Consider the following 57,671-nt stretch of genomic DNA (forward strand, 5'->3'; position numbering starts at 1 on the left):
GAGCGCGATGCGCACCGGGTCGCCCGGCACCAGCTGCACCAACACGAACACCAGCACCAGGACGCCCACCAGAACCACCAGCGAGTACGCCAACCGGCGGGCGAGGAAACGGATGACGGGGTGAGTCGCGAACGCGGGCAGGGTCATTGGCTGCCGTCTCCCGTCAGGCTCGCGGTGCGGAACCGGATTGCCTTGTCGCGGCGCGCCTCGTACCCCGACAGATTGGTGCTCCACGCCTGGATCACCGACGGGTTGTAGAGGTAGATGTAGCTCACCTGGTCGGCGATGATCGCGGCCGCCTTGGCGTAATCCTCCTTGCGCACTTGCGGATTGGTCTCCATGCGGCCCGCGTCGAGCAATCGGTCGACGTCGGGGTTGGAGAACTTCTGGGCGTTGCTCGAACCGTCGGTGTGGTGTTGCGCGTAGTAGAAGTCGTCGGGATCGATGTTGCCGAGCCAACCCATCATCAGCATGTCGAAGTGGCCGCTGTTCTGTTCGTCGAGCCAGGTGGCCATGTCGACGGTCCGGATGTTCACCGTAATGCCAAGGGGTTTGAGATTGTCGGCGATGACCTGCGCGGCGGTCACCGTCTGCGGGTACTCGGTGGTGACCAGCATGTCGAGGTTCTGCGGTGATGCACCGGCATCCCGCAGCAGGGTCTTGGCCTTCTCGATGTCGTAGTCGTACTCGTCGTACGGTGCGTACCACGGGTTGCCCTCGGGGATCGCCAACTGGTTGGCGACCGCGGTGCCGTAACTGGTCGCCTGCACGATGGCGTCACGGTCGATGGCGTAGGCGATGGCCTGCCGTACCCGCACGTCCTTCCACGGGTCGCGGGCCTCGTTCAGCGCGAGGTACCAGTAGTCGTTGCTCGGCGTCACGGCCAGCCGGATGGAGTCGTCGTTCTTGAGTTGGGCAACGCGTTGGGTGGGTACCGAGTCGGTCCAGTCGATCTCGCCCGCTTGGAGGGCCGATAGCGCGGTGGATGGTTCGGAGATGAAGCGGAACGTCACACCGGGCGCCTTCGGGGCTCCGCCCCAGTAGTTCGGGTTGGCCTTCAGCGTGATGGAGTCCCCGCTCTTCTGCGACGCGAAGGCGAAGGGCCCCGTACCGACCGGGTGGGTGGCGATCTGGCCGCTTTCGACGTTCTTGCGCTGCACGATCGCCATGCCCTTGAACCCGCCGAGGTTGGTCAGCAGGTTGGGAGTGGGCTGCTTGACGCGGATGAGGACGGTGTCGTCGTTCGATGCGCTCACGTCCGTGACGGCGCTGAACTTGTCGGCGTTGGTCAACTTCTCGTCGATGATGCGGCGGTAGGAGTACACGACGTCGTCGGCGGTGAAGGGGCTGCCGTCCTGAAACGTCACGCCGTCGCGCAGCTGAAAGGTCCAGGTGAGCTGGTCGGGCGACACCGACCACGCCTTCGCGAGCGCCGGTCGCATCTGCAGGTCTTGATCGGGCTCGACGAGCGTGTCGAACACGTTCTCGAGCACCTCGAACGAGAAGTACGCGCTGGTCTTCTGCGGATCGAGTTGGTCGGGCTCCCCGGCGATGGCGGCGATCAGGTTGCCCGAACCCTCCCCCAGGTCGACGCGTTGGGCGGGCGAGCAGGACACCGCGAGCAGCGCGACGACTGCGGCGATCACGGCCGCTGTTCGTCGCATTCTCATCTCTCCCGGGCGCGCTCCTAGGCGGGCAGCACCGGAGGAGGCGCTGATGCTGCGCTAGACGTCTTTACCCACTGCGCGGGTTTTGCACACCTGCGGCGAGCCAGGCGAAGAACTCCGCGGCCGAGAACACCGGCTTGCCCCACTCGAGTGCCTTGCGCGCCTTGCCGGACTGGCTGCCGACCTCGGCGGTGATCAGCACCTCACAGCGCGTCTTGGTCACCGACGGCACTGGTCGCAGCCCCGCAGCGGCGGCCAAGCGCTGCATCTCGTCGCGGTCCACGATGTGGCCCCGCTCGTCTTCGGCAGTGCCGGTGAAGCACACCCGCGCACCGGGCACCAGGGCGGCGCCGATGTCGTCGCCGACGAGCGCCGACTCCACCGAGTCGTCGATGATCGCGACTCCCAACAACTCTTCGACGTCGCGCAGGCGTGCCACGGACTCGGGGGTCATGGGCGCCCGCGCGGCAGCGGCCCGCAGTTGGTCGGCCACCGAGTAGCGCGCCGCGGAGTGCCACGGCGTATCCGCGCCGAGCGCGGCGCCCGTCGCGGCCCTTCCCAGGAGCGTCGCGCCCACGCCACGGCTGACCTCCAGCAGAGCCGAAAGGCCTGGCAGGTGGGCCGACGCCGGGGTCGGCACCTCGGGCGTACGGCTGACGAGGTGCCCCGAGATCGAGTCGCTGGGTTCGGGTTCGTCGAAGGCCGACGAAGCCGAATCCCGATGTCCCGAACGGGAAAACGCGTCGAGTGCAACGCGGGCCCGCTCCAGCGCGGTACCCGCCGTCAAACCTCGGTGATCCTCGGGGCGCAGCGCCGAACGCGGTACGTCGGCACCGAGCGGTACGGCCACAACGAGCCCGAGGCGTTTGAGTTCGAAGTCGATGAGGCCCAGCGTCTCGTCGATGCCCACGCCGACCGGTGTGCAGCCCGCCAGCATCGGAGCGATGACTTCCCACGCCTCGGCCAGCGTCGGGGCGAGCAGGACGTCGGAGACCGTGATGCCGTAGGCCTGTCGGGCATCGGCGAGGTCCCGCTGTGGGTTGATCAGCGTGCTGACCGCGGTGCCGTCGTCGAATGCCACTGCGAGTTCGACCGGGCGGGGCCGCGACATGCGGCCCTCGTCGCCGACGGTCAGGATGCCGATCGCGCAATGTCTGCGGGTGCCCTCGTCGGCGACCGCTTGACGCAGGAACCGGACGACGCGCTTGTCGGTCCGCAGATCCTTCGGCAGCACTGGACGTTTCAGCACCAGCCCGCTCATCGACGTGCACCGGCTGAGCGCAACGTAGAGCTGGCCGAACGAGAACATGCCGCCGCTGAGGTCGACCACCATGCGTTCGAGCGTCTGACCCTGGCTCTTGTGGATGGTGATCGCCCACGCCAACTTGAACGGCAACTGGGTGTAGGTGCCGATGACCTCGCGGCGCAGCGATCCACCGTCGACGACCGGCCTGGTCGCCTCCCAGGTGAACGGTCTGACGTCGGCGCTGTCACCGTTGGTGAACTCGACGGTGACGACCAGTCCGTCGTCCATCCGAGCGGCGGTCACGCGTCCAAGTGTGCCGTTGACCCACCGATCGAACTGATCGTTGTTCAGCATCATGATCTGCGCACCGATCTTGAAGCGCAGCTCGTCCTCCACTGGCGGATCGAACAGGCTCAGATCGCCGGATCGCCTGGCGAGGTAGGTGATCTCGTCACCGGGCAACCGCTCCAGGCGCTGCCGGTTCCTGGCGGTCACGAGTCGGTTGGTCGGCGCCAAGGTAAGCCAGAACTCGTCGTCGGGCGGGACGAAGTCCGGGTCCGTGCGCGCGTTCAGTTGGTCGCGCGCATGACCAACCAGGACGCCTTCGCGAATCTCGTTGAGAATGGCGGCCATTCGGTCATCGCCCCGTTGGCGGAACACGGTGGTGAGGGCAACCGTCGGGAAGTCCGATGACCGGAAGCTGTCGGCGGAGAAGAAGTACGGGGTGTCATACCGGGCGTTCAGGTATCCCGCCTCCGCCTCGTGGACCACGGGCGGCAGTTGGTAGAGGTCTCCCACCAGCACGATCTGGACACCGCCGAACGGCGTGCCCGGCGCGGGACCAAAACGCTCCAGCGCCGCGGCCACCTGGTCGAACAGATCGGCACGGACCATCGATGCCTCGTCGACGATCAGGGTGTCGAGCGAACCGAGGATCTTCGCGAACCGGCCCGGGTAGTACCGGCCGGTCCGGACGTCGTCGAGGCTGGTCGTCGTCGAGAAGCTGAACAGCCGGTGGATGGTGTAGCCGTCGACGTTCAGGGCCGCGATGCCGGTCGGGGCGACGACCACCACGTTGCGGTCGGTTTCGGCGATGAAGCGGCGAATCAGCGTCGACTTGCCCGTGCCCGCCTTGCCGGTGAGGAACACATGCCGTCCGCCGCCGAGCAGCCCGAGGGCATTCTCGAACTCGTCGGTCAGGATGAGCTGCGGATTCCGTGCCTCCGTCACCGCCACCTCACCCCCTCGCGCCGGCCCACGATACCGCGGCTTAGGGCATTTGGTCCCCAGAGGAACTGGCCTTCGGCCCGCGATTTCGACGGTGTTGGATCCATACATTGTCGCCATGACCTATGTGATCAGCAGTGCCTGCGTGGACGTGATGCACAAGTCCTGTGTCCAGGAGTGCCCAGTGGATTGCATCTACGAAGGCGCCCGCTCCATGTACATCAATCCCGATGAATGCGTGGATTGCGGCGCATGCAAATTGGCGTGTGAAGCCGGGGCGATCTACTACGAAACCGATCTGCCGGAGGCGGAGCACCGGCATCTCGCCGACAACGCCGAGTTCTTCGCCGCAGTGCTGCCGGGCCGCGACGCGCCACTCGGATCACCCGACGGCGCTGCCCGCCTCGGTCCGGTTGGCGTCGACACGCCGTTGGTCGCCGCGATGGCTCCACGAACCAACGACCGGCCCTCGGAATCGGGGACCTTTGCCCCTGCCGCAGAGGTCGTGGACGGCGGAATGTAGCCATATGGAGCAATTGACGACGCTTGATGCGGGGTTCCTCCAAGCCGAAGACTCCGACCGCCACGTCAGCCTCGCGATCGGCGCCGTTGCCGTGCTCGCCGGCCCGATGCCCGACTTCGATGCGTTGGCCACGACCCTCGCCGAACGCGTCTTGACGGTGCCGCGGTTCAACCAGGTCTTGCGCACCAAGCCGCTCGATCTTGGCGCTCCCACTTGGGTGGACGCCAAGGTCGAGATGTCCCATCACGTTCGGCGCGCGGCGCTCCCGCGGCCCGGCGACGACGCGGCGTTGTTCCGGTGGGTCGCGGAGGTCATGGAGCATCGCCTGGATCGGGACCGGCCACTGTGGGAGTGCTGGATCGTCGACGGGCTGGCGCACAACCGGTGGGCGATCCTGATGAAGGTCCATCACTGCATCGCCGACGGGGTCGCGGCCACGCACATGCTGTCTCAGCTCTGCGACAAGGCCGTCGGCAATGGATCTGCCCCCGAAATCCGGGCCGTCCACGAACCTGCGGGGCTGCGACTGCCGTCACTCAGCGTCAATCCCATCGATTGGATCTCCGGCGCCTGGCGCGCGTCGCTCGGGGTCACGAAGGCGGCAGGACAGGTGGTGGGAGGCGCACTCGAAATCGCCGGTGGGCTGCTGCGGCCGGCGGCAGCGTCGTCACTGACCGGGCCGGTGACCAAGATGCGCCGCTATGCCACCGTCGAGGTATCCCTCGAAGAGGTCACGAAGATCTGCGATCGATTCGAGGTGACGGTCAACGACGTTGCGCTGGCTGCGATTACCGATAGCTTCCGCACGATGCTGATCCGCCGCGGTGAGCGCCCCCAACGCAATTCCCTACGCACCCTGGTGCCCGTTTCGGTGCGATCCGCCAATGCGGCAGACAAGACCGACAATCGGGTCTCCGTCATGCTTCCCTACCTTCCCGTCGAGAAGGCCGATCCCATTTCGCAACTGCGGACCGTGCACGCGCGGCTCGAGAGGGCGAAGGCAAGTGGACAACGCCAAGCCGGCAACGTCGCCGTCTCGGCTGCCAATGTCATCCCATTTCCGTTCACGGCGTGGGCGGTTCGGGCATTGACGCGCCTTCCCCAACGTGGCGTCGTCACCTTGGCAACGAACGTGCCGGGTCCACGCAAGCGTTTGCGTGTCCTCGGGCGAGAAGTCGTCCGGTTGTTGCCGATAGCGCCGCTGGCCCTGCAACTGCGCACTGGCATCGCGATCTTGAGCTATGCCGACCACCTCGCGTTCGGCATCATCGGCGACTACGACGCCGCGCCCGACGTCGACGAGCTGGCCCACGGCATCGAGCGGGCAGTCACACGGCTGACGGCCGTCAGCGCGGGCCACTGGCGCCCCACTCCCGTGGGGACGCTCGCACTGGTGCAAGGAGGTTGATCACAATGTCGAATGGTCACGAGCTCGAGGTCCTCAACCGCAGACGGTGTCTGGACCTGTTGGGAACCGTGCGGGTGGGCCGCCTGGTCTTCACCGAAGACGCGCTGCCCGCAGTGCAACCGGTGAACTTCCGATTGTGGCGCGAGGACGTGGTAATCCGCGTCGCCAGCGGCCCGAAACTGGCCGCAGCCACCAACAACCTCGTCGTGGCGTTCCAGGCCGACGAGTTGGATCCCGACCTGCGCACCGGCTGGAGCGTGACCGTCGTCGGGCACGCGCAGCCGATCGACGACGTGAGCGAGTTGATGGAACTCGCAGGCACGTTCCTCCAGCCGTGGGTCGAGGGTCGAAGGGATCACTTCGTGCGGATCCGCACCGAGAAGATGACGGGACGCCGCTTCCTCGAGCGCGGCCTACCGCACTACCAGGGCGTGGCCGGGACTACGGCCGCCTCCTGATGCCGGCCCGGAGTGTTTGGACATGCACATGAGATCGAATACGCCGACCCACACGGTAAGCAGCGAGCTGATCGCCGAGGCCATCCACGTTGCCTCTCGCGCACCGTCGTTGCACAACAGCCAACCGTGGCAATGGGTCCTGGACCCGCGCGGGCTGCAACTGTTCGTCGAGCCAGATCGACTGGTACACACCGACTCATCGGGTCGTGAAGCGCTCATCAGCTGTGGGGCCGCGCTCCACCATCTGTGCGTTGTCATGGCGGCAGCGGGGTGGACGGCCAACGTCGAACGCTTCCCCAACCCGAACGACCACGAGCATGTCGCGTCCATCGACTTCACGGAGATGGACTTCGTGACGGAGGGTCACCGCCGCCGTGCCGATGCCATTCTGAGCCGTCGCACCGATCGACTCCCCTTCAGACCAGCACCCGACGCGGCGTCGCTTGACCTGCTGCTGCACGCCACCGTCGACGAGGACGTCGCGCTGCTCGACATGCTTGGCGCCGAGGCGCGGCCCAAGTTGGCCGAGGCCTCCTACCTTACGGAGTCGCTACGCTTGTACGACTCGACATACCACGCCGAATTGAGCTGGTGGACAGCCCCTTACGAGACCACCGACGGCATACCGGAAAGTTCCCTGGTTTCGGCCGCCGAAAGTGACCGTGTCGACGTCGGCCGGACCTTCCCGGTCACTTCCCACCAGAATCGACGACTCGACGTCGGCGAGGATCGGTCGACCATCGTGGTCCTGTCTGCACACGAAGACACTCGCCGCGACATCCTGGGCTGCGGCGAATTGCTGTCCGCGGTACTGCTCGAGGCCACCATGGTCGGGTTGGCCACCTGCACGCTGACCCACATGACCGAAGTCGCCGCCAGCCGCGACATCGTCAGCGCGCTCACGGGCCGGCCATACCCCCAGGTGCTCATTCGCGTCGGCCTGGCCCCCGTGCTCGAACAGATCCCTCCCCCGACGCCGCGGCGTCCGCTCACCGACGTACTGCGGTTCCGCGTGTAGTCCGTGATCGAGGAGACATGATGCGACACAGCCCACCACCGTCGTCGTCAGTAGTCGTCGGCATAGACGGGTCCAGATCCGCCATCACCGCGGCGCTGTGGGCCGTCGACGAAGCCGTTGAACGCGACATTCCGGTACGGCTGGTCTACGCACTGGAACCCGACGGCGCGTCCGACCCCGATCCGCATGACACCGCACGACGATTGGCGCGCGCCGACATCACGATCCGGGAGGCCATCGTGGCCGTCGAGTCGACCGACGCACCGGTGAAGATCGAGGTGGAAATCCTGCGTGGTCGGCCCGCGCAAGTCTTGCTCGAAGCCTCGAGCTCGGCGGCAATGATCTGCGTGGGCGCGGTCGGGCTGCATCATGCACCGGGGACGGGTCTCGGGTCGACCGCGGCAGCACTGGCGGTGGTCGCACCGTGTCCCGTCGCCATCATCCGCGGCTACCGTCAATCGTCGGCCGATCCAGGGTGGATCGTTGCCGAAGTCGATGAATCTCCTTCTGGCAGACACCTTCTCGAGCGGGCAGCCGATGAGGCCCGGCTGCACGACACCAACTGCTCGGTGCTGATCTGCGAACCTGGGGCCACGTAATGACGTTCGGTAGCACCGAATCCCCTATTGTCGATGACGAGCCGAACGCCGTCGATCGGCGCGGTACGGAAGGGTGCGCCATGGTCACCGTCTTCCTCGTAGACGACCACGAAGTGGTCCGCCGGGGCCTGATCGATCTGCTCAGCGCCGACCCCGAGCTGGACGTCATCGGAGAGGCCGGCACCGTCGCGCATGCGATGGCGCAGATTCCCGCGCTGCGCCCGGACGTCGCCGTCCTCGACGTTCGGCTTCCGGACGGCAACGGCATCGAGTTGTGCCGCGATCTGCTCTCCCGACTTCCCGATCTGCGCTGCCTGATGCTGACCTCGTTCACGTCGGACGAGGCGATGCTCGACGCGATATTGGCCGGTGCCAGCGGCTACGTGGTCAAGGACATCAAGGGGATGGAACTCGCGCGAGCCATCAAGGACGTCGGGGCAGGAAAATCCCTGCTGGACAACCGCGCCGCGGCCGCACTGATGGCCAAGCTGCGCGGGGCCGCAGAACGGTCTGATCCGCTGTCCGGGCTCAGCGCGCAGGAGCGGGTGCTGCTCGACCTGCTCGGCGAGGGGCTGACCAACAAGCAGATCGCAGCGAGGATGTTCCTCGCCGAGAAGACGGTCAAGAACTATGTCTCCCGGCTACTGGCGAAGCTGGGCATGGAGCGCCGGACCCAGGCGGCGGTGTTCATCTCCAAACTCGACCGCCCCGCGCACCCGGAGGCATGACGCACTGCGTGGATTACCGCCGGCAAGGGGGTGGACGGTGCCAAGATGGGGCGTGACCGGTGTTCAGGGGACCGACGGCGAACCTGGCATCCAGCCGCTGCGCAACACACTGTCCCAGCTCAGACTGCGTGAATTGCTCGGCGAGGTGCAGGACCGCATAGAAGAGATCGTGGAGAACCGGGACCGGCTCGACGGCCTGGTCGAGGCCATGCTGTCGGTGACGGCGGGCCTCGAGCTGGACGCCACGCTGCGCACCATCGTGCACACCGCCATCGAACTGATCGACGCCCAGTACGGCGCCCTTGGCGTCCGTGGTCACGGTCACGAACTGGTCGAATTCGTCTACGAGGGCATCGACGACGCGACCCGCGCAAAGATCGGCCCCCTACCGCAGGGCCTGGGCGTCCTCGGCGTGCTGATCGACGAGCCCATGCCGATCCGGCTCGACAACATCGACGACCACCCGGCGTCCGTGGGCTTTCCACCCAATCATCCGCCGATGCGGACCTTCCTCGGTGTTCCGATCCGGATCCGTGACGAGGTGTACGGCAACCTCTATCTGACGGAGAAGAGAACCGGGCAGCCGTTCAGCGAGGACGACGAGGTTCTCGCCCTTGCCCTCGCGGCGGCAGCGGGAATCGCCATCGACAACGCCCGCCTCTACGAGCAGTCCAGGGCGCGCCAGTCGTGGATCGAGGCCACCCGCGACATCGGCACAGAACTGTTGTCCGGCACCGACCCGGCGGGGGTCTTCCGTCTGATCGCCGACGAGGTGCTCAAACTCACCTCGGCCGACGCGACGCTCGTGGCGGTGCCCGGCGATGAAGAGATACCCGGGCTCGACGTCACGGAGCTCGTGGTCGCCGAAATCGCAGGAGACAGCCCGATTTCGCCGGCGGCAGCTCCACCGATACCACTCGGCGACACTGCCGTCGGGCGAGCCTTCCAGCTGCAGGAGCCTCACCGTTGCGATGTACTCGACGTGCAGACAGGTGTTTTGACCGACGCGGGGCCGGCGTTGGTTCTGCCGTTGCGCGCCACGGGCACCGTCGCCGGGGTGCTCATCGCGATGCGGCGCGCCGGTGGGCGACCCTTCACCGAGGAGGAACTCACCTCGACGGCCGCGTTCGCCGATCAAGCCGCCCTGGCCTGGCAACTGGCCACCACCCAGCGCCAGATGCGGAAACTCGACATCCTCACCGACCGCGACCGGATCGCACGGGACCTGCACGATCACGTGATCCAACGCCTGTTCGCGATCGGACTCTCGTTGCAGGGCACCATCGCCCGCACCCGATCCACTGAAGCGCAGCAACGACTCTCGGAGTCCGTCGACGACCTCCAGGGTGTGATTCAGGAGATCCGCACCGCGATCTTCGACCTCCATGGCGGGTCGACCGGCACGACGCGGCTACGGCAGCGTCTCGACGAGGCAGTCGACCAGTTCTCCACATCCGGGGTACGCACGACCGTCCAATTCGTGGGGCCGCTGTCGGTCATCGAAGCAGAACTCGCCGATCACGCGGAAGCCGTCGTCCGCGAGGCCGTGAGCAATGCCGTCCGGCACGCACGAGCAAGCGAACTCACCATCAACGTCAGAGTCGACGACGACCTGAGCATCGAAGTCATCGACAACGGTCGTGGGCTCGGCGACAACGTCACCGAAAGTGGCTTGGCCAACCTGCGCCGTCGTGCCGAAGAGGCCGGCGGTCACCTCGTCATTGCGGGACGCCCCGGGGGCGGGACCCTGCTGCGATGGTCCGCGCCGCTGCCCTGAATCAGGAGTAGCGATTCCTTCGCCGGCGGTCGTCGTCGGCCGAGTCGCCGTCCGTCGGCGATCCAAGCAGACGGTCCCATGCAGCGAATCGGGCCCGATCGAGCCGACTCCGCACCGCGTAGGCCAACGTGACCATGGCTGCCGCGACGACGAGCCACAGCGACACCGCGGCCCCTACGGCGTCCAAGCCGGCCCGTCCGGGAGCTGCCGGGTCCGGAGCTTGCCGGCCGTGGGAGTCGACCCAGATGGCTTCTCGGTCACCAGCTTTGGCTCTCTTCGGCCAGCTGATGGTGTCAATGTGGTTGGTACCGGCCGCATCCCATCGGGCGCGCACGTTGAAGGAGACGGCGTCCGGCCGCACGACCGTCGTGGTGTCCTCGATCGCCGTAGCGGTCACAGTGTGGCGAGAGGCCGCCTGCTCGGCGTAGAACTTGGCGCGCACGTCATGCACCGAAGTGCCGACCGCACCGGCTACTGGGATGGCGAGCATCGCCACGAAGATGGCCAACAGCATGAGCCGGGCCTCGGCGCGGTCGCTGGCGCGCACCAGCGGGTGACGTCCGATGAGCTTCACCACCCAGCTGCGAAAAACGCCGAAGGTGTGCATGTCCGTCCCTTCCGTAGCCGATGTTCGCCAGTCTCAGCAGCTGCGCCCGGTGCGGCGGCGAATGCCCCGCGTCATCCCTAGGTCCACCACGATGTGCGGGATGTCGAACAGCGCCACGCTGCTACGCACCATCGGACCGCTCCCTTGACATCGTAGTCGTGTCCAAGGAACAAAACGTCGTGTTCAGGGACCAGAACGACGTGAGATTGGGCACCCTTCGCAGCGCTTTCACACGAAGGAAACACCGTCGAACCGGGTCGCTACCTCAGCCAATGGCCGACGAGGCGTAGCAGGCAGCGCTCCCGCATCGACCGGTGCCCAACCGATCCGAATCAGCATCTGCGGATACGCGTCCTTACCGAAGACTTCCTCGCGGAGGTGATCGCGGGTCTCGCTGATCTCCAGCGGTTCCGTGATGGGGCAGCTCGCGAGGCCCAGTGCGGTGGCGGTCAGCAGCACGAGGCTCGTCGCTTCGCCTGCTCGCAGCCGTGCCGTCGTGTCGTCCTCCTCGGTGCCCAGCGCAAGCACCACACCGTGGTCGCTCTCGGGCGACGTATCCGGCGACTGGACCAGAGTGGCGCCCGCGAAGATCCGTCCCGGCAGCGCCGCGGCGGGGTCCCGTGCCGGGACGTTGCTTGCGGGAACACCGGCGACGGATGCGTGACGACCGCTCCAGATCGCGAGTTCGTGTGAGTACTCCGCATCCTGGCTGTGTTGCCAGACTGACTGCGCCAGAGTCGCTCTGAACTCCGTTGATGGCTCCATCCGACGCATCCCGACCCCCATCCGAGCCGCTCTGGCACCCATCTGTGCGATGTCACCCAGCGGGACCGGCCGGGAACTGTAGTGGCGCCGATCGGTTTGACGCTTCGGTATGGCGGCGGCCAATGCAATGTCGGACTCGCTCGGCACGCTGGGCTGGACTTCGATCGAGGCGAGATGGAATGGATCCGCCGGATTGGGCAGCCGGTGTACCTTCGTCTGCCAACCCAGGGCGGTCAGCGCGATGCTGCAGTGATTCAGTGCCGCACCGCAACTGAGGATGAGGTCGCGGCCGTCGGGATCGGTGTGTGCCAGGTGCATCGAGGGCTCGCCATACAGGTGCAGGCTGTGTGATCCCACCCGCCAGCGCCACGGTTGCGAGTTGTACAGCGACGGCGCCCTGATCGCCAGCACTAGGGCGGCGCGCACGGTGTCCACGTCTGGAAAGTGTGCGGTCATGATCGACGGATGCCAGTTTCGGCGCCGAATCGAAATCGTCGGCCCGTGATCTCAGTTGGACGAATTCGGATGTACCGATGCTTCTCCGTTGCGGTCCACGGCAGGACTTGAGCACATTCCGCCCTTGCCACGTCGTCCGATTGCGACACCACGTGCGCGTATCCCTTCACCACGACGCTCCAGCCCCTTTCGGCATCGTGGTCGTCGGCCTCGAATGCGACGCGCGGATTGATCTGCACGCCTGCGAGCTTCGCCCCCTCGGCGGTGCGCACGACGATCGTGTGCCGTTGCACGACGAAATTGACTGGAAACACGTCGGGTTCACCCGAGACGACGGTGACGAGGCGGCCCAGGTAGACGCTGGACAGTGCCTCCCAACTCGCTTCCTCGTCGAGACGGGCGACGGGTTGGTCAAGTTCTGGTGTAGTCATGTGTGGCCTCGAACCTTCCGTGCAGCGATCCTTGAGCCCGACGGTAGGCCCCCAGAAACGCCCGTTCGCGAGGCATTCGTCATCGCCGACAGGGCCCAATGGCCCTGATTTCTGCAACCGTGATGCAACCCCCTGCAACCTACCTTCAGTGACTACCGACACATTTCGCCGATGCCTTCGGACCCGCGATCCGGGTCCAAAGACTCTTCACGTCCACACCGTTCACGATTGGAATTGAGCCATGACACAAACCATCGATAGCCCCGCCACGGCAGGCGCGCCCACGGAGACCATGCGCGCCGCCGTCGTCACCGAATTCGGTGGCCAGCTGCAGGTCGAAGAACTCGACCTCCCCGTCCCTGGTTTCGGTGAGGCGCTGGTGAAACTGGAAACCTCCGGCGTCTGTCACACCGATCTGCATGCCGCGCATGGTGATTGGCCAGTCAAGCCGCAACCACCCTTCATTCCGGGCCACGAGGGCTACGGCACCGTGGTCGCGGTCGGTGACGGCGTCACCGATCTCGAAGTCGGTGACAAGGTCGGCAACGCCTGGCTGTGGTCGGCGTGCGGGACGTGCGAATACTGCCGCACGGGCTGGGAAACGTTGTGCGAGAGTCAGCAAAACGGCGGCTACAGCGTCAATGGCAGCTTCGGCAGCTACATGCTGGTGAACGCCGCGTACGCCGCCCGCATCCCCGACGGCGTCGACCCGCTCGAAGTGGCACCCATCCTGTGCGCCGGCGTCACCGTCTACAAGGGCCTCAAGGTCACCGATACGAGACCTGGCCAGTGGGTGGCGATCTCGGGCATCGGTGGCCTGGGCCACATCGCGGTGCAGTACGCCCGCGCCATGGGCTTGCGGGTGGTCGCCATCGACATCGACGACTCCAAGCTGGCGTTGGCCACCAGTCTTGGCGCCGAGGTCGCCGTCAATGCGCGCACCAGCGACGTCGTCGCCGAGGTGCAGAAGGCCACCGGCGGCGTGCACGGGGTGCTCGTTACGGCCGTGCATCCGCAGGCATTCGGGCAGGCGATCGGGCTGGCGCGGCGCGGCGGCACCATCGTGTTCAATGGTCTTCCCCCCGGCGACTTTCCGGCGCCGATCTTCGACATCGTCCTCAAGGGACTGACGATCCGCGGCTCGATCGTCGGCACCCGGCAGGACATGACCGAAGCGTTGGACTTCTACGCCCGCGGGCTGATCCACCCCACCGTGGCGAGCGCGCGCCTCGACGACATCAATGAGGTCTTCGGTCGGATGGAGCGCGGCGAGATCGACGGCCGCGTCGTCATCGACTACCGGCAGGGGTGACACGGTCCCGGGGGCGGGTCGGGCGCCGCGGCTCACTGAGTCGCGGCGCCCAGGCCCGATGCGTAACTCTCCTTGACCACTTGAAGATGAGCCCAACTCTCGACGAGATTGACGCCGGGCAACGACCGCACGTTGTCCAGCATTTCGACGAGTTGTGCTGCCGAGAACGCCCTGACCGTGCCGAGGACGTCGAAGCGGCCGAGGGTGCGCGCCACGAAGATCACCGCAGGCATGGCCGCGATCTGGTCGACGACGTCGCGGTGGTCGCCGGCGAGGCGGACGCCGAAACCCATGGCGCTCTGCCGATCCTGTCCGGAATGCCTGACGACCGCGCCGACGCGGACGACTTGCGACTCGACCAGACGCACCACGCGTCGGCGCGCCCCAGCTGGCGAGAGACCGACGACCGAGGCGAGGTCCACGTAGGAGGCGCGGCCGTCGTCCTGTAGCGCGCGCAGCAGTGCCAGGTCGATGTCGTCGACGTCCGTGCTCACCTCGCCGACGGGTCCGATCACGTCACGGATGACCTCGACGTAGCTCAACGTGTCGACGCCGGCGACGCCGTCCAGTGACCGCAGCTCGGAGATCGTGCGATCGATCTCGCGCGGCGACGCCGTCCGCACTTCGGCCACCAGTCCGTGCTGGCCACTGGTCAGCGACAGGAACGGCACGTCATCACGGTGCGCGATCTGGGCGGCCAGCGGCGCGGCCGCGCCCCGGACGACGAGACTGACGTGGGCCAGCGCGCCGCGACCGATCACCGCGGGGTGAACGACCCCGCGCACCACCACCTGACCGCTGCCGATCAGCCGCTGCACCCGCGCGGCGGCCGACGACCGGGACAGCCCCGCAGCACGCGCGATGTCGCGGTGCGTCATCCGCCCGTCCACCTCGAGCAGCTCCACGATTGCCTCGTCGACCTGGTCCATCGCCAGCCCTCCCGCCAAATTCGTCGAAAGATCTTTCGACCCGCGTCATGCACCACATCGAGCACTCAGCCGGATCCGGATTGCCGTTTATGTCACATAGTCCCGCTGATCCTGGCATATCGTGATCAGAAACCTGGCTGTAACGAATGAACTGCTTGCGGGTGCCGGCGAGCGCTCCTAGAGTGACGCCCACCACACCTCCAGATCCTTCACACCCCCAGGGACCCTCATGGCGACGCTGACCAGCGAGCAGGTATTGACCGCGACCGACCATCTGATCGGCGCGTTCGCGGCCAACGACACGGCGGCTTACTTCGCCTGCTTCTCCCCCGACGCGACGTTCGTGTTCCACCCCGAGGCCAGCCGCCTCGACGACCGCGCCGCGTACGAGGCCACATGGGCGTCCTGGCTCGACTCCGGATGGCGGGTGGTGTCCTGCATCAGCAGCGACCGCAAGGTGCAACTGCTCGGCGACACCGCGGTGCTCACCCACACCACCGACACCGTCACCGCCGTCGACGGACTCGAGAGCCCGTCCTTGCGCGAGCGCGAATCCATCATCTTCGTGCGCGACGGTGACCGCCTCGTCGCGGTCCACGAACACCTGTCCCCCATGCCTGCCGACGCCTGAGCAGATCGGAACCACGATGTCCGAAACCACGGCGCCCGAAACCACGGCGACCGAAACCGCGGCGCCGCCGAAGGTCACCGAGGTCGAGACGCACGGCGTCGAACAGATTCCCGACGCCGAGCGCACTGCCCGGCCACTGGACCTCTTCCGACTGGTCTTCGGCGGTGCGAACACGATCGCCACCGTCGTGCTCGGTAGCTTCCCGATCATCTTCGGGTTGTCGTTCCGCGACGCTCTGCTCGCGACCCTGCTGGGTCTGGTGCTCGGCGCCGTAATCCTTGCTCCGATGGCGTTGTTCGGGCCACGCAACGGCACCAACAACGCCGTGTCGTCGTCGGCGCATCTCGGCGTCCACGGTCGCGTCATCGGTTCGTTCCTGTCACTGCTGACCGCCGTCGCGTTCTTCTCCATCTCCGTCTGGAGTTCGGGCGACGTCCTCGTCGGCGGCGCCAGCCGGGCAATGGGGTTGCCGGACAACGATGTCGCCGTCGGCGTCGCCTACGGCATCTTCGCTCTGCTGGTGCTGGTGGTGTGCATCTACGGGTTCCGGTTCATGCTGCTGGTCAACAAGGTGGCCGTCATCGCGGCGACCGCGCTGTTCCTGCTCGGCGTCGTCGCCTTCGCCGGCACGTTCGACCCAAGTTACGCAGGCATATTCGGCCCCGACGCCGATGCGGCCACCAGGGCCCTGTACTGGCCATCGTTCGTCGGCGCCGCTCTGATCGTGATGTCGAATCCGGTGTCGTTCGGCGCCTTCCTCGGCGATTGGGCGCGCTACATCCCCCGCGACACCCCGGCGTGGAAGTCGATGTCCGCGGCCTTCCTCGCGCAGCTCGCCACCCTGGTGCCGTTTCTCTTCGGTCTCGTCACCGCCACCGTCGTCGCCACCAACGCACCGTCGTTCATCGACGAGGGCAACTACATCGGCGGGCTGCTGGCCGTCTCGCCGGCGTGGTACTTCGTGCCGGTGTGCCTGATCGCGCTCATCGGCGGCATGTCGACGGGCACCACCGCGCTGTACGGCACGGGTTTGGACTTCTCCAGTGTCTTCCCCCGGTTCAGCCGCGTCCAGGCGACGGTGTTCATCGGGACGATCGCGATCGCGTTCATCTTCGTCGGGCGGTTCGCCTTCAACGTGGTGCAGAGCATTTCGACGTTCGCCGTCCTCATCGTCACGTGCACCGCACCATGGATGGTGGTGATGATGATCGGCTGGTTCGTCCGCCGGGGGTGGTATGACTCGGACGCGCTGCAGGTGTTCAACCGCCGTCAGCGTGGGGGCCGGTACTGGTTCACCCACGGCTGGAACTGGCGCGGCCTCGGTGCCTGGCTGGTCTCGGCCGTGCTGAGCATCGGGTTCGTCAACCTGCCGGGTCAGTTCGTCGGCCCACTGGGCAACCTGGCCAACGGGATCGACCTGAGCATCCCCGTCGGCATCGGGCTCGCGGCCGTGCTGTACCCGGCGCTGCTCTGGGCGTTCCCCGAGCCTGCCGACGCGTTCGGCCCCGACGGGCCCCGCGCCGTGCCCGCAGGCCCACCTGCCAATACGCCCATCGTGTCAGTGAATTCGGATGAATCGACGGCGCCGTCGGTTCCCACCACCGCCTGATCGCTTCCGTCGCAAGGAGTTTCGCCCATGCCAACAGTTGGACCCACCGACGCATCCAAGACCCCTCGATTCGCGGGGCCTGCGAACTTCGCGCGGCTTCCCCGCCTCGACCAGGTGCCGCGGGCCGACATCGTGGTCGCAGGCGTCCCGTTCGACTCAGGGGTGTCCTACCGGCCCGGTGCCAGGTTCGGACCCAGCCACGTACGCGAGTCGTCGCGCCTGCTGCGGCCCTACAACCCGGCGATGGACGTGTCGCCGTTCGAGATTGCGCAGGTCGCCGACGCCGGTGACATCGCGGCGAACCCGTTCAACATCCACGAGGCCATCGAGACCATCGAAGCGGGGGCGGTCGAGCTGACGGCCGACGGCGCCCGCCTCGTCACGATCGGCGGCGACCACACGATCTCGCTGCCGCTGCTGCGGGCCGCCGCCCTGCGGCACGGTCCCGTCGCGCTGGTGCACTTCGACGCGCACCTCGACACCTGGGACACCTACTTCGGGGCCGAATACACGCACGGGACGCCGTTCCGGCGCGCCGTCGAGGAAGGCATCGTCGACACCGAGGCACTCAGTCACGTCGGCACCCGCGGACCGCTGTACGGCAAGAAGGATCTCGAGGACGACCGGCGGTTCGGATTCGGCATCGTCACCTCGGCGGACGTGTACTACCAAGGCGTGGCCGAGATCGTCGACAAGTTGCGTCAACGGCTCGGCAACCGGCCCGTGTACGTCTCCATCGACATCGACGTGCTCGACCCCGCGCACGCGCCCGGCACCGGCACGCCCGAAGCCGGTGGCATCACCAGCCGCGAGCTGCTCGAGATCCTGCGCGGCTTCCGCGGGCTGAACGTCATCGGCGCCGACGTCGTCGAGGTCGCCCCGGCCTATGACCACGCCCAGCTCACCGGTGTCGCCGCCGCGCACGTCGCATACGACCTGGTGTCACTGCTCGCGTTGAAACACGAGGAGGCGGCGGGGTGACGTCCGTCCGCAATGGTGGCGACGTCGTCGTCGAAACACTGACCGCGCTGGGCGTTTCGCACGTCTTCGGCATCCCCGGCCAGAACGCCCTCGGCCTGTTCGACGCGATCCGGCGCAGCGACCTGACGCACCTGAGTTCGCGCATCGAGAACAACTCCGCGTTCGGGGCAGACGGCTACACCAGGGCCACAGGCCAAGTCGGCGTGTTGTTCCTGTCCACCGGACCCGGTGCACTCACCGCGCTGGGTGCACTGCAGGAGGCCTACGCCACGGGCGTTCCGCTGCTCGTCATCGCCAGCCAGGTGCGCCGCAGCGGTCTCGGCCTGCGCCGCGGCATGCTGCACCAACTCGACGATCAGCAACGCAGCGCCATCAACGTCACCAAGAGCACCGCGGTCGTCCGCCGGGGTGCGGAGATCCCCAGCGTGCTGGCCGATGCGTGGGCGCTGGCCCAGTCGGCTCCCGCCGGTCCGACCTGGGTGGAGATTCCCGAGGACGTGCTGCTCGAGCCCACTGACGTACCGCCGGTCACCTCGCTGGTGGCGCGGGTCGCGGAACGTCCGCCGCGTGCGGAACTCATCGACGAGGCCGCGGGGATCCTCGATTCCGCAGAGCGTCCGGTGATCCTGGCCGGCGGCGGCGTGCGGCGCTCGACGGGCGGCCCCGCAGCCCTGGTCGGGCTTGCCGAACTGCTTGGCGCCCCGGTGGTTTCAACCGTCGGCGGCAAGGGAGCCATCCCGTTCGGCCACCCGCTGTCGGCGGCGTCGTGGATCGAGGATCGCTATACCACCGAGCTACTGGAGGACGCCGACGTCCTGCTGGCCGTCGGCACCGCGATCGGCGAGGTGACGAGCAACTACTTCACGTTCGCACCGAAGGGCCGGCTCATCCACGTCGATGCCGAACTGCGGGTCCTCGAAGCCAACCATCCCGGCCTCGGCATCCACGCCGACGCGGCCCTCGCTCTCGAGGCGATGGCCAAGCAGGTCACCAAGCGCGACAACGCAGCTGGTGAGCGCACCGCGGCCGAACTGCGAGCGGCCGTGCAGCGCAGGCTCGCCGACCAAGACGTCGCCGCGGAGCTGGCACTGATGCGTGACCTACGCGCCGCCGTACCCCCTGCCGCACAAACCTTCTGGGACATGACGATTGCCGCGTACTGGGCATGGTCGGCGTGGGACCCGCTCGACGGCGAGTTCCATTCCGCCCAGGGCGCAGGCGGGCTCGGGTTCGCCTACCCGGCCGCGGTGGCGGCCGCGATCGGATCCGGGCAACGGACATTCGCCGTCTCCGGTGACGGCGGGGCCATGTACTCGATCGCCGAACTGGCCACGGCCCGTCAGCACGACGCCGACGTCACCTGGCTGATCGTCGACGACGGCGGCTACGGCATCCTGCGCGAATATATGACCGATGCATTCGGTCAAGCCACCGCCACCGAGCTGACCCGCCCCGACTTCGTCGGCCTCGCAGCGAGTTTCGGCATTCCTGCACACAGCGCCACGCCCGAGACCGTCGGTGCCGTCGTCGCCGACACCTTCACCAGCCCGGGACCTGCCGTGGTCGTGCTATCCGCACTGCTTCGGATGTTCGCACCCACCCATACCTGAGGAGCGTTTCACCATGGGTAAGCCCGTCGACATCGCCATCATCGTCGTCTATCTCGCAGCCATGCTCGCATTCGGCTTCTGGGGCAAGACCAGAACGAAGGATTCGGCCGACTTCCTGGTCGCCGGACGGCGACTCGGCCCGGTCCTGTACACCGGCACCATGGCCGCCGTCGTGCTCGGCGGCGCGTCCACGGTCGGCGGCGTCGGACTCGGCTACAAGTTCGGCATCTCGGGCATGTGGTTGGTGGTGGCCATCGCCATCGGCCTGTTGCTGCTGAGCCTCGTCTTCGCCGGCCGCATTCAACGGCTGAAGGTCTACACCGTCGCGCAGATGCTGAAGTTGCGTTACGGCGTGGATGCCACCGCCGCGTCCGGGATCGTCATGGTGGCATACACATTGATGCTGTCGGTCACCTCGACCATCGCCTACGCGACGATCTTCAACGTGCTGTTCGACACCAACCGCACGCTGTCGGTGATCATCGGCGGCGCCATCGTGATGCTCTACTCGTCGATCGGCGGCATGTGGTCGATCACCTTGACCGACATGGTGCAGTTCCTCCTGAAGACCATCGGCATCTTCTTCCTGCTGCTGCCGTTCACCTGGAACAGGGCGGGCGGCCTGGACGGCATCCGCGAGCGCGCCGGCGACAGCTTCTTCGACCTGGGCGCCATCGGAACTCAGACGATCATCACGTACTTCGTGGTGTACAGCTTCGGCATGCTGATCGGCCAGGACATCTGGCAGCGCGTCTTCACCGCCCGCTCGCCCGGGGTCGCCAAGTGGGGCGGAACCACCGCGGCGGTGTACTGCCTGCTGTACGGCGTCGCCGGCGCGCTCATCGGCATGGCCGCCTCCACGTTTCTGCCCAAGGTGAAGGCGAAGGACGACGTGTACGCCCTGATCGCCGAGACGATCCTGCCGGTGGGCATCAGCGGCATCGTGCTCGCCGCCGCCGTTGCGGCGATGATGTCGACGGCCTCGGGCGCCCTGATCGCCACCGCCACCGTGGCGCGGACGGACGTAAAGCCGCTGCTGGCACGGATTTTCGGCCGCGACACCGACGGCGTCGACGATGACGCCGAGCGGGACGTGCACTCCGACCGGCTCTACGTCGTGGCGTTGGGCATCGCGGTCATCGTGATCGCCGCCCTACTCAATGACGTCGTGAACGCGCTGACCGTCGCCTACGACATCCTGGTCGGCGGCCTGTTGGTCGCGATCCTCGGCGGGTTCCTGTGGAAGCGCGCGACGGGGGTCGGGGCCCTGTGCTCGATGGCCGCGGGCACCGTGGTCACGCTGGGCACGATGGCGATCTTCGGGATCGCCGCCAACGAGCCGATCTACTATGGGTTGGCCGCGAGCCTGATCGGCTACGTCGTCGGCAGCCTGCTGACCCCGCGCACTCCGACCGAGGTGCTGCGGGTGTGGGACGACAGGCTGGCGGGCAAGGACGTCGACGCGACCGTTGGTCACGCAAACGCGTAAGGCCCGCCGAAGTTTCCGATCTGACTGGTGTGGCTGACCAACCCGTCGTGTTCGTCCCAGGCGTGCAGCATGCAGGCCCGCGGGCCAACGCGGCTGGCAGGCTCGGCGGAGGCCAGTAGCCTCAGGTCGATCTCGGTTGCCGTACTCGGGCAGGCGCTGACCACGGTATTCGCCCAGCGCTTGAACATCGAGCGGTGCACGTGCCCGCAGAGCACCCTCTCGACGTTGTCGAATCGCTCGACGACCGCCCGCAGTTGACTCTCCTCGAAGTAGCGGTACTGGTCCATGTACGCAATGCCGCAGACGAACGGAGGATGATGCAGCATCAGCAGTGTCGGCTTCTCGCGGTCCCGTGCCAGCGTGTCCGCAAGCCAGTCCAGGCCTTCGGGATCGATGTGCCCGTGGTGCATCCCGGGGACCGTGGAATCCAGCCCGATGATGCGCACGGGGTACTCGTCGACGCAGTAGTGCAGCGGACCGCGGCGCGGCAGATACTCGTGATCGGAGAACGCCTCTCGCAGGTTCTGCCTGTCATCGTGGTTGCCGGGAATGACGAGGTAGGGAATCGGGAGTCCGGCAAGAATCTCCCGAAGAGCGGCGTACTCCTCCGGTCGGCCCCCGTTGACGAGGTCGCCGGTGAACAGCACCAGATCTGGGCGTCGGTCCATGGCCACGACGTGGTCGATGGCCTCGACCAGCTGAGCGTTGGAATCGACCAGCCCGTGGAAGAGCTTCCCTTTCGGGCGCACGTGTGGGTCCGACAGCTGAGCGATCAACATCCAAATTCCCCTAATCCCTGAGATTCGAATGCTATGTCGTTTCAGGCGGACCCGTGCCTAGACTCATCGGTTAGCCAGTCTGGCGCGGGTCGAGGAGGCCGCGATGCGGGTCGGAAGTCGCCGAGTTCTGTTGGCTTGGCTGATGACTGCGCTCGTGATGCTGCCGGGTTGTGGTCCCGTCGCCACCGACACCTCGATTCCTACGACGTCGACGCCGGTGTCATCGGTATCGACGACACCGGCGCCGACCATCGCGGCACCACCCATGCCTCTGGGACCCGAGACGCACAAGTGGGTCGACCTGCAGGTCGGCGATTGCATCGCCGAGGTTCCCGCCGTCGATCTCGGCGCCGTGGCCGTTTCGCTCGTCGACTGTGCGGACGCACACGCGGCTGAGGTCTACCTCCGTGCGCCGGTGGAGGTGAACGCAGCCATCACCGACGTGGCCAACCGCGCATGCGTCGACGACTTCTCCGACTACACGGGCCGTCCCGTCGAGGGTGGCCCGTACGCGGTGACCTATCTGATCGACTCCAATCAGGACCGGACGGCGAACAATCCGCTGCCGAGCACGGTCATCTGCCTGCTGCAGTCCGCCAGCGGTCGACCGCTGACGGGGACCGCGCGGGGCTGAGGTCGATGGGGCAACCGTCGGCCGCGTGAGGCTGTAGTTGCCGAGGCCTCCACTCGAGAAACCTCTCGGTACTTGCAGGCTCAAACTTCGTCGGTGCTCGGCGACGGGAGCGAGTGACGTTTCGCGGGCGTGACGGATGAGTTCCGCGCACGAGACCGTTTCCTCACCGCACCCGATCGCCTCGCGGACCTTCGCGTGACATGGTCCAATGAGATTGAGCCCCAATGGATTCCCGAAAGTAGGACTACTTGCCCACGTATGGATACGAGTGCGCGCCGTGTGGCGGCTTCGACCTCGTCCGTCCGATGGCGCAGGCCGGTGACCCCGCGGCCTGTCCATCCTGCGGGCACGGCGCGCGACGCGTGTTCGGCCTGCCGGCCCTGCGTTCACTGGACCCGAGCCTTCGCCGAGCCATGGACTCGAGCGCGCGAAGCGCCGACGCCCCGTCGGTGGTGTCGACGGTGCCGGGACGCTCACGACGGGCCACCCGCACCACGACCGATCCTCGCCACGCCCGGCTGCCCCGTCCTTGAGGAGTTGAGAGATGCCCGACGTCGTGTTCACCGTCGACCAGGCCCGTTCGATGCGCGATCAGGTGGTGCCCGGTCACAACCGGTGGCACCCGGACATTCCACCCGCGGTGACCGTGCGGCCGGGCCAGTCCATCCGCGTGGAGTGCCGCGAATGGACCGACAATCAGATCGGCAACAACGACTCCGCCAACGACGTGCGCGACGTCGACCTGACCCATGCGCACATGCTCTCGGGGCCGATCTACGTCGAGGGCGCCGAGCCCGGTGATCTGCTCGTCGTCGACATCCTCGACCTCGGACCCGTACCCCAAGAAGTCGGGGACGCGCCCGGCCAGGGCTGGGGCTACACCGGCATCTTCGCCAAGGCCAACGGTGGCGGCTTCCTCACCGACTACTTCCCCGACGCCTACAAGGCGATCTGGGACTTCTCCGGCCAGAAGTGCACGTCACGACACCTCCCGGGTGTCGAGTTCACCGGCATCACCCATCCCGGCCTGTTCGGCACGGCTCCGTCGCCGGAACTGCTGGCGCGGTGGAACACGCGCGAGCAGGCGCTCATCGACACCGATCCTCAGCGGATCCCGGCGTTGGCACTGCCTCCGCTGGAGGAGTCGGTGCTCGGCGGCACCGCCACCGGCGACGTCCTGACCAAGATCGCGAAGGAGGGCGCGCGCACCGTGCCCGCCCGTGAGAACGGCGGCAACCACGACATCAAGAACTTCACCCGCGGGTCCCGGGTGTTCTATCCGGTGCACGTGCCCGGCGCACTGTTCTCCGGCGGAGATCTGCACTTCAGTCAGGGCGACGGTGAGATCACCTTCTGCGGTGCCATCGAGATGGGCGGATTCATCGACTTCCACGTCGACCTGATCAAGGGCGGCATGGAGACCTACGGGGTCACCACGAACCCAATCCTGATGCCCGGCAACGTCGAACCGCGCTACTCGGAGTTCATCACCTTCATCGGCATCGGCGTCGATCACGACACCGACACCCAGTTGTACAACGACGCGACCGTCGCCTACCGCAACGCGTGCCTGAACGCCGTGACGTACCTGCAGAAGTTCGGCTACTCCGGGCCGCAGGCGTACCTGCTGCTGGGCGCCGCGCCGATCGAGGGCCGCGTCAGCGGGGTAGTCGACATTCCGAATGCCTGCTGTTCGCTGTATCTTCCGACGGCGATCTTCGACTTCGACATCCGACCGTCGGCGTCCGGGCCCGTCACGGCCGACCGCGGGACCTGTGCGGTCTCGTCGTAAGCGCCGGACGTAGCCGCTCCGGTGTGACGGCGACGCCCACCTCCAGATCGCGGATCAGCGCATGCGCGAAGTCCACCAACCCCGGGACGTCGATGGAGTACGGCGCGGGCCGTGCCGTGTCGGCGAGGCGCAGTGCCGCGCGGCGCAACAGGGTGATCGCGCCGTCGACGTTGCCGCGCTGGACGTGCGTGACGCCGACCATGAGCTGGGCCAGGCCCTGCCACAGCACCTTCTCGTCGTCCGGCCCGTTCTTCCACGCGGCCTCGAGAACCTCGTGTGCGTTGAACGCCAGGCCCCGGTCCAGCAGATCCTTGGCGTAGGCGAGGGTGTCGACGGGTGGCAGGTCGAGATCGTCGGGAATGCGCGGCACGCCCTCGCTACCGAGCGGAAGCGGCCGGCCGAGGGCGTCACGCGGCCGGGTGTTGCGGGGCCGGCCTGCGTCGTCGCGATCACGGTCGGCCATCTACCCATCATGGCAATCGGCGGGCAGCAGGAGGGTCGTCGGTCCTATCGTGGCGGCATGAGCGCCAACGGCGAGCAGCGCGACGGGGTCAACCTGACCAACCTCGACCAGCCACTGAGCCCCGACGCCGGCGCCACGAAGCGCGACCTGGTCGACTACCTGGATGCGGTGGCCGACCGGATCCTGCCCGGCCTCGTCGGCCGCCCCCTGACCGTGCTGCGGGTATTGCGCGGGCAGGCACCGTTCATGCAGAAGAACGTGCCGAAGTACACCCCGGACTGGGTGCGCACCGTGACCATGTGGGCCGAGGCCTCCAAGCGCGAGGTGCACTACGCGCTGTGCGACGACCGACGCACCCTGCTGTGGTTCGCCAACCAGCGCGCCATCGAATACCACCCGACACTCGGGCTTGCCGACGACATCTACCGACCCACACACCTGGTGCTCGATCTCGACCCGCCCGTCGACCACGACTTCGCCGCCGTGGTCGCCGTCGCGCACCTGGTCCGTCGTGCGCTCGAGGACTGCGGCCTGCAGGGTGCCGTGAAGACCAGCGGCGCCAAGGGCATTCACGTGTTCGTGCCGATCGACGATCACGCCCCGGTCGAGGACGTCGCCGGCGCCACCCGCGCGCTGGCGGCCCGCGCCGAAGCGCTGGACCCGGACATCGCGACCACGTCGTTCATCGTGGAGGACCGTGGCGGCAAGGTGTTCGTGGACTCCACCCGGGCCGGCGGCGCCACGGTCGTCGCGGCGTACAGCCCACGGCTGCGAGCGGGGACACCGGTGTCGTTTCCGCTGCAGTGGTCCGACCTCGACCGGATCTCCCCCGCCGACTTCACGGTGCACACCGCGATCGACGCACTCGCCGGAGCCGACCCGTGGGCGACGTCGATGCCCGCGCCGCAACGACTGCCCGACGACCTGATCGAACAGGGCCGCACCATTCCCGTCGCCCGCGTGGCCGCCATGCACGAGGGCAAACGGCGAGCCCGCGCCCGCCGGGCGGCAGAGAGCTGACCGGGCACATCAGAACATCGGGCCGTGGTCACGCAATACTGTTGGGATGCTCGACGCTCCGAAACGCGACGACGGCCATCCCGCGCCGACGCCGGTGAGCGCCGCGCCCAGGACGATGATGACGCCCTCAACAGGACGAATATGGCAATGACGACCCCTCAGCACCTGTCGGACCGCTACGAAGTCGGGGAAATCCTCGGGTTCGGCGGCATGTCCGAAGTCCACCTCGCCCGTGACCTGCGGTTGCACCGCGACGTGGCCGTCAAGGTGCTGCGCACCGACCTGGCCCGCGACCCCAGCTTCTACCTGCGGTTTCGCCGGGAAGCCCAGAACGCCGCGGCGCTGAACCACCCCGCGATCGTCGCGGTGTACGACACCGGCGAAACGCAGACCGCCGACGGGCCGCTGCCCTACATCGTCATGGAGTACGTCAACGGCGTCACGCTGCGCGACATCGTCCACACCGAGGGCCCGATGGACGCCACCCGGGCCATCGAGGTCATCGCCGACGCGTGCCAGGCGCTGAACTTCAGCCACCAGCACGGCATCATCCACCGCGACGTCAAGCCCGCCAACATCATGATCAGCAAGGCCGGCGCCGTGAAGGTGATGGACTTCGGCATTGCCCGCGCGCTGGCCGACGGCGGCAACCGACTCACCAAGACCTCCGCCGTCATCGGCACCGCCCAATACCTGTCGCCCGAGCAGGCCAGCGGCGACTCCTCCGTCGACGCCCGCTCCGACGTGTACTCACTGGGCTGCGTGCTCTACGAAATGCTCACCGGGGAGCCGCCCTTCGTCGGGGACTCGCCGGTGGCGGTCGCCTACCAACACGTGCGCAAGGCGCCAGTGCCGCCCTCGCAGCGCCACGACGGCATCTCGCCCGAGCTGGACGCCGTGGTGCTCAAGGCGCTGACGAAGAACCCGGAGAACCGGTACCAGACCGCCGCCGACATGCGCGCCGATCTGATCCGGGTGCACAGCGGTGAAGCGCCAGAAGCTCCGAAGCTCTTCACCGACGCCGAACGCACGACCATGACGTCGGCGCCCGCCAGCCACCGACGTTCACATCCCACCCAACAGATCTCCGTGCCGACGGGCGATCCCGGCCGCGGCCGGTCGGTCGGACGCTGGCTGATGGCGGGCGCCATCCTCGCCGTGCTGGCCCTCGTGGTGACCGTTGGGATCAACGTTATCGGCACACGCCCCACGCAACAGATACCCGACCTCAGCGGAAAGTCAGAGGAAGTCGCCGTCCGCACGTTGCAGGACCGTGGGTTCAAGACCACCGTTGAGCGGCAAGAGAATTCCGGCGTCGACAAGGGTCTGGTCATCAGTACCAATCCGGCTGCCAACGAGGCCGCTGCCGAGGGCGACGAGATCACGGTCAACGTGTCGGCCGGAGCCAAGGAGGTCAAGGTTCCTGACGTCGCCGGCATGAGCCCTGACGCAGCCCAAGACAAGCTCAAGGACGCCGGCTTCAAGAACTTGAAGCCAACCGCTGTGCCGCACCCGATCGTGCCCAAGGGCACCGTCATCGGCACCGTCCCGGCGGCCAATCAGACGACGGCAGTCACCGACGAGATCACCATCCAGGTCAGCTCGGGTACCGGAACCGCGGAGGTTCCCGACTGCGCCCGGCAGACGGTCGACGTGTGCCGGGAGCTACTCCGGGTGTCTGGATTCAACCCCGACGACGCCATTGCGGTCGATGCGGACGGTGTCGAGCCCCCGGGTCAGGTGGTCGGCACCGATCCTCCCGCTCGGGCCGTGGTACCGGTGGAGACCCCAATTCAGATAAAGGTATCGCGCGGTAACCAAATCACGATGCCTAACCTCATGGGCAAGGTGTGGGATGAAGTCGTCCCGTTGATGCAGAGCAAGGGATGGGACGGCCCGTGGGACAACCACGACGTCCCCGCCGGAGATGGCAACCGCGCCAAGGTGATCTCCCAGGAACCGCAGGCGGGACAACCCGTGCTCAAGACCGGCACCATCAAGCTGACGTTCGGGGCGTAACGCGGAGATCGACTTCGCGCCGATCGTGTTTCGTCCGACCCCGACCGGGTTACGCCATAGGCATGCGACAGATCAATTCACGCACGTTAGCGGTGATCGGCGTGTTGGCGACCGCCGTACTGACCGCATGCCTGGTGTTGCCCGTGTCGCGGCAGTTCGGGACGGTGGAGGGCAGCTGGCTAGGTGCTGCGCTCTTCCTCGTGCCCACGATCGCGCTGTTGATCGCAACCGGCTTTCGCTACTACGGGCTGTGGCGCAGTGTCGAGGTGGCCGTCGTCGTCATGGTGATCACGGCGTTCGTCACCGTCGCGGTGTCGGCCTTCGGCTTCGCGGGTGCGCTCAGTGGGTCGATCGCCGGGGCGCTCTTCGCCGTCATGTTGTTCGGCGGGCCTGCGCTGTCGGTGATCGTTCTGGGTCTGCTGGCGACGCGCATCGCCAGGGCCGAGGAGCAACCCGTCGACCGCGCGCGCGAACACGCAATGCACTGACGACAGCGACTTAAAGGGCTTCTCTGCGTATCGAGTTCGCGATCGTTCGAAAACGCCCGTCGGCGTCGGGCGTCGTCGGCGCCCGGCGTTGGCACGTCTCTCACCTGGATGATGCCGTGATGGCTGGGTAACCAGCACGGCGAAAGAGGCGTCCCGACGCCCGCGTGTGGGTAATAGTGACCCCGTCCGCACGCATGCCGTGCTCGACTTCGAGGGAGGCGATGACATGCATGACGTACCGATCCCTTCGACGGCGATAGTGCCCGCCGCTGGACTGGGCACGCGTTTCCTGCCGGCCACCAAGACCGTGCCCAAGGAGATGCTGCCGGTCGTCGACACGCCTGGCATCGAGCTCGTTGCCGCAGAAGCCGCCGAGGCCGGTGCCGATCGGCTGGTGATCGTCACATCGGAGGGCAAGGACAGCGTCGTCGCCCACTTCATCGCCGACAGGGAGTTGGAGGACCGGCTTGCGGCCCGCGGGAAGCGGGCCATGCTCGCCAAGGTGCGTCGCGCTCCTGATCTGATCAAGGTCGAGTCCGTGGTGCAGTCGGAGCCACTTGGGCTCGGGCATGCGGTGTTGTGTGTCGAACCGGTGCTGTCCGACGACGAAGACGCCGTCGCGGTGTTGTTGCCCGACGACTTGGTGTTGCCCACGGGTGTTCTGCAAACCATGTCCAACGTCCGCGCCAGGTTCGGCGGGTCGGTCCTGTGCGCCATCGAGGTTCCACCCGACGACGTCACCGCCTACGGCATCTTCGACGTCGAACCCGTTCCGGGAGAGGCGAATACGGACGTCCTCCGGGTCAACGGCATGGTGGAGAAGCCCAGGGCCGGAGAGGCGCCGTCCCCCTACGCCGCCGCCGGACGATACATTCTGGACCGCGCCATCTTCGACGCGCTTCGCCGGTTGCCGACCGATTCCGACCGCGAGATGGAACTGACCGACGCGATCGCGCTGCTGATCGACGACGGACATCCCGTTCACGTCGTCGTGCACCGCGGTTCACGTCATGACCTCGGCAACCCCGGCGGCTACATCAAGGCCGCACTCGACATGGCCCTCGATCGTGACGACTACGGGCCGGGCCTGCGGGACTGGTTGGTCACCCGTCTTGGCAAGACCGCGACCTAAGTTTGTCCAGCGTGCCGATGGGTAGTTCTTCGTTACCAACGAGGGAGCAACACATGGCACGCTCCAACGGCACGCCGCACGGCTTGGCAGCATTACCCGACGCGGCCACGCGATGGGCGGGATCTCAATGGATCAGCACCGTCGCCGCCGCCGTCGGATACGTCATCGCGGGTGCCGCGATCGGATTCCCACACGGTTGGCAGGCGTTCGCGCACTCTGCCGGGGCGCTGGTGAGTCTGCTGATGCTGTTTCTGATCCAGCACACGACCAATCGTGAAAGCAAGGCCATTCTGGTCAAGCTCGACGAACTGATCCAGGCCACCGCCGGTGCGCGAGAAGAAGTGATGGATCTCGAGGACCATCAGGTCAGCGACCAGGAAGACCTCCACGACCAACTACACCACTGATGGGCCATCAGGCCGGATGAGCGCAGTCGCCGAGCAAAGACGTGGTGAGCATGATCCGTCCCAGCGCCACCCACGCCGACCCGAAATACGTTGGATACTTCTCTTCAAGAGTTTGCGCGGCATCGAGCCGGTCGGCGGCGGCATCGGCGTCGTCGGAAGCGCTTTCGGTCGCTGCGGCGGCGACCAGCGCGACCGGATGCTGCCAATCGCTGGCCGCCGATCCGTCCAGATTGCGCAGCGCGGGGACGTCGCCTGCCGCCGTCAGGACGGGCCGCATCGCACCCGCCAATGCACGATCTTCCGGATCGCACGATTCGGCGAAGCGGACCGGAAGGCGGGCAGCGTCGAGGCCGAAGTTGATCGGCCCGCCCGCGGGCGGTTCGATGGGTGTCGCCTGACCGCGGTCGGTGACCTGGACCCAGTCGGGCGGTAGCGCCCCCAGCAGCTGCCAGCTCAGGACCCGCTGCGTGCGGGTGAGGTCGGTCCATCGCCGATCGCCGGTGATGGCGAAGAGTTCGTCCTCGGCGCGAGGACTGAAGTAACCCGGATTGACGACGTACGGCGCTGCGGTGGCCCAATTTCCGGCGACCATGGCGCGTCCCAGGCCGGCCACGGCCGAACCGGCGGGGACCGCGTCGGTTCCGGCTGGCGTCTTGGTCGTGCCGACCTCAACGGTCTCCGTTTGCATGACCGCCGCAGCGAGCTGTCGGCCATCCTCGGTGAGCTGCCGGTCGTCGAATCGGCGCCCGGCGATCACCAATGATCGGGCGACGTCGACGTCGGCGTCGGCAGCACTGTTGGCGTCGGTCACTCGACCGTCCGCCCAGCGCCAGGACAGCAGCCCGTCCGGCCGACGCAAGTGGTCCTTCGTCCAATCCCAGATCGACCGGAACCGGGGCTCGTCACCCACTGCGACGGCGATGAGCATTCCGTACGCCTGTCCCTCGCTCACGACGTCGCCGCCCTCGTCGCGGCGCAACACGCGTCCATCTGATTCGAGGTAGTCGTGCAAGAACTGGCGACCCGAGGTGACGGCGGCGTGTTCCCGCATCGCGGCGACGTCGGAATCGGTCACCCGCGGATCGACGACCCGTGCAATCAACCAGCCGGTGCAGGCGATCAACGTCAGCACCAGCGCAGTACCGAGCGCCGTGCGCAGTTTGCTCACCATGTGCGCCGCCTCGGCCGTGCCCGCGACATCAGAATTGCCGCACCGACGATGACCACCACGCAGCCAACCAGAACGAAACCCCTTCCGTCCGTGGGAACATCGATTAGCGGCTTCACCGGTGCATTCTTCGCGGGCGCCTCCGGCACGAACGCCATCGGCGTCGAAGGGTCGAGTCCGACGGGCGCGTCGGGCACGTCGCGCAACGTCTGCAACCGTGGACCATCCGGTCCGTCGGTCAGCAGGAAGCTCGTCGGCTCACCGCCGACGAGATCGACGGGCAGTCGTACTTCCCGTCCGGCCGCAGTCACCACCGCGGTGTACTGCCCCGCCGGCAATGCGGCATAGCCGGTGACCAAGCTGTAGTCGGCCGTGTTGGCCAGAACGGTCGGGGTCCCCGGGCCATTCGGCGTGAGCGTGAGATTGACGGACCCGACCGCACCCGCGGCCTGCATCAATCGCACCTGGGCGTCGGGCCCGGCCACCGCGGGTTGACCGTCTTGGGCCAGTTCGCCCACGACTTGGTTGGATTCGGATTGGGAGAACAGTGCCAGCGTGTACGCCGCATCCGCATCGAGAGTCAGGACCTGCCGGATCACCGGGGCGCCTCGGCCGGCATGCGTGGTCGCCACGTACGTCCCGGCCGGTACCGAACGGTAGCCCAGCGGGTTGACGTCACTGCGGGTTTGGAGTGAACCGGCGGCGGTTCCGTCGACGCGGATCAGGTCCAGCGTCTCGGCCGGGGCGCCGCGCCGCAGATCCGCTACCCGGAGCATTGCGGCCCCGTCCCGCGGCGGGTCCAGGCCTGGTCCCAAGCCAATGTCCTTGGTGCGGAACGGAAACCGGACCTTCAGGTCGGTGCCGTCGATGGCGACCGACTCGACCGCGAACGGGCCCACCTGACGCTCGAAGAATGCCGCTACGCCTTGCAGCTGGTCGTGCGGCCCAGTGAGCGTCATTTCGCGTCGTGGCGTGCCGGCGACCTGCTCGACGTCGGAGACTGGAAGGTCTTTGAGCACAATGGGTTCCGCGGCAGTAACAACTGCCAGCGTCGCAAGTATGCGCTGATCCACCGTCCGGGACTGCAGAGCGGCTAGCGCGTCGGGATCGGCGTGCCCGGCTAGCCGCGCTGCGAGTTGTCCGGAGAACGCCGGTGCCGCAGGAGTTGCCGGTTTCGATGTCGGCGAGCCGTTGTCGACGCGGAGTACGTCGACGCGCTTGCCTCCGGTGCCGAAGGTGGCTGCGGGCCGCGCGTGCGATATTGCGTCGTTGAGCACGCCGTTGGTGCGCATGTCCGCACGCATGGATGGCGTCGAGACGACCCAGTCGTGGCTCGCCCAGCCGCGTGGTGCCCATGACCGCACCTGCTCGTCGGTGTCCACCTTGTAGGCCCAGATGACGTTGCGCCGGTCCCGACCGTCCCGGACCAGGTCCACCCAGAGTGCGTCGTCGACGATCAGTCGTTCGTCCTTGGGAACGTTCTGCTCGATCCACTGCTGTGCCTGCTGCATCGGTGCGTCGTCATCGGTGTGCAACACACTGCGATAGCTGGGCAGCCACAGCGAGGCCACGATGGCGACGATCAACGTGCCGGCCGCCAGCCCGAGGCGTCGGGAACGTCGCAGACCGACCGACGGCTGTGCGACCGGGCGTCTCAGGTAACGCACTGCCACCTCGCCGGTGCCGGCTATCAGAAGTGCCGCCAGTGGCACCACGGACAGCACGAAGGGCACCGGCAGGTATCCGGGACGAACGATCGTCGCGATGAGGATCATCAATCCGACGGCGAACGGCCTCAATCGGTCGACGAAGAATGCGGCCACGGCGACCGGCACGGCCAGCACCGGCAGCGCCGGGTCGAGCACGAACCATTCGTCGACGGTGTGACGCTTGAGCGAACCGGGATCGGTGATGGCGCCGCCGGCCGCCCGCTCCCACAGCTGGAACTTGATGCCCTGCCACAAGCTGACGTGCCCAGGTCCGGGAATCAGCTCGCCGCGCACCACCGCCATCAGGACGTAGGTGCTCACCGTCGCGGTGAACACGGTGCCGAACACCGCGAGCGCGTAGCGGCGTGTCGTGGGTGAGGTCCTGGTCCACACCAGCCACACGACCATGGGCGCGAACAGCAACATGGTTTCCTTGGTCAACACGGCGACGCCGAAACACGCAGCGGCGCCGAACATCGCCGACAGCCGGTGGCGCGGTGAACAGATGAGCACCAACGCCGTGAGCAGCCACGCGATCGCGAGGTTGTCCAGGTACACCGTGCGGCTCAACGCGATCGACAACGGCGAGACCGCGAAGATCACCACCGCCGCGGCACTCGCCCACCGCGACATGTCGACACGACGAGCCAGGAGCCACAGCAGGCCGGCGGTGAGCACGGCAACGGCGACCATGAGATAACGTCCGGCGGCGACCGCGTTGCCGCCGAAGTCGGGACCGGAAATCGCCGTCCACAGCGCCAATTGGAGCCAGCCGGCTGGCGGGTGGTCGTACCAGTACGTGTAGTGGGCGATCTCTCCCCAGTGCGCCACGGCGTATGCCTGGGCGACGTAGGTACCTTCGTCGTCGAGCCGGGCGGGAGACCCCGTGAGGTTGATCAACCGGAGTATTGCGGTGAGCGCCAGGAGGATCCCCACGATGGGGATCGAAGGGTTGAGTCGTCGCAGCCGATTCATGCCGCCGTCTTCTCCCTCTGCACCGCGGTGCGGTGGGCGTTGGCATGCTCCGTCTTCTCCCAGCCGCCCTGACCCCGCATCTCACGCCACACCGAACGCACCGCGGCCACCGCGAGCAGCAATTGGTACGGGAATGTGCCGAGCAGCAGTCGCACGCGGTCCCACCATCGGATCCGGATGCCGAAGTCCCGTCCGAATTCACCGAGCGCGGCAGCCTCGACGGCCATGGTCACCAGCGTGAGCGCAAGCGGAAGGAACGTCACCAATGCCACGGGCACAACGACTTTCAGCAGAAACATCGACAAGACCGAAAGAGGCAACAACACCCCCGTCGCCGCCTGAAGGAACGGCATCGCGAGCGTGTAGCGAGCCAACCAGCGTTGTCTGCGGCTGGGCAGCTTGCGCCACTCGCCCTTGCGGAGCACCTGCAGGAAGCCCTGGTCCCACCGCGTGCGCTGTTTCACCAGCGCCCGTATCGAATGCGGCGTCTCCTCGCGCGTCACCACTTCCGGGTCGTACGCGACGGCCACGGTCGCGCCGCGGGTCGACAGCCGCACCCCGATTTCGCAGTCCTCGGCCAAGCAGTGGGAATCCCATCCCCCCGCGCTGCGGAGCAATTCGGTGCGGGTGAACACCGTATTGCCGCCGAGCGGGATGAACCGTTGCTCGGCGTGGAAGTGCAAGCGCGAGCGGAACCAGAAGTAGTACTCGAGGCAATTGCGCAACGACCACCAGCTCGTGCGGACGTTCATCAATTGGACGCCCGCCTGGACGACGTCTGCGCCGGACTCCTCGAACCGCGCTTCGACGAGGCGCAACAAGCCGGGATGCACCTCGTCCTCGGCGTCGAAGATTCCGACGACCTCGCCCCGGCATTGGGGCAGCGCGGTGTTCAGCGCCTTCGGTTTGTTCTTCGACAGATGGCGGTCCATGACCACCCGCACGGTGCGAGGGTGGCGAGCGGCTGCAGCGCGGGCCACGTGTTCCGTCTCCGGATCGTCGTGACCGATGATCACGATCACCTCGTAGAAGGGGTGGTCGAGACGGGCCAGCGCCTCGATCGTGTCACCGAGGACGTCCTGTTCGTGGCGAGCAGGAAGCAACAACGAGAACGAACGGTGGGCGCCGGCGTTTCTGCGCCGAAAGCCGGTGGCTGCCAAGGACTCGGGGGTGTGCCAGGCGTGCAGCATCCACCACAGCGTGGTGCCGGCGACCATGACCAGGGCCAGCGACAGCACCACCAGTACGCCGAAGAGGATGAGCTGAGGCCACCCGAGCGAACTGTCCTCGTGCACGGGCGGCATCGGCGCGGCTTGCGGTGTGGCGCCTGAGAGCGCCTGCACGTTCTCGGCTTGCGGTAGCGCGCCTCCGGAGACTCCGACGAGGTAGGGCGCTTCACCATGCAAACCCGGTGGCGGCTGGCCCGGGGCCGGGCCCGGTGGCTGCTGATCGGCCGGTTTCTGCCCGTCGTCACTCGTCGAAGGGACCGACGGCGGTGCGCCGGACTCATCATGGTGTGACGATGGTCGCCCGCTGAAGATCACCACGGCGACGAACACGGCGACGAGACAAAACGCAGCAAAGGTCCGGTTGAAGCGGGTCATACGGATTCCCCTCGAGGCATCGCCTCACCGGACGACATTGGCACAGTGAGGCTTCGATCGGGTTCTGTCCCGTTCCCCGCAACCGGACAGCGCGTACTCGAACCAAACGGTAGCCCGTCGGGCACTACTTCAAACCGGCCGAATTCGGTGAATTGGACGGCGTCATTTCACGCCAAACATCGCCCTATTTCCACGTCATTGGAATCTAAACGCGGTGTGATGAAGAAAGATTGATCAGCGGCGTTCCTGCAGTCGTGCTCAGCCAGGCATTCCCGGCACGTTCGGAACCTTCGGCGGATTGGGCACGGCGGGCGGTCCAGGAACCGCCGGCGGATTCGGGACCTCGACGTTCGGCGGCGGCGGAACTGCCGGCGGCACGACGGTGACCGGCGGCGGTGAGACGGGCGGTGGCGACGGAATCACCGTGGCAGGTGGGTTGATCGTCACCGTGTCGGTACCCGTCGGCGCCTGGGTCGTGGTGGTCGTCGTCGTGGTCGTCGTCGTGGTTGATTCGTCGCCGTCCTTGTCCCCGCCGCAGCCGGCGGCCAACGGGCTGATGCTGATGGCGGCGACCACGGCGATCACCTGTGGCCAGGATGTGCGATTGATCATGTCAGCCTCGCTTCATCGTGAGCCGGTCCGGCGTCCGGCCTCGTCGACGGCTACCCACGGCAAGGCGCGGCAAACCGGCAATCGTTAGCTGGCGGGCGATCACACCCACGGGACGCCACTCCATGCGCCCGCGTTCGATGCTTAGGGTAGCCTAAGCTTGATGAGCTTCTCGCATGCCTCCGTAATCGAGACGGTTCAATTGAATCCGCGCCTGCGCCGGATCACGTTGCGCGTCGATGATCCCGAATCGCTGGACGTGCAGCGGGCCGGCGACTCTGCGGTCGGCGTCTACTTCCCCACCGCGGAGCCTGCGTCCGGCGCGGAGGGCCGCAACTACTCGGTGCGACGCCATGACGGCGACGTGATCGACCTCGACGTCGTCTTGCATGCCCGCGGGCCAGGAACGATGTGGGCGACGTCTGCCGCCCCCGGCGACCGGGTGGGACTCGACCACGCCCGGTCCTGGTACCGCCCTGAGCCGATTACCGACTGGCAGCTTCTGGTCACCGATCTGTCCGGCCTACCCGCCACGGCACGCATCATCGAGGAGTTGCCCGGCGGCGTCCCCGTCACCGCCATCGTGGAAGTAGCCGACCGAGACGACCTGGAGTATCTGCCTTCGCACCCGGACGTGACCGTCGTCCCCAGTATCGGCAGCGGAAATGGCCACGCACCAAGTCAACTCGCACACCTGGTTCGCGAGCTGACGCTGTCAGTCGGTCGCGGCTACTGCTGGTTCGCGGGCGAGGCCTCCGAATCCCGAGCCGTCCGCAAGCACCTCCGCGCCCGCGGCTGGACCATCGACCAGTACGACATCACCGGGTACTGGCGGTTTGACTCCGAAACGTGGGACCAGAAGTTCGCGCTCGTCGAAGACGACGTGCTTCCCGTGTACGAGAAGGCGCTCGCCGACGGCAAGGGCGACAAGGTGGCGTCCGAGGAGTTCGACGATGCACTCGAACGAGTCGGCCTCTAGACGCCGTGACCGCCACCGCCCCTGCGCTTGCGGCGCCGCCTCTCGTTCCGCCGACGCGTGCAACGCGACGCCGACGGGCCGTGGGGCTCGTCGGCGCCGTGGCACTGCTCGCCGCGACGTGCATCGCGAGCCTCGCCGTCGGCACCGAAAACGTAGCCCTGTCAGCCGTCTGGCACGCCGTGACGAACTACCAGGACGTCGGCGACCAGTGGATCGTGCACGATCTGCGCGTTCCTCGCACCGTGCTCGCGCTGCTCGTCGGCGTGGCCCTCGGACTGTCGGGAACCCTGATCCAGGCGGTGGGACGCAATCCGCTGGCCGACGCGGAGATCCTCGGAATCAACTCCGGCGCAGCGTTGTTCGTCGTCTGCGCCATCGCATTCCTTGGCCTGACCGGCATCTGGACCTACATCTGGTTCGCGTTCGCCGGTGCGCTGTTCGCGATGCTGGTGGTCTACCTGGTCGGCATGACGGGCCGCGCCACGGTCACCCCGATCCGCGTGCTGCTCGCCGGCGTCGCCGTCGGCGCGGTGATGGACGGCATCGGATACGCGGTTCGGTTGCGCAACCCGCGCGCCTTCGACAACATGCGGTTCTGGGACGCGGGGGCGCTCGACGGCCGCTCCCTCGAAGTGGCCGCGGCCGTCGCCCCATTCATCGCCATCGGTGTTGGCTTGTGCATCGTCGTGGGGCGTTCGCTCAACGTCACCGCGCTCGGTGACGATCTGGCGAAGACCGTCGGCGGCAACGTGGCCCGCACCCAGGCGCTGAGCCTGATCGCCGTCACCCTGCTGGCGGGCGCGGCCACTGCCGGCGCGGGCCCCATCGGCTTCGTCGGCCTGATGGTGCCGCATGCGGTGCGACGATTCACGGGACCGGACTGGCGCTGGATCCTCGCCTACGCCACCGTCGTTGCACCGGCCCTGCTGCTGGCCGCCGACATCCTCGGGCGGGTGGTCATCCGTCCCGCCGAACTGCCCGCAGGCATCGTCACCGCGTTCCTCGGTGCGCCGGTCCTCATCTGGCTGGTCCGCAGGCGGGCTGTTGATCAGTCATGACGATCGTCGAGAACCCTTCACACCAGGTTGAATTCGGCCGCCGTCAACTCGTGTTCCGGATCGGCAGCCTGTCCGCACGAGCATCGTGGCGTGCGGTCACCGTCGTCGCGTCGCTACTGATCGCCGCCGTCGTGGTCGCGGTGCTGACGCTCGGCATCGGCAAGTTCACCGTCGCGCCCGCCGACGTGCTCGGCGTCCTGTTGGGCACCAACACGTCGTTCGACCGGGTGGTCGTCCTGGAATGGCGGATGCCCCGCATGTTGATGGCGTTGCTCATCGGCGCCGCACTGGGCGTTTCGGGAGCGATCTTCCAGGCCCTGACCCGCAACCCGCTGGGCAGCCCGGACATCATCGGGGTGAACACGGGCGCCTACACCGGCGCTCTGATCGTCATCGCCGGCCTCGGTGGCGGGTACTACGCCGTGGCGGCCGGAGCGTTGGTCGGCGGTCTCGTCACCGCCGTCGTCGTGTACGCCCTCTCCTACCGCAACGGCGTGGCGGGCTACCGGCTCATCGTCGTGGGCATCGCGGTCAGCGCGGTGGTGAGTTCGGTCAATCAGTGGATCGTGCTCAAGATCGACCTCCACACCGCCATCACCGCCTCGGTGTGGCAGCAGGGCACGCTCAACGGATTGAGTTGGGAGCAAGTGATTCCCATGTCGATCTGCCTGCTCGTCGTGGCCGTGGTGCTGGTGGCGCTGGGGCCGCAGCTGCCGGTGTTGCAAATGGGCGACGATGCCGCAGGCGCACTGGGCGTGCGGCCGGAGCGCGCCCGGTTGGCGTACCTCGTCGCCGGCGTCGGCCTGGTGGCCGTGGCCTGCGCCGCGGCCGGGCCGGTGTCGTTCGTCGCGCTCGCCGCCCCGCAGATCGCACGCCGGCTCACCGCGAGTCCCGGCGTGGGCCTGATCCCATCGGCGGCGATGGGCGCGGTGCTGCTCCTGGTGAGCGACGTCCTCGCCCAACAGTTGTTCGGTGGGAGCGAACTGCCCGTGGGCGCGGTCACCGTATCGCTCGGCGGGGTGTATCTGATCTACCTGCTCATCTCGCAGGCGCGCCAACGTTGATGCCGCAGAAGGTGGTTACCCCGTGACAGTAGAGTTCGGCCCCCGACTCCGCGCTGACCATCTCTCGATCGGTTACGGCGAGAAGCCCATCATCGCCGACCTGTCCGTCGAGGTGCTCGACGGCCGCGTCACTGCGATCGTCGGGCCCAACGCGTGCGGCAAGTCCACCTTGCTGCGGGGCCTGGCCCGGCTGCTGAAACCGTCCGGCGGTCAGGTCATTCTCGACGGCCACGACATCGGCAGCATGCACACCAAGGAGGTCGCCCGCCGGCTGGGCCTGCTCCCCCAGACCTCGATCGCCCCGGAGGGCATCACCGTCGCCGACCTGGTGTCCCGCGGCCGGTTCCCACATCAGAAGGTGTTGCGCCAGTGGTCCCTCGACGACGAGGATGCGGTTGCCGACGCGATGCGGCGCACCGGGGTGACCGACCTGGCCGGGCGTCTCGTCGATGAACTGTCCGGCGGTCAGCGCCAACGGGTTTGGGTCGCCATGGTGCTCGCCCAGCAGACGCCGCTGGTGCTGCTCGACGAGCCGACCACCTACCTCGACATCGCCCATCAGGTGGAACTGCTCGACCTGTTCGCCATGCTCAACCGCGAGCAGAACCGCACCGTGGTTGCGGTGCTCCACGACCTCAACCACGCCTGCCGCTACGCCGACCAGATCATCGCCATGAAGTCGGGAAGCGTGGTCGCGCAAGGCGATCCGCACTCCGTCATCACCGAGGAGCTCGTCGAGGCGGTGTACGGCCTGAAGTGTCAGATCATCGACGATCCGCAGACCGGGACCCCGCTGGTGATCCCCCGGGCGTCGCCGCACGTCACGGTTCGGAGGTGAGGTACCCGCCACCGTGTCCGAAGTAGGCCAACGCATCGTGGTCGACACCGTCATCGGTGCGCACGACGTCGAGCACCAGCCCAGGCGATTGCCCGCGGAAGGCGTCGGCCCCGGCGACGATCACCATTCCGCCGTCCTCCTCGATGAACACGCGTCCCGGCGTGCCGCCGTAGACGCATCGCGATACGTGCGACGTGATCAGCCGAAGGCGTTCGCCACGAAAGTAGGTGTAGGCGTTGGGGTATGGATCCGACAGCGCGCGTACGAAGCGCTCGATGTCGACCGCCGGCCATGTCCAGTCGACGACGCTGTCGCGGTCGGAGCGCTTGTGGAAGAACGTCCGCTGGCTCAGGTCCTGCGGTACCGCCATGGCCGTACCGAACTCCAACTGGTCCAGCGCCTCGGTGAGCACCTCGGGCACCAGATCCAGGGTGTCGAGCACCAGGCTGGTGCCGGTACTGGTCGGGGTGATCTCGACGGCGCGCTGCACCAGGATGTCGCCGGTGTCCAGTTCGGCATCCATCATGTGCGCGGTCAGCCCGGTGTGCGTGGCACCGCTGATCAACGACCAGATGACCGGGGAGAACCCGGTGAATCTCGGCAACAGCGAGTCGTGCAGGTTCAGGGTGCCATGGGTGGGGATGCCGAACAGGTCCTCCGGCAACCGGGTGCGCCAGTTGTTGGCGACCATGACGTCGGGCGCAAGGGCCGCCACTAGTTCGATCAACTCCGGTGTGGGACGCTTGGCGAGAAAGACCTCGATGCCCTCGCTGCGCGCGAGGTCCTCCACCGAGTCGGCCCAAATCGACTCGTACGCATGGTCACTCGCCGGATGTGTCACGACCAGACACACTTCGTGCCGCGACTTCAACAGCGCCTGGAGGGTGCGATGCCCCCACGTCTGGTATCCGAACATGACGACGCGCACAGTGCTCTCCCAATCCGAAGCGGTACCCAACAATGGTTAGCCTAACCTTTGATAGCATGCCTTCCGAACACGGCGGGCACCATGCCCACGGGGAGGAGCGCTTTGTCCAACAATCCGTTTGACGATCAGGATGGCCGTTTTCTGGTGCTCGTCAACGACGAAGAGCAGTACTCACTCTGGCCGACGTTCGCCGCAGTGCCTGCCGGCTGGGCGGTGGCGTTCGGCGGACCCGACGGTGTCGATCGTGAGAGCGCCCTGCGCTACGTCGACGAGACGTGGACTGACATGCGTCCACGATCACTGCGGGAACGCATGAACGACGCAGCCGCGCACTCCCCGTCGCCCGCGTGAGCGCTGTCGCCAAGCACGACGGCTCTTGGACCGGTGCAGCGGTGTTGCGCCGCACGGTTACCCGCAATCTGCGTTGGCTGATGTCCGGTACCGGCCTGATCGCGCTGCACCAATTGTGCGAGGTTTCGGTACCGGTGCTGATCGGCATCATCGTCGATCGTGCCGTCACCACCGGCAGCGTGCCCGCGATCATCGGTTGGATTGCGGTGCTCGCAGCGATGTTCCTCGTCCTGACGGTGGTGTACCGCTTCGGCGCCCGGCTGCTGATGTTCGCCATCGCCCGCGAATCGCATCTGCTCCGAGTCGAGCTGAGCAGCAAGATCCTCGACCCGCTCGGCATCCGCACCGACTACAAAGTCGGTGAGCTGCTGTCGATTTCGTCGAGCGACGCCGACGACACGTCGTACCTACTCGACTACATTCCTCGCGTCGCCGCAGCAGTGGTGGGCACCGTCGTCTGCGGTGCCGTGCTGCTGAGCATCGATCTGCCGCTGGGCCTCATGGTGCTGATCGGTGTGCCCGTCGTCGTGGCGGGTCTGCAGCTCACGGCGCCGATGATCGCCAGGCGCGTCGAGGAGCAACAGGCGGAGGTGGGTCGTGCCACCGCACTCGCCACCGACCTGATCAGTGGACATCGCCCCCTCGCGGGCATCGGCGCGCAGAGCAACGCCGCATCCCGCTACCGCGTCGCGAGTCGCCGTTCGCTGACCGCCACCCTGCGAGCATCACGCATCCAGAGCGTCCACGCCGGCGCCGCGGCGGCCGCCGGTGCACTGGCCGCCATGGCAGTGGCCGTGGTCGCCGCCTACTTCACGATCCACGGCACGCTCTCGGTCGGGCAGCTGATCACCGTTATCGGATTGGCGCAGTTCCTCATCGAGCCATTCTCCCTTCTGGCCGTCGTGCCCAGCTGGGTCGCCGAGGCACGGGCGTCGGCCAACCGCGTCGCCAACGTGCTGAACGCGCAGACACGCCACCAGCCGCATGCCCCGACTCCCACGCATGCCGGCGTCGCTCCGGGGACGCTGTCGATCCGCGACGCCGTGCACGCCAGCCTGGACGGTCTGTCGCTCGACGTGGATCAGGGTGAGTTCGTCGCCGTGCTGACGTCCGACCCGCGCGACGCCTCCGCACTGATCGATCTGCTGTCCGGTCACGAGCGGTCCGCCGGTGCGGTACGGATCGGCGGACGTCGCATCGACGAGATCCCGGCGGGCGAACGGCGCACCAGCCTGCTGGTCGAGCACCATCACAGCGCGCTGTTCACCGGCACGCTGGAATCGAATCTCAAGGTGTCCGGCCCCGAGAATGCCCCCGACGACCGGGCGGTGCGCAGCGCGCTGGAGGCGTCCTGCGCAGTGGACGTCGTCGACCTCCATCCCGACGGTCTGGCGCACCCGGTGGTCGAACGCGGAGCGAGCCTCTCCGGTGGGCAACGCCAACGCTGGACTCTGGCAAGGGCACTCGCCGTCGATCCCGACGTGCTGGTGTTGCACGACCCCACGACGGCCGTCGATGCGGTCACCGAACAGGCCATCGCCGACGGCCTCCGGCGGCTGCGCACCGAGGGTGGTCGTACCACCATCGTCCTGACCAGCAGCCCGGCGTTGCTCGCCGCCGCCGACCGCGTCGTGCTGGTGGTCGACGGCCGGGTCTACGACGAGGGCACCCACCGCGACCTGGTCGACGCACATGCCGAGTACCGGGACCTGGTGACGCGGTAATGACCGTCGACGATCCCATCGCCAAGCCGGTCCTTCCGGTCGCCACCGCGTCGCGCTCGGCAGCGTGGCTGGCGTCGGCTCTGCGTCGCCGTCGTGGTGAGGTCGCCGCGGCCATCCTCGTCGGCCTGGCGGCCGCCGGCGCCTCCATCGTCCCCATCTATCTGCTTGGGAATCTCGTCGACCGGGTCAGTGACGGTGACGCGTCGGACGGCCTCGTGGGCCTCGCAGTCGTCATCGCGGTCACCGCACTGCTCGGCGGATTGGGCACCGGGCTGTCGTCCTACCTGACCGCCCGGCTCGGCGAACAGACGCTTGCCGACCTCCGCGAGGACGTCCTCGGGCGCGCATTGAACCTGCCCGCCAACATGATCGAGGAGAGCGGCAGGGGCGACCTGCTGTCCCGTGTCGGCGCCGACGTCGCAGTGGTGGCCAGGGCCGTTTCCGAGGTGTTGCCGACGATCCTCAACTCCTTCTTCCTCGGTGTCGTCACGCTCGTCGGCATGACGAGTTTGGACTGGCGGCTGGGCTTGGCAGGCGCGCTGTGCATTCCGGCCTACGCCGCTGGGCTGTGGTGGTATCTGCCGCGTTCGGCGCCGATGTACGCCGGGGAACGGGTGGCGATCGCCGAGCGTGCCCAGGTCACCGTCGAATCCATTCAGGGCGCCAAGACCATCGACGCCTACGAGATCCACGATCGGCACTTGGCCGACATCGAGCGGGCGTCGGCGCGCGCCCGGGACATCTCCATCTCGGTGTTCACGTTCTTCACCCGCCTGGTCGGTCGGGTCAACAGGGCCGAATTCATCGGGCTCACTGCCACATTGGTGGTCGGGTTCCTGCTGGTTCGGTCGGGCGACGTGACCGTCGGACAGGTCACCGCCGCGGCGCTGATGTTCCACCGCCTGTTCAATCCGATCGGCGAACTGATGTACAACTTCGACGAGATCCAGTCGGGCTCGGCCAGCCTGGCCCGCCTCGTCGGGGTCGTCGACATCCGCACCGCGCACGACGACGGACCGGTGAGGGGCACCGCCGCGGCGGAACCGGCCGGCTCGGACGTCGAAGTCGACCATGTCTCGTTCTCCTACGGCGCGGGTCCCGAGGTGCTGCACGACGTGTCGTTGACCATTCCGGCCGGTACGCGTTGCGCGCTGGTCGGCACCACCGGTGCGGGTAAGACGACGCTGGCCGCGGTCGTCGCCGGACTGCTCATCCCGACCCGCGGGCAGAGCCGGATTGGCGGCGTCCCGGTCAACGACATCGATCGGAATCGGTTGCGGCACTGGGTCGCCACCATCACGCAGGAAGTCCACGTCTTCTCGGGGCGTCTGATCGACGACCTGCGCCTCGTCGCGCCGAACGCCACGCCCGACGAGGTGTGGGCCGCGCTGCATCGAGTTGGCGCCGGTGTCTGGGTCGAGGCCCTCGAGGACGGACTCGACACCCTGGTCGGCGAGCACGGGGTCGCGTTGACCTCCGCTCAGGCGCAGCACGTCGCCTTCGCCCGCCTGGTGCTGGCCGATCCACGAGTCGTGGTCCTCGACGAGGCCACCGCAGAGGCAGGCAGCGCGCATGCCGCAGAACTCGAACAGGCCGCCGCTGCGGCGACGAAGGGCCGCACGACGCTGATCGTCGCGCATCGACTCACTCAGGCCGCCACAGCGGACCAGATCGCCGTGATGGACGACGGACGCATCGTGGAGAACGGCACCCACGACGAACTGGTCGCGCTCGACGGCCGGTATGCCCGGCTGTGGCGTGCGTGGAGCACCCACAACTGATCACCTGCTTGACACGCGACATGAATACCGACGGAGAGGTTGCACTTTCGTGACCACGCATTCACTGAACATCGCGGAACTCCTGGAAGGGTGGAACAACCGCTCGATACCCGAGTGGACGTCCACGGTGCCCGAGTTGTTCGGCGCGCAGTGCGAGGCCACGCCCGACGCGGCCGCCGTCGTGCACGGTGATCGTCTGCTGACCTACCGCGAGCTTGGTGAACGTGTCGCTCAGCTGGCGAATACGTTGCGCGCCAGCGACTCCCGCCCCGAGTCGATCGTCGCCATCGGCGTGCCCCGTTCGGCCGAGATGGTGGTCTGCGTCCTTGCCGTCATGGTCGCCGGGGCGGCATTCGTGCCGGTGGACCCCAGCTGGCCGCAGCACCGGCGCAGCCAGGTGCTCGCCGACGCGGGCGCTGGCGTCGCCTTCGTGACGGCGGATGACGAATCCGACTGGGACGTCCCGACTCTCGCGGTGGATTTCGACGACTGGCGCTTCGCGGGGCAGCCGACGCAACCGCCTGCGGTGTTGGTGGAACCGGGGCAGCTCGCCTACGTGATCTTCACCTCTGGATCGACCGGCAAGCCCAAGGGTGCCATGATCCGCCACGAGGCGATCGCCGAGCGGCTGCTGTGGCAGCGCGACCACATTCTCCTGTTCGGCGGCGATGATGCGGCACTGTTCAAGGCACCGTTGTCCTTCGACATCTCGGTCAACGAAATCCTGCTGCCTCTGGTCAGCGGCGGCCGAGTCGTGGTGGCCGAACCCGACGGTGAGAAGGATCCCGAGTACCTGCTGGACCTGATCCGGACACAGCGGGTGACGTTCGTCTACCTGGTGTCCTCGATGCTCGACACGCTGCTCGAACTCGACCGCCTCAGCGCCGGGCCCAGTTCGTTGCAGTCGCTTCGCCACGTGTGGTGCGGCGGCGAGGTGCTGACCCCCGGCCTGTTCGCCCGGTTCCGCAGCCAGCTGTCCACGACGCTGTATCACGGGTACGGCCCGGCAGAGGCGACGATCGGCGTGTCGCACGTGATCTACCGCGACACCGCCGAACGCATCGCCACCTCGATCGGCAGGCCCAACCCCCATACCCAGCTGTACGTGCTCGACGACGACATGCGGCCCGTGCCGCCCGGTGTCGGCGGCGAACTCTACGCGGCGGGGTTCCTGCTCGGCCGTGGGTACGTCAACGCATCGTCGCTCACGGCGTCGCGGTTCGTGGCAAACCCGTTCGACGACAACGGCTCTCGGATGTACCGCACCGGCGATCTGGCGCGGTGGACCGCGGACGGCAGCCTGGAGTTCCTCGGCCGCGCCGACAACCAGGTGAAGATCCGCGGCAGGCGCATCGAGCTGGAGGAGATCGAGGCGCAGCTGGCCGACCATCCCGCGGTGCGCCAGGCCGTCGTCGACGTGCACCGCCACGGCAACTCGGAACAGCTGGTCGGCTACCTCGTCGCGAGCGACGGCATCACCAATGACGCTGCGCTGCACGCCGAGATCGCCGACTGGGGCCGCACCCGGCTGCCCGACTACATGGTGCCGACGTTGTTCGTCGCGCTCGATCGGGTCCCCGTGACGGCCAATGGCAAGACCGATCGGCGCGCGCTGCCTGCCCCCGACGTGGCGCCCCGCCGCACAGTGAAACCGCCACGGACGCCGCGGGAAACCGTGCTGTGTCAGGCGTTTGCCGATGCACTCGACCTCGATGAGATCGGCGTGGACGACGACTTCTTCAGCCTGGGCGGCGACAGCATCGTCGCGATCCGGGTGGTCAGCCGGGTCCGCGCCAGTGGCTACACCCTGCGGCCCAGGGACATGTTCGCTCACCGCACCGTCGAGGCGCTCGCCCCGCTACTGGCCGAGTCGGGCGCAGTGCCTGCCGCCGACGTTGTCGACGAGCCCACCGGCCCGGCGGTGGCCACCCCGATTCTGCACTGGCTCGACGAGGCCGGCGAGGCCGGTTCGGCAATGAACGGCTTCTACCAAGGCATGGCACTGGTCACGCCCGAAGGCCTCGAGGAAGACACGCTGCGTGCCGTGCTATCCGCCACCCTCGCCCGCCACCCCGTGCTGTGGGCATCGACGGACGGCGGGGCCGCCACGCTGCACATCCCGGAGACGCCGCCCCAGATCCGCTTGACCATGGCCGATCCCGGCGCGGACATCGAGCGCCTACGCGACGACCTCGTCGCGACGCTCGACCCAGCCGCAGGCGTGATGGTGGCATTCGGCTGGCGTCCAGCCGAGGTCGGGCCGGGCCGCCTGCTCGTGGTGGCGCATCACGTCGTCGTCGACGGGGTGTCCCTGCGCATCCTTGCCGAGGACATCGCCGCCGCGCATCGTCTGATCATCGGCGGCAGCCATGCGACGCTGCCTCCCGCCGCAACGTCATGGCGAACATGGGCCCAGCGGCTGAACGATGCGACGGTCGAAGGGGCGTTTGACGAGGATCTCGAGCACTGGCAGCGCGTGTGCTCGACGTCCGAAACACCCTTGGGTGATCGGCCATTGGACCCAGCCCGCGACACCGTCGCGTCCGAGGCGCGCCTGACCGTGGAACTTCCCGCGACCGTGGCCGAGGCGGTGCTGACCGACGTTCCCGACCGGATTCATGGTCACGTCAACGACGCGATGGTCGCCGCGCTGTACCTGGCACTGCTCGAATGGCGCAGTGAGTGTGGACACGAAGCCGACGGGACGTTGCTCGTCGAGATGGAGGGCCACGGGCGCGAAGCCGATCAGGTCGGCGACCTCGACCTGTCGGGGACTGTCGGCTGGTTCACCACGCTGTATCCCGTCGCATTGCGAGCCGACGACTTCGACTGCAGCGCAGCCCTGTCCGGCGGCACCGCACTCGGGGCGGCAGTGCGGTCGATCAAGGACCAACTGCGCTCGGTGCCATCGCGCGGGCTCAGCCATGGGGCGTTGCGCTATCTGCGCGGCGACGACACCCTCGCCGTGGCACCGCAGGTCCTGTTCAACTACCTCGGCCGGTTCGAGGCCGGGCAGCGGCCATGGGCCTTCGCCGACGACGACGCCGCGGTGCTGGAGGACCGCGACCCCGCGATGCCGCTGCCACGGCTGTTGGAGGTCAACGCCGAAGCCGTGACCATCGCCGGCGCGACGGTGTTGCGCGCGACGTTCAGTTGGCCCTCCGGCGCCATCGCGGAGTCCGAGGTCACCCGCCTCGCCCGGCGCTGGAGCGAGCTGCTCGCCGCCATCGCGATCAGCGATGACGTTCGGGGGCACAGCATCTCGGACTTCCCGCGCGTCGCGCTCGATGCCGGCGACGTCACCCGTCTCGAGCAGACGTACCCGGGGTTGGCCGACGTCCTGCCCTTGACCGCCACCCAGCAGGGCATCTACTTCCACTCCACGTTCAGCCGAAGCCACGACCCGTACGTCGTGCAGCAGATCGTCGACATCACCGGACCGCTGGACACCGACCGCTTCCAGCGCGCCACCGAAGCCGTCGTCAACCGGCACCGGACCCTGTCGGCGGCGTTCACCACGTTGTCGGACGGCACGCCGGTCGCCGTGCACGCGACGCCGGCGGCGCCCGACTTCGACGTCGTCGACGCCCGCGGCGACGACGCGGACCTGGTGATCGCGTCCCGCGCCCAGTGGGAACGCAGCCGCAGGTTCGACCTGGCCGCCCCACCGCTCACCCGGTACACGTTGGTCCGCCGCAGCGACGACGTGCACACCATGATCCAGACGGTGCACCACATCGTGGCCGACGGATGGTCGGTGCCGATCGTGCTCGACGACCTGTTGGCGGCGTATACGGGCAACGACTTCGACGGTCCCGCACCCCAATTCGCCCGATTCGTGGACTGGCTCGACGAGCGCGACGACGTCGCGGACCGGGCGGCGTGGGCGGACGTGCTCGATGGGGTCGTCGAGCCCACTCGGATCACCGCGGCGGACGGGACACGCGGGCAGGCGGCGCCGGCGGACGGCTTCGGCAGCCGCACCACCTCCGTGGGGTCCCGGGCTTCCGTCGCCGCGGCCGCCGGCCAGGCGTCGATCACGGTCGGCACGCTCCTGCACACCGCATGGGGAGTCACCGTCGGCCGTCTCACCGGTACCGACGACGTGCTGTTCGGCACCGTGGTGTCCGGCCGCGGCGGCGACCTCGACGGCATCGACCGCATGGTGGGCCTGCTGGTCAACACCGTGCCCGTGCGGGTGCGATGGTCGGCGGGTGACACCGCGCTGGACGTGGCCACGCGACTTGCGGGCGTCGAATCCGCCGTCGTCGAGCACCACCACCTTCCGCTCACCGACGCCCACCGCATCGCGGGTGTCGGCGAACTGTTCGACTCGCTGGTCGTCATCGAGAACCTCGGCACCACAACCCATTCGGTCGGCGAGCTGAGTCTCGGCGAGATCGGCGTGGTCGAAGCACCGCACTACCCGCTGACGGTGATGATCGCGGTCCGCGACACCATCACGGTCACCGTCACCAACGACCGCGGGCAGGTGTCCGACGTGTTCGCCGACGCCGTCGTGCAGGCGTTCGCCGCCGTGCTCACCGCCGTCACCACCAACCCCGCTCTGCGCTGTGCCGAAATGCCACTGGGCACCCCGGACCAGCCGGCGCCCGCTGCCCCCGCCACCACGGTGACCGCGCTGATCGCCGACGGCATCGCCGCCCACCGCGACGAGGTAGCCATCGTGGTTGACGCGCAGTCGTGGACGTTCGCCGAACTCGATTCCCGTGCATCAGTGTTTGCGCGGCAGCTGGTCGACGCCGGGGTGCGCCGCGGTGACATCGTCGCGTTGGCGATGTCGCGGTCGGCCGACGCGGTGGCCGCGATGTGGGCCATCATCATGACCGGGGCTGCGTACCTGCCGGTCGACCCGACCTATCCGCGGACGCGCATCGACTTCATGGTGACGCATGCGCGGCCGCTTGCCGTCCTCGTCGACGCCGCCGGGCGAACGGCGTGCAGCGGTGCGATCCCCGACGGCACTACTCTCATCGACACAACGCTCGTCGACACCACCGATCTGGCGGGTGCGGCCGAGCCGTTCGTGCCCGTCGAAGTCGGCCCGTTGGACGCGGTCTCGGTGCTCTACACCTCCGGCTCCACCGGCGAACCGAAGGCCGTCGTGGGAACCCATGGCGCGCTGGCGAACAGGTTGAAGTGGGCGATCGCCCAGTGGCCGTCGGCGACCCGGTTGGCGAAGAGTTCGCTGTCGTTCATCGACGGCACCACCGAACTGCTGTCCGGGCTTGCGGGCGGGGCGTGCACGGTGCTCGCCGGTGACGACGACGCGCGGGACGGGCGACGGCTCGCGGGTCTGATCGCCGCCCACGACGTCCGTCAGTTGGTCGCAGTTCCGTCGCTCGCCTCTGCGCTGGCCGACGAACACGCCGACGAAGTCCGCGGCGTGGAACGCTGGATCGTCAGCGGCGAGCCACTGGAAGCCGCCCACGTGGCGGCGCTGCGCACGGCGTCACCCGCCGCAGTGATCGTGAACTCGTACGGGTCCTCCGAAGTCGCGGGCGACGTCCTCGCCGGCGAACAGCACACGGGTGGCATCACGCTCGGTTCCATGGTGCCCGGGACCGGCATCCGCGTGCTGGATCCGTTGCTGCAGGATCTGCCCGTCGGTGTGATCGGCGAAATCTACGTCAGCGGTGTGCAATTGGCGCGCGGCTACCTCCACCGCCCCGGCCAAACCGCGGCCCGCTTCGTCGCCGCGCCCGACGGCCAGCGGATGTACCGCACCGGAGATTTGGGCGCCCGACTTCCCGACGGACGGGTGTCCTACGCCGGCCGCGCGGACGGTCAGTTGAAGGTCAATGGCCACCGCATCGAACCGGCCGAGGTCGAGGCGGCGCTCACCCGTCACGCCGACGTGCTGGACGCGGCCGTGGTCGGCACCGGCTCGACGCTTGCAGCGTTCGTCGTCCTACGACCGGGCGCCTCGTCTCCCGACACCGTCGTGTCCGGCCTCGCCGACGAGCTTCCCCGCCACATGGTGCCGACGTCGGTTCAGGCGATCGACGCGATTCCCCTGTTGCCCAACGGGAAGCGCGACACCGCGACGCTTCGGTCGCTCGTCGGGCAGGCGGACTCGGCCGCAGGTGAGGCGCTCGTGCCAGCCGACGACGTGCAACGCGCGATCGTCGACGTGGTGGCCGACGTCCTCGGCCGCGACACCGTCAATGCCGACGCCGACTTCTTCGCGCTTGGCGGCGACAGCATCGCCGCCATCCGGGTAACGAGCAGGTTGGCCCGCGCGGGTTACCTCGTCACCACCGAGGACGTGTTCCGTAGACGCACCGCGATCGGCCTGGCTGCGGCACTGAACGAGGCCGCGCCCCTCGCCAGGGCACGCGTGGCGATCCCTCGGTTCGGCACGGTGCGGTTGTCCGCCGAGACGATCGCCCGGATCACGTCCAGCACGGCTGTGGACGACATCTGGGCGATGTCACCGCTGCAGCAGGGCGTCTATTACCAGAGTGCGCTGGGCGCCGAGACGGATCGATCGGCGTCGACGTACATCGCGCAGAACACCTTCGAGTTCGACCGCCGCATCGACGTCGACGCCATGCAGCGGGCGTTCAGCGCCCTGTTGCGCCGCCACCCGCAACTGCGCGCCGGTTTCCGGACCGTCGACCACGCCGAGGACGTCCCCGACGTCGACGCCACCGACCTCGTCCAGGTCATCTTCGCCGACCCGCCGTCGGACATCGCAGTCGTCGACCTCAGCACCGAGGACCCCGGCGACCCGGCGGTGGCCGACGTGGCACGGCGCACCGCCGACGCGGACCGCACCACGCCGTTCGACATCGCCACCGCACCGCTACTGCGCCTCACCGTCATCCGGCTGCCCGACGGTCGGGACCGGATGCTGTTCACCTACCACTTCCTGCTCTTCGACGGCTGGTCACGCGAACTCGTTCTACGGGAGTTGTTCGCCCTCTATGACTCTCGCGGCGAACATGGCACCGTCGAGGCGCACGGCGACCTCGTCCTGCAGTACCTGGAGTGGCTGAAGACCGTCGGCGAGGACGACGCATCCGCCGCGTGGCGACGCGTGCTGTCGGGACTCGACGGACCCACCCTCGCCAGCGGTGTCGAACCCGGCCAGCCCGCAGCCGTCGTCGACGCGGAGCCGGGGCGCATCGTGGTGTCGGTCCCCGATTCGGTGACCGCCGGAATGCTCTCCCGCGCGGCCGAGTTGGGCGTCACGCTGAACGCCGTGGTCACCGCCGCAGTCTCGATCGTCACCGGGTACCACGCCGGCACCACCGACGTCGTCGTCGGCATCACGGTGGCAGGCCGACCCGGCGAACTAGTCGGCATCGACGAGACGATCGGGCTGTTCCTCAACACCGTGCCCGTTCGGCTCGACCTGTCTCCCAACCACTCGGCTTCCGACGCCATGCGAGCGGTCAACGAGCAGCGCGTGTCGATGATGCGCCACGACCATCTCGGCCTGGGTCAGATCCAGCGGGCCGCAGGCGATTCCGGTGGCGCGCTGTTCGACTCGCTGCTCGTGCTGCAGAACTTCCTCGACGACGACACCTTCACCGACCTCGAATCCGCCCACGGCATCGTCGCGGTCGACTACCACGACACCACCCACTTCCCACTCACCTGGGTCGTCACCCCGGGACGCGAACTGACGGTGAAGCTCGAGCACCGCGTCGTGGACGACGCGCGGGCCCGCGAGATGGTCGACCAACTGCTCGCGGTGTTCGACGCGATCGCCCAGTCGCCCGACGTCGCCATCGGATCTATCGAACTGGTCGGTCCGCCACGGCGATCCGAACTGGAGCGACGATGGTCGTCCACCGCTCGACCGGTGGAGCCCGTCACCGTCGCGGAACTGCTGGCGCGGCAAGCCGACCGCAACCCGGACGACACCGCCGTCGTGTTCGGTGCGCAGCGCCTGACGTACCGCGAGTTCGATGACCGCGTCTCGCAGCTGGCGCGCTACCTGCGCCTACACGGCGCGGCACCGGAAACGTTCGTGGCGCTGGCACTTCCGCGTTCCATCGACATGGTGGTGGCGTTGTTCGCGGTGTTGCGCGCCGGCGCCGCATACCTGCCGTTGGAGCTGGATCTGCCGATCGACCGGCTGCGCACCATCGTTGACGATGCGCGACCGGTCTTGCTGCTCACCACCTCGGAGCACACCCAGCTCGCCGACTTCACCCGCGGGCATGGCGCCACCATCGTCGCGGTGGACGACCCCGAGACGGCCGCCGCCCTGGCAGCCACCCCGGCCGACCCGCTGACACCGGCCGAGCTCGGCGACTTCGCGAGCGGGACGCAACGCCTGCAGCACCCCGCCTACCTGATCTACACCTCGGGCTCCACGGGACGACCCAAGGGCGTCCTGACGGGTTACGCCGGCCTGACCAACATGTACTTCAACCACCGCGAGGCCATCTTCGACCCCACCGTACGACGCGCCCGCGGGGCGCGGCAGGACCAGCTACGGATTGCGCACACGGTCTCGTTCTCCTTCGACATGTCGTGGGAGGAGCTGTTCTGGCTCGTCGAAGGTCACGAGGTGCACGTGTGCGACGAGGAGCTGCGCCGCGACGCTCCCGCTCTGGTCGCCTACTGCCACGAGCACCGGGTGGACGTCATCAACGTGACGCCCACCTACGCCCACCATCTGATGGACGCCGGCCTGCTCAGCGGTGCCCATACGCCGGGCCTGGTTCTACTTGGTGGCGAGGCCGTCGGCGACGGCGTCTGGTCGGCCCTGCGCGAGCACCCGGAGTCGGCGGGTTACAACCTGTACGGGCCCACCGAGTACACCATCAACACTCTCGGCGGCGGCACCGCCGAGAGTGCCACACCCACTGTGGGACAACCCATCTGGAATACGCGTGGCTACATTCTGGACGCGGCGCTGCGCCCGGTTCCCGACGGTTCGACCGGCGAGCTGTACGTCGCCGGGACCGGACTGGCACGCGGATACCATCATCGTCCCGGCCTGACCGCCAACGCGATGATCGCCGACCCACACGTGCCCGGCGGTCGGATGTATCGCACCGGTGACCTGGTGCGCCGCCGCCCCGACGGACACCTCGACTTCCTTGGCCGCGCCGACGACCAGGTGAAGATCCGCGGCTACCGGGTCGAACTCGGGGAGGTCGAGTCGGTGCTGGCAACGGCCGACGGGGTGGCCCGATGCGCGGTCGTCGCGCGGTCCGGTTCCGGCACCCCTCCGGTCAAGACCCTTGCCGCATACGTCATTCCGGCCGCTGCGCCCGACGACGTGTCGGTGTTCATCACCCAGCTGCGCGATCATCTGGCCGCCGTCCTGCCCGGCTACATGGTGCCGACCCGCTACGGCGTCGTGGACGCGCTACCGCTCACCATCAACGGCAAGCTGGACGTGGCCGCGCTGCCCGAGCCGGTGGCCGCCACCCGAGGGGCGGCACGCGAGCCGCGCACCGCCGTGGAGTCGACGCTGCTCGAGGTCATCTCGGGAGTGCTCGGCATCGACGGAATCAGCGTTGATGACGACTTCTTCGCCCTCGGCGGCGACAGCATCTCGTCCATCGCCGTCTGTGGCCGAGCCCGCAAGGCGGGTCTGCAGATCACGCCGCGCGACGTCTTCCGACGCCGCACCGTGGCCGCGCTGGCCGCGGTGGTACGCACGGAGTCACCCGTGGCCGCGGCCGAACCCGACACGGGCGTCGGCGTGATTGCCGCGACCCCGATGCTGGCCGAGACCGCGCAGTCCGCGACACCGCTGAACAACTTCTACCAGTCGATGGTGCTGACCACCCCCGCCGAAATGACGAGCGAGGACCTCGAAGTCGTGCTTCGGTCCGTACTCGACGCGCACGGCATGCTGCGGGCCCGGCTCGTCGCCGACGACGCCTCCCGCTGGACCCTGACCGTTCCCGAGCCTGGCGGCCACCCCGAGCCCGTCGTCACCAGCCGGACCGGGGCGCTCACGGCGAGCGACGTCGCCGCTGCGACCACCGCCGCGGCCGCCGAACTCGCGCCCGAGGACGGCGTCATGGTCCGCGCCGTGTGGTACCAGGCCTCAGGCACTTCCGGAGGGCAGGAGCGAAGCGACCCGGGAAATGTGTCGGGCCAGCTGCTGCTGGTCATCCACCACTTGGTCGTCGACGGCGTCTCGTGGCGCATCCTGGGCGAGGACCTTGCCAGGGCGTGGAGCGAGCGTGCGGCGGGGCGGCCGGCGACCCTCGACGTCGCCCCCACGTCGTTCCGCACGTGGTCGACAGCGATCACCACGGCACCGTTCGACGAGGCGCGGCATTGGAACGACGTGCTGTCCACCCCGCATCCCGACCTCGGCCGCCGGCCATTGGACCCGACGATCGACACCGTCGCAACCGTGCGCAGCCGTGACGTCTCGCTGCCGCCCACCGTCAGTTCGGCGTTGTTGTCCTCGGTGCCGTCGGCCATGCACGGCGGTGTCAACGACGTGCTGCTCACCGCGCTGTCCTTGGCTATGTCGCAGTGGCGGCACGACCGCGGCCAGACCGCGACCTCGGCGACAGTGCTGAACCTGGAAGGCCATGGGCGCGAGGCGGATCTGGTGCCCGGTGATCTCGACCTGTCCCGAACGGTCGGCTGGTTCACCGCCATCTACCCGGCACGGATCGATCCCGGCACGCTGGCCTGGGCCGACGTGCTGGCGGCAGGACCGTCGTTGGCGGCGGCGGCGAAGTCGGTGAAGGAGCAGCTGCGCACCATTCCGAACCGAGGCCTGGGCTACGGCGTGCTGCGCTACCTCGACGCGTCGAAACCGATCCACGGGAAGTCCCCACAGATTCTGTTCAACTATCTCGGCAGGTTCGCCGGCGGCAGCGGCCGGAACTGGGAACCCGTCGCAGACATCGGCGCACTGCGCGAAGGGGTCGATCCCTCGAATCCCGCTATGGCCCTTGAGATCAACGCCCTCGCGGAGGACCGTCCCGACGGCACCGTGCTCACCATGACACTGGCCTGGCCCAGCGGCCTGCTCGACGACGCCGACGTCGACGCCCTCGCCACCCTGTGGGTCGACGCCTTGACCGCACTCACCCGATGCGATGCCCTGCCCGGACACACGCCGTCGGACTTCCCGCTGATCGCACTGACCCAGGCCGACGTCGACGAGTGGCAGCGCACCGGCCCGATCGAGGACGTGTTGCCCCTGCTGCCCCTTCAGGAAGGCATGTACTTCCACAGCGCCTTCGGCGACGGCATCGAGGGCTATGAGGACACCTACCGAGTGCAGCAGATCGCACGGATCAGCGGCCCGGTGGACCCGGATGCGCTGCGGGCCAGCGTGACCGCCGTGATGCGTAGACATCAGGCGCTTCGCGCCAGCTTCCGGGAACGCGAGGACGGTCGGCTAGCCCAAGTGATCTGGGCCGACGTTCCCGTCGACTTCCGGACCGTCGATGCCGATCCAGACGGTCTGGATGCCGTTGCCTCCGAAGCACTCTCGCACCCGTTCGACCTTGCCGATGCGCCGCTGGTGCGCTACGTCCTGGTGAAGCTCGGTGAGCGCGAGCACCGGCTGATCCAGACGATGCACCACATCGTCGCCGACGGCTGGTCCTATCCCGTGATCTTCGGTGACGTCGTCGAGCAGTACAACGCCGCGATCGGAGTCGGCACCGGACCGTCAGCGTTGTCCGTCACCCTGCGCGATCATGTCGAAGCCGTCACCGGAGGGGATCGCGACGCCGCCCGGCAGGCCTGGTCGACGGCGCTGGCGGGCATCGAACCGACCACGCTGTTCGACGAGGACCGCCACGCCGTTGGTGAGCACCGCAGCGCAGTGCGGCGACTCTCCCCCGACCTGACCGACGCATTGACGCGCACGGCACGGGATCGCGGGATCACGCTGAGCACCGCGCTGCACGGTGCGTGGGGTCTGCTTCTTGGCAGGCTGCTCGGGCGCGGCCGCGTGGTATTCGGGTCGACGGTGTCAGGCCGCGGTGGCGACCTGGCAGGCACCGAATCCATTGTGGGACTGCTGATCAACACCATTCCGGTACCCATGTCATGGGAACCGAGGACATCGATCGCGGCAGCCATGGCCGATTTGCAGGAGACGCAGAGCGGGCTGCTCGACGCCCAGCAAGTGGGCTTGGCCGAGCTGGCCCGACTCGCGGGGGCCCGGGATCTCTTCGACACCATGGTCGTCGTCGAGAACTTCCCCACCGCTGCCGCGGGCGCACCCGACGACGCGCGTGCCCTCAAGTTCCACGGCTTCACCGGCACAGACTCGCCGCACTACCCGGTGTCGTTCGTCGCCTACCTCGACGAGCAGCTGACCGTCGAGATCAAGTACGACGCCTCTGTGCTAACCGAACACCAGGCCGACCGGTTCGCCGAGCGAGTCGAACGCATCCTCACCGCGTTCGTCGAGCGGCCCGATGCGCCGGTCAGCACGATCGACGTACGCACCACGGCCGAACGGGAACTCGTCTCGGACACCGAGTCCCGTCGCGGTCCCGACCAGACGCTCGCCGAGGCGTTCACCGCGGTTGTACGCCGATCATCGGACTCGGTCGCGGTGACGTGCGGTCACGATCGGCTCACCTACGCCGAGCTCGATTCCCGAGCGTCGGCGGTGGCGGCCACACTGAGAGATCTGGGTGTGCAGCCCGAATCGCGGGTGGCGGTGGCGTTGCCCCGATCGGTGGACCTGATCGT

43 protein-coding genes (2 of these 43 cut by a window edge) are annotated in these 57,671 nt (G+C 67.7%); 29 read left to right on the top strand and 14 right to left on the bottom strand.

Going from position 1 to position 57,671, the window contains the following annotated elements; genetic code table 11:
• The 3 genes from N536_RS0119740 to N536_RS0119750 all read right to left on the bottom strand — a co-directional run.
• A protein-coding gene (locus N536_RS0119740) for an ABC transporter permease (protein ID WP_029115189.1) crosses the window boundary here: on the bottom strand, window positions 1-147 show its 5' portion. 828 nt of this gene lie to the left of the window's left edge; 147 of the gene's 975 nt are visible here — the first part of the coding sequence; it begins with the start codon at window positions 145-147; its stop codon lies beyond the left edge, outside the window.
• Window positions 144-1,664 carry an ABC transporter substrate-binding protein gene (locus tag N536_RS0119745; protein ID WP_029115190.1) on the bottom strand — a complete coding sequence of 507 codons (1,521 nt, stop codon included), beginning with the start codon at window positions 1,662-1,664 and terminating at the stop codon, window positions 144-146. The genes N536_RS0119740 and N536_RS0119745 overlap by 4 nt, the downstream gene beginning before the upstream one ends.
• Before the next feature lie 70 nt (window positions 1,665-1,734).
• Window positions 1,735-4,143, bottom strand: a complete 2,409-nt coding sequence (locus tag N536_RS0119750) for an AAA family ATPase (RefSeq protein WP_036437038.1) — start codon at window positions 4,141-4,143, stop codon at window positions 1,735-1,737.
• Between the two features lie 115 nt (window positions 4,144-4,258).
• Between N536_RS0119750 and fdxA the strand changes: the two genes are divergently transcribed.
• The 7 genes from fdxA (at window position 4,259) to N536_RS0119785 (ending at window position 10,651) form a co-directional block, all read left to right on the top strand.
• Window positions 4,259-4,663: a ferredoxin gene (gene fdxA / locus N536_RS38945; protein ID WP_051574627.1), complete on the top strand. Its 405-nt coding sequence runs from the start codon at window positions 4,259-4,261 to the stop codon at window positions 4,661-4,663.
• 4 nt (window positions 4,664-4,667) lie between these two features.
• Entirely contained in the window at window positions 4,668-6,071 is a 1,404-nt protein-coding gene (locus N536_RS0119760; protein ID WP_029115192.1) for a wax ester/triacylglycerol synthase family O-acyltransferase, read from the top strand.
• Window positions 6,072-6,076: 5 nt separating this feature from the next.
• Entirely contained in the window at window positions 6,077-6,529 is a 453-nt protein-coding gene (locus N536_RS0119765; RefSeq protein ID WP_029115193.1) for a pyridoxamine 5'-phosphate oxidase family protein, read from the top strand.
• Between the two features lie 28 nt (window positions 6,530-6,557).
• Entirely contained in the window at window positions 6,558-7,547 is a 990-nt protein-coding gene (locus tag N536_RS0119770; RefSeq protein WP_029115194.1) for an NAD(P)H nitroreductase, read from the top strand.
• Between the two features lie 17 nt (window positions 7,548-7,564).
• Complete coding sequence (locus tag N536_RS38950) at window positions 7,565-8,146, top strand: universal stress protein (protein ID WP_051574628.1); 582 nt, start codon at window positions 7,565-7,567, stop codon at window positions 8,144-8,146.
• Between the two features lie 80 nt (window positions 8,147-8,226).
• On the top strand, window positions 8,227-8,874 hold the full coding sequence (locus N536_RS0119780) for a response regulator transcription factor (RefSeq protein ID WP_029115195.1): 648 nt from the start codon (window positions 8,227-8,229) through the stop codon (window positions 8,872-8,874).
• Between the two features lie 52 nt (window positions 8,875-8,926).
• Window positions 8,927-10,651: a GAF domain-containing protein gene (locus N536_RS0119785; protein ID WP_029115196.1), complete on the top strand. Its 1,725-nt coding sequence runs from the start codon at window positions 8,927-8,929 to the stop codon at window positions 10,649-10,651.
• A 1-nt stretch (window position 10,652) separates the two neighbouring features.
• On the opposite strand, the gene N536_RS38955 is transcribed toward N536_RS0119785, so the two are convergent.
• The 3 genes from N536_RS38955 to N536_RS0119805 form a co-directional block, all read right to left on the bottom strand.
• Window positions 10,653-11,258 carry a hypothetical protein gene (locus N536_RS38955; protein WP_051574629.1) on the bottom strand — a complete coding sequence of 202 codons (606 nt, stop codon included), beginning with the start codon at window positions 11,256-11,258 and terminating at the stop codon, window positions 10,653-10,655.
• Between the two features lie 228 nt (window positions 11,259-11,486).
• Window positions 11,487-12,479, bottom strand: coding sequence for a nitroreductase family protein (locus N536_RS0119800; protein ID WP_029115197.1), 993 nt, complete (start codon window positions 12,477-12,479; stop codon window positions 11,487-11,489).
• A complete protein-coding gene (locus N536_RS0119805; protein ID WP_029115198.1) occupies window positions 12,476-12,910 on the bottom strand; it encodes a pyridoxamine 5'-phosphate oxidase family protein in 435 nt (144 codons plus the stop codon). The genes N536_RS0119800 and N536_RS0119805 overlap by 4 nt, the downstream gene beginning before the upstream one ends.
• Window positions 12,911-13,151: 241 nt before the next feature.
• On the opposite strand from N536_RS0119805, the gene adhP reads away from it, so the two are divergent.
• Window positions 13,152-14,222, top strand: coding sequence for an alcohol dehydrogenase AdhP (gene adhP, locus N536_RS0119810; RefSeq protein WP_029115199.1), 1,071 nt, complete (start codon window positions 13,152-13,154; stop codon window positions 14,220-14,222).
• A gap of 32 nt (window positions 14,223-14,254) precedes the next feature.
• On the opposite strand, the gene N536_RS0119815 is transcribed toward adhP, so the two are convergent.
• On the bottom strand, window positions 14,255-15,151 hold the full coding sequence (locus N536_RS0119815) for an Lrp/AsnC family transcriptional regulator (RefSeq protein WP_029115200.1): 897 nt from the start codon (window positions 15,149-15,151) through the stop codon (window positions 14,255-14,257).
• Window positions 15,152-15,380: 229 nt separating this feature from the next.
• Here N536_RS0119815 and N536_RS0119820 point away from each other — a divergent pair, with 229 nt between their 5' ends.
• The 5 genes from N536_RS0119820 to N536_RS0119840 are packed head-to-tail and all read left to right on the top strand — an operon-like array spanning window position 15,381 to window position 21,471.
• Window positions 15,381-15,782, top strand: a complete 402-nt coding sequence (locus tag N536_RS0119820; RefSeq protein WP_029115201.1) for a nuclear transport factor 2 family protein — start codon at window positions 15,381-15,383, stop codon at window positions 15,780-15,782.
• Between the two features lie 16 nt (window positions 15,783-15,798).
• A complete protein-coding gene (locus N536_RS0119825; RefSeq protein WP_029115202.1) occupies window positions 15,799-17,391 on the top strand; it encodes a cytosine permease in 1,593 nt (530 codons plus the stop codon).
• Window positions 17,392-17,418: 27 nt separating this feature from the next.
• Window positions 17,419-18,372 carry an agmatinase gene (gene speB / locus N536_RS0119830; protein ID WP_029115203.1) on the top strand — a complete coding sequence of 318 codons (954 nt, stop codon included), beginning with the start codon at window positions 17,419-17,421 and terminating at the stop codon, window positions 18,370-18,372.
• Window positions 18,369-19,982 carry a thiamine pyrophosphate-binding protein gene (locus N536_RS0119835; protein WP_029115204.1) on the top strand — a complete coding sequence of 538 codons (1,614 nt, stop codon included), beginning with the start codon at window positions 18,369-18,371 and terminating at the stop codon, window positions 19,980-19,982. Before speB ends, N536_RS0119835 begins: the two co-directional genes overlap by 4 nt.
• A 13-nt stretch (window positions 19,983-19,995) precedes the next feature.
• The gene (locus N536_RS0119840) at window positions 19,996-21,471 is read left to right on the top strand and encodes a sodium:solute symporter (protein ID WP_029115205.1); all 1,476 of its coding nucleotides are present in this window, start codon (window positions 19,996-19,998) and stop codon (window positions 21,469-21,471) included.
• Here the strand turns inward: N536_RS0119840 and N536_RS0119845 are convergent.
• Window positions 21,456-22,250 (bottom strand): phosphodiesterase, encoded by a 795-nt coding sequence (locus N536_RS0119845; RefSeq protein WP_029115206.1) that lies wholly within the window; start codon window positions 22,248-22,250, stop codon window positions 21,456-21,458. The two genes, N536_RS0119840 and N536_RS0119845, sit on opposite strands and share 16 nt — an antisense overlap.
• 103 nt (window positions 22,251-22,353) lie before the next feature.
• On the opposite strand from N536_RS0119845, the gene N536_RS0119850 reads away from it, so the two are divergent.
• From N536_RS0119850 to fmdA, 3 genes are all read left to right on the top strand, one after another.
• On the top strand, window positions 22,354-22,884 hold the full coding sequence (locus N536_RS0119850) for a hypothetical protein (RefSeq protein ID WP_029115207.1): 531 nt from the start codon (window positions 22,354-22,356) through the stop codon (window positions 22,882-22,884).
• A 248-nt stretch (window positions 22,885-23,132) separates the two neighbouring features.
• Window positions 23,133-23,417, top strand: coding sequence for a zinc ribbon domain-containing protein (locus N536_RS41630; RefSeq protein WP_081809288.1), 285 nt, complete (start codon window positions 23,133-23,135; stop codon window positions 23,415-23,417).
• Between the two features lie 11 nt (window positions 23,418-23,428).
• Window positions 23,429-24,676, top strand: coding sequence for a formamidase (fmdA, locus tag N536_RS0119855; protein WP_029115208.1), 1,248 nt, complete (start codon window positions 23,429-23,431; stop codon window positions 24,674-24,676).
• Here the strand turns inward: fmdA and N536_RS0119860 are convergent.
• Complete coding sequence (locus tag N536_RS0119860) at window positions 24,639-25,139, bottom strand: DUF309 domain-containing protein (RefSeq protein WP_029115209.1); 501 nt, start codon at window positions 25,137-25,139, stop codon at window positions 24,639-24,641. The two genes, fmdA and N536_RS0119860, sit on opposite strands and share 38 nt — an antisense overlap.
• Before the next feature lie 57 nt (window positions 25,140-25,196).
• On the opposite strand from N536_RS0119860, the gene N536_RS0119865 reads away from it, so the two are divergent.
• The 5 genes from N536_RS0119865 to N536_RS0119885 all read left to right on the top strand — a co-directional run bounded on the left by N536_RS0119865 (window position 25,197) and on the right by N536_RS0119885 (window position 30,205).
• Entirely contained in the window at window positions 25,197-26,159 is a 963-nt protein-coding gene (locus N536_RS0119865; RefSeq protein WP_029115210.1) for a DNA polymerase domain-containing protein, read from the top strand.
• 147 nt (window positions 26,160-26,306) lie between these two features.
• Window positions 26,307-28,178 (top strand): Stk1 family PASTA domain-containing Ser/Thr kinase, encoded by a 1,872-nt coding sequence (pknB, locus tag N536_RS0119870; RefSeq protein WP_029115211.1) that lies wholly within the window; start codon window positions 26,307-26,309, stop codon window positions 28,176-28,178.
• Window positions 28,179-28,240: 62 nt separating this feature from the next.
• Window positions 28,241-28,666 carry a hypothetical protein gene (locus N536_RS0119875; protein WP_029115212.1) on the top strand — a complete coding sequence of 142 codons (426 nt, stop codon included), beginning with the start codon at window positions 28,241-28,243 and terminating at the stop codon, window positions 28,664-28,666.
• A gap of 226 nt (window positions 28,667-28,892) precedes the next feature.
• Window positions 28,893-29,798, top strand: a complete 906-nt coding sequence (locus tag N536_RS0119880) for a UTP--glucose-1-phosphate uridylyltransferase (RefSeq protein ID WP_029115213.1) — start codon at window positions 28,893-28,895, stop codon at window positions 29,796-29,798.
• 53 nt (window positions 29,799-29,851) lie between these two features.
• Entirely contained in the window at window positions 29,852-30,205 is a 354-nt protein-coding gene (locus tag N536_RS0119885; RefSeq protein ID WP_029115214.1) for a low affinity iron permease family protein, read from the top strand.
• 7 nt (window positions 30,206-30,212) lie between these two features.
• On the opposite strand, the gene N536_RS0119890 is transcribed toward N536_RS0119885, so the two are convergent.
• From N536_RS0119890 to N536_RS42250, 4 genes are all read right to left on the bottom strand, one after another.
• Window positions 30,213-31,376, bottom strand: a complete 1,164-nt coding sequence (locus N536_RS0119890; RefSeq protein ID WP_029115215.1) for a glycosyl hydrolase family 8 — start codon at window positions 31,374-31,376, stop codon at window positions 30,213-30,215.
• Window positions 31,370-34,057 (bottom strand): glycosyltransferase family 39 protein, encoded by a 2,688-nt coding sequence (locus N536_RS38960; protein ID WP_036436985.1) that lies wholly within the window; start codon window positions 34,055-34,057, stop codon window positions 31,370-31,372. The genes N536_RS0119890 and N536_RS38960 overlap by 7 nt, the downstream gene beginning before the upstream one ends.
• Window positions 34,054-35,661 (bottom strand): glycosyltransferase family 2 protein, encoded by a 1,608-nt coding sequence (locus N536_RS0119900; RefSeq protein WP_197040183.1) that lies wholly within the window; start codon window positions 35,659-35,661, stop codon window positions 34,054-34,056. Before N536_RS0119900 ends, N536_RS38960 begins: the two co-directional genes overlap by 4 nt.
• A 258-nt stretch (window positions 35,662-35,919) precedes the next feature.
• Window positions 35,920-36,273, bottom strand: a complete 354-nt coding sequence (locus N536_RS42250) for a hypothetical protein (RefSeq protein ID WP_155948655.1) — start codon at window positions 36,271-36,273, stop codon at window positions 35,920-35,922.
• 160 nt (window positions 36,274-36,433) lie between these two features.
• On the opposite strand from N536_RS42250, the gene N536_RS0119910 reads away from it, so the two are divergent.
• Genes N536_RS0119910 through N536_RS0119925 form a run of 4 tightly spaced genes read left to right on the top strand, consistent with a single transcriptional unit; the run spans window position 36,434 to window position 40,209 of the window.
• Entirely contained in the window at window positions 36,434-37,249 is an 816-nt protein-coding gene (locus N536_RS0119910; protein WP_029115218.1) for a siderophore-interacting protein, read from the top strand.
• A gap of 5 nt (window positions 37,250-37,254) precedes the next feature.
• Window positions 37,255-38,307, top strand: coding sequence for an iron ABC transporter permease (locus N536_RS0119915; protein WP_029115219.1), 1,053 nt, complete (start codon window positions 37,255-37,257; stop codon window positions 38,305-38,307).
• Complete coding sequence (locus N536_RS0119920; protein WP_029115220.1) at window positions 38,304-39,371, top strand: iron chelate uptake ABC transporter family permease subunit; 1,068 nt, start codon at window positions 38,304-38,306, stop codon at window positions 39,369-39,371. The genes N536_RS0119915 and N536_RS0119920 overlap by 4 nt, the downstream gene beginning before the upstream one ends.
• A 22-nt stretch (window positions 39,372-39,393) precedes the next feature.
• The gene (locus tag N536_RS0119925) at window positions 39,394-40,209 is read left to right on the top strand and encodes an ABC transporter ATP-binding protein (RefSeq protein WP_029115221.1); all 816 of its coding nucleotides are present in this window, start codon (window positions 39,394-39,396) and stop codon (window positions 40,207-40,209) included.
• Here the strand turns inward: N536_RS0119925 and N536_RS0119930 are convergent.
• Entirely contained in the window at window positions 40,193-41,137 is a 945-nt protein-coding gene (locus N536_RS0119930) for a methionyl-tRNA formyltransferase (protein ID WP_029115222.1), read from the bottom strand. The two genes, N536_RS0119925 and N536_RS0119930, sit on opposite strands and share 17 nt — an antisense overlap.
• 102 nt (window positions 41,138-41,239) lie before the next feature.
• Between N536_RS0119930 and N536_RS0119935 the strand changes: the two genes are divergently transcribed.
• From N536_RS0119935 to N536_RS0119950, 4 genes are all read left to right on the top strand, one after another.
• Window positions 41,240-41,488: an MbtH family protein gene (locus tag N536_RS0119935; protein WP_029115223.1), complete on the top strand. Its 249-nt coding sequence runs from the start codon at window positions 41,240-41,242 to the stop codon at window positions 41,486-41,488.
• A gap of 80 nt (window positions 41,489-41,568) precedes the next feature.
• Window positions 41,569-43,212, top strand: coding sequence for an ABC transporter ATP-binding protein (locus N536_RS0119940; protein ID WP_155948658.1), 1,644 nt, complete (start codon window positions 41,569-41,571; stop codon window positions 43,210-43,212).
• Window positions 43,212-44,993, top strand: a complete 1,782-nt coding sequence (locus N536_RS0119945) for an ABC transporter ATP-binding protein (RefSeq protein ID WP_029115225.1) — start codon at window positions 43,212-43,214, stop codon at window positions 44,991-44,993. The genes N536_RS0119940 and N536_RS0119945 overlap by 1 nt, the downstream gene beginning before the upstream one ends.
• A 49-nt stretch (window positions 44,994-45,042) precedes the next feature.
• A protein-coding gene (locus N536_RS0119950) for a non-ribosomal peptide synthase/polyketide synthase (protein WP_029115226.1) crosses the window boundary here: on the top strand, window positions 45,043-57,671 show its 5' portion. It continues 10,042 nt past the right edge of the window; 12,629 of the gene's 22,671 nt are visible here — the first part of the coding sequence; its start codon is at window positions 45,043-45,045; its stop codon lies beyond the right edge, outside the window.

The sequence above is a fragment of the Mycobacterium sp. URHB0044 genome (assembly GCF_000620625.1).
Taxonomy (GTDB): Bacteria; Actinomycetota; Actinomycetes; order Mycobacteriales; family Mycobacteriaceae; genus Mycobacterium.

Excerpts from the sequence above, each read along its gene's own strand:
- N536_RS0119765 (WP_029115193.1), top strand. The coding sequence starts at position 6,077 with ATGTCGAATGGTCACGAGCTCGAGGTCCTCAACCGCAGACGGTGTCTG.
- N536_RS0119850 (WP_029115207.1), top strand. The coding sequence starts at position 22,354 with ATGCGGGTCGGAAGTCGCCGAGTTCTGTTGGCTTGGCTGATGACTGCG.
- N536_RS0119940 (WP_155948658.1), top strand. The coding sequence starts at position 41,569 with ATGTCCGGTACCGGCCTGATCGCGCTGCACCAATTGTGCGAGGTTTCG.
- fdxA (WP_051574627.1), top strand. The coding sequence starts at position 4,259 with ATGACCTATGTGATCAGCAGTGCCTGCGTGGACGTGATGCACAAGTCC.
- N536_RS0119815 (WP_029115200.1), bottom strand. The coding sequence starts at position 15,151 with ATGGACCAGGTCGACGAGGCAATCGTGGAGCTGCTCGAGGTGGACGGG.
- N536_RS0119900 (WP_197040183.1), bottom strand. The coding sequence starts at position 35,661 with ATGACCCGCTTCAACCGGACCTTTGCTGCGTTTTGTCTCGTCGCCGTG.
- N536_RS42250 (WP_155948655.1), bottom strand. The coding sequence starts at position 36,273 with ATGATCAATCGCACATCCTGGCCACAGGTGATCGCCGTGGTCGCCGCC.
- N536_RS0119875 (WP_029115212.1), top strand. The coding sequence starts at position 28,241 with ATGCGACAGATCAATTCACGCACGTTAGCGGTGATCGGCGTGTTGGCG.
- fmdA (WP_029115208.1), top strand. The coding sequence starts at position 23,429 with ATGCCCGACGTCGTGTTCACCGTCGACCAGGCCCGTTCGATGCGCGAT.
- N536_RS38960 (WP_036436985.1), bottom strand. The coding sequence starts at position 34,057 with ATGAATCGGCTGCGACGACTCAACCCTTCGATCCCCATCGTGGGGATC.
- N536_RS38950 (WP_051574628.1), top strand. The coding sequence starts at position 7,565 with ATGATGCGACACAGCCCACCACCGTCGTCGTCAGTAGTCGTCGGCATA.
- N536_RS0119825 (WP_029115202.1), top strand. The coding sequence starts at position 15,799 with ATGTCCGAAACCACGGCGCCCGAAACCACGGCGACCGAAACCGCGGCG.
- pknB (WP_029115211.1), top strand. The coding sequence starts at position 26,307 with ATGACGACCCCTCAGCACCTGTCGGACCGCTACGAAGTCGGGGAAATC.
- N536_RS0119945 (WP_029115225.1), top strand. The coding sequence starts at position 43,212 with ATGACCGTCGACGATCCCATCGCCAAGCCGGTCCTTCCGGTCGCCACC.
- N536_RS38955 (WP_051574629.1), bottom strand. The coding sequence starts at position 11,258 with ATGCACACCTTCGGCGTTTTTCGCAGCTGGGTGGTGAAGCTCATCGGA.
- N536_RS0119770 (WP_029115194.1), top strand. The coding sequence starts at position 6,558 with ATGAGATCGAATACGCCGACCCACACGGTAAGCAGCGAGCTGATCGCC.
- N536_RS0119840 (WP_029115205.1), top strand. The coding sequence starts at position 19,996 with ATGGGTAAGCCCGTCGACATCGCCATCATCGTCGTCTATCTCGCAGCC.
- N536_RS0119860 (WP_029115209.1), bottom strand. The coding sequence starts at position 25,139 with ATGGCCGACCGTGATCGCGACGACGCAGGCCGGCCCCGCAACACCCGG.
- N536_RS0119820 (WP_029115201.1), top strand. The coding sequence starts at position 15,381 with ATGGCGACGCTGACCAGCGAGCAGGTATTGACCGCGACCGACCATCTG.
- N536_RS0119805 (WP_029115198.1), bottom strand. The coding sequence starts at position 12,910 with ATGACTACACCAGAACTTGACCAACCCGTCGCCCGTCTCGACGAGGAA.
- N536_RS0119845 (WP_029115206.1), bottom strand. The coding sequence starts at position 22,250 with ATGTTGATCGCTCAGCTGTCGGACCCACACGTGCGCCCGAAAGGGAAG.
- adhP (WP_029115199.1), top strand. The coding sequence starts at position 13,152 with ATGACACAAACCATCGATAGCCCCGCCACGGCAGGCGCGCCCACGGAG.
- N536_RS0119920 (WP_029115220.1), top strand. The coding sequence starts at position 38,304 with ATGACGATCGTCGAGAACCCTTCACACCAGGTTGAATTCGGCCGCCGT.
- N536_RS0119760 (WP_029115192.1), top strand. The coding sequence starts at position 4,668 with ATGGAGCAATTGACGACGCTTGATGCGGGGTTCCTCCAAGCCGAAGAC.
- N536_RS0119865 (WP_029115210.1), top strand. The coding sequence starts at position 25,197 with ATGAGCGCCAACGGCGAGCAGCGCGACGGGGTCAACCTGACCAACCTC.
- N536_RS0119880 (WP_029115213.1), top strand. The coding sequence starts at position 28,893 with ATGCATGACGTACCGATCCCTTCGACGGCGATAGTGCCCGCCGCTGGA.
- N536_RS0119910 (WP_029115218.1), top strand. The coding sequence starts at position 36,434 with ATGAGCTTCTCGCATGCCTCCGTAATCGAGACGGTTCAATTGAATCCG.
- speB (WP_029115203.1), top strand. The coding sequence starts at position 17,419 with ATGCCAACAGTTGGACCCACCGACGCATCCAAGACCCCTCGATTCGCG.
- N536_RS0119890 (WP_029115215.1), bottom strand. The coding sequence starts at position 31,376 with ATGGTGAGCAAACTGCGCACGGCGCTCGGTACTGCGCTGGTGCTGACG.
- N536_RS0119885 (WP_029115214.1), top strand. The coding sequence starts at position 29,852 with ATGGCACGCTCCAACGGCACGCCGCACGGCTTGGCAGCATTACCCGAC.
- N536_RS0119800 (WP_029115197.1), bottom strand. The coding sequence starts at position 12,479 with ATGACCGCACACTTTCCAGACGTGGACACCGTGCGCGCCGCCCTAGTG.
- N536_RS0119745 (WP_029115190.1), bottom strand. The coding sequence starts at position 1,664 with ATGCGACGAACAGCGGCCGTGATCGCCGCAGTCGTCGCGCTGCTCGCG.
- N536_RS0119780 (WP_029115195.1), top strand. The coding sequence starts at position 8,227 with ATGGTCACCGTCTTCCTCGTAGACGACCACGAAGTGGTCCGCCGGGGC.